The sequence below is a fragment of the Pseudomonas sp. S1_G07 genome (genome assembly GCF_054668565.1).
This window is the reverse complement of record NZ_CP162778.1, coordinates 3,028,582-3,084,752: the sequence shown is the minus strand read 5'-3', so window position 1 is coordinate 3,084,752 and position 56,171 is coordinate 3,028,582. Positions and strand designations below refer to the sequence as shown.

Here is a 56,171-nt window from a genome sequence, read left to right as displayed (position 1 = left end):
CCCCAAACTGAGCCTTTTCTTCCTGGCCTTCCTGCCGCAGTTCGTCACACCAGGCACCAGCGCGCCGGCCCTGCAAATGCTGGTACTGAGCAGTGTGTTCATGGCAATGACGTTTGCCGTGTTTGTGCTGTATGGCTTGCTGGCCAATGTGTTTCGCCGCGCGGTGATCGAGTCGCCACGGGTGCAGAACTGGCTGCGCCGCAGTTTTGCGGCAGCGTTCGCGGGCCTGGGGTTGAACCTGGCGTTTGCGCAGCGTTGAAACCTTGTCGAATCGTCACAATGCAAAGAGGACAAAAGCTGCTGAAACTTCCCACGTAACTGGCGGCTAAGCTCTACAGCCTTCTCCTGAAAACCTCTGCAAAGTCCTTCGCCTGATCACACAGCGCGAGGGATTGCAGATGGTTTTCTTAGTGTGTGCCCCGGTTGAAGGGGCTGTCTCATGATTGCAGCGACCAGCCAAGGCATTGGCTTTCTGGTGCTCGCTGCCATGGATTCGAAGACGCGTGACGTCGAATCCGTCCTCCGCGATTTCCGCGGATGCCTCAACCACTACGATGCCTGGGCCGAGAGTTTTTTCAGCTTTTGCGCGTTGGATATCGAGCAAGTGTTCAAGGTTGGGGACGAGGTGGCACTCGTCGCCCCCATCAACCGTTCCCTTTTCCCCAGCAGCACCGTCACCGCCTGCCGACCAGATGGCACCTTGACCTTGGTGCATATGTTCCAGAGTGCGCGGTTCGTGCCCATTGGCAATACGCCCGTGGTACTCCAGCGCGTCGATCCAGACGGTGGGCCACTGGGCGATCCCATTCATCACACCATCGGCCCCAGCGGCATTCTTGAAGTCAAGGAATGTGATCGCAACCAGCCGTACCGAGTCAATTTCTACCCCAACGTTTCCAAGACACATTTCAAGGCGCTCTATGCCTCCTACCAGTCAGTCATTGCGCCGTTGGAAAACTGGCTGCGCAGTGAATGGAGCAGCACGTTTGGCCCCCTGTGGGAGGGCTACTCCGAGGCGAACTTCCTCAAGCGCTATCTCTCACTGCACCACGCCTATGCCCGTGGGTTTGGTGAGGCATTGTATGCCCTCTGGGACAACCTCAAGCAGCTGTACCAGTGGCTTTCAGCCCCGCTGACCCATGCCGAACAACTGCTGCACTATCTCTCCCAGACCGAGTTTGAACAGTTACTGGCGTTAAGCGCCGAAACCCTCGCCAAGGGTTTGTTGGTGCTCAGCGATGAGCCTTTGCTGTTTATCCACCTGGCGGCGTTGGTCAGTTGGATGCGCCTGCTGCCGCCCCCGTATATGAACGAAATGCTGGGAGAGATCAGCGTCGAAGTGCTGATCAATGTGCTCCTGGGGCTCGCAACCGGTGGTATGGGCGTGGTGGTGCGCATCAGCACAAAAGTACTCGGCGGTATCAAGTCTCTTCGTGTGCGCAAGTGGCTGGAACAGATCGCCACACAGTTCGGTACGGCGCGTTTGGATGGGCATGCCGAGGCCCTCAAACCGGTGCTGCTCAAGAGTGACGCTGTTGCAATCAGCACGGTGCCGGATGCGCGATTAAAGGCTGGGGAGCATGTGGTTTCCAACCCGGTGCCGGCGGTTCGTAACAAGTCGCAGCGGACAGTGTTGGTTCGGCAGGAGGCTGTTGACGATGCGCCTGTTTCGGGGAAGAACCCGAACGGGGATGCGGCGGCCTCCTCGGAAAAAACCGTTACTAATGGCTGCCCGGTGTCGATGGTCACCGGCGAGGAACTGCTGACCCTCACCGACGGCACGCTGGACGGGATCTTGCCGTTTGAGTGGACGCGGTTGTATCGCACCAGTGCGGTGGAACTGGATGTTGGATTGGGGTTTGGTTGGAGCCATTCGCTGGCGCAGCGGCTGATGGTTTCAGGCGATTCGGTGGTGTGGACCGACCATGAAAACCGCTCGACCGAGTTTCCGCTGCCTAGCGCTGCTCGGCCGGCGATTACCAATAGCCTGGCCGAGGCGGCGATTTACTTGGGGACTTCGCCGGACGAGTTGGTGCTGGCCCAGGCGTCGCGGTTTTATCACTTTCGCGATGGTGTGCTGTTCTCGATCAGCGATGCGTATGACAACCGCCTGCGGATTTCCCGGGATTTTTTGGGGCGCATTGAACGCTTGGATAACGGCGCGGGGCGTTCGCTGTGCTTGCGTTATGAGGCGGGTCGCATCGTCGCGGTGGATTACCAGGTTCAGCGGGCCGAAGGCCGTGAAGAGTATGCCTGGATTACCGAGCAGAACGTCGTTTCCTACGCCTATGACGACGCAGGCCGACTGGTTGGTGCGACCAATGCTGTAGGTGAGCGCGAGGTTTATCGCTACGACGATCAGCACGTCATTCTGGAGCGTGGGCTGGCCGGTGGGGCGAGTTTCTTTTGGGAGTGGGAAAGATCGGGCAAGGCGGCGCGGTGTGTCCGGCACTGGGCCAGTTTTTCGCAGATGGATACGCGGTATGTGTGGGGTGGCGACGGCAGCGTCACGGTGCACAACGCCGATGGTAGCCAGGAGGTTTATGTCCACGATGATCGGGCGCGGCTGGTGCAGCGCGTCGATCCGGACGGTGCTCAGCATTTCAAATCCTACGATGAAAAAGGTCGGCTGACGGTCGAGCAGGATCCGCTGGGCGCAGTAACGGCCTATCAATACGACGATGCCGGACGTTTGGTGGCGGTGTTTCCGGGGGATGATGAGCCAACGTCCTACGAACATGACAATGGCTTCATACGGGTGGTGCGTCGGGGTGAGGCGGTTTGGAAGTATGCGCGTAACGATCAGGGCGACGTAACGCGTAAGACCGATCCCGATGGTCAGGTTACCGACTACAGCTACAACAAGTACGGGCAGTTGATTGGAGTTTGGTATCCGGATCACAGCTGTCACCGCCTGGCGTGGAATGAGCGCGGTCAGCTCATTGAGGAGCAACTGCCGAATGGCGCTATTACGCGCTATCGCTATGACGACCTGGGAAGGCAGATTGCCCGCGAGGATGAACACGGTGCGCTGACCCAGTATCAATGGGACAGTGTCAGCCGGTTAGTTCGTGTCGTAATGCCCGGCGGTGCAACCCGCGAATACACCTACAACCCCTACGGCAAAATCACCGCCGAACGCGACGAACTCGGCCACGTCACCCGCTACGAATACGCCGACGGCCTGCACCTGATCAGCCGCCGCATCAACGCTGACGGCACCCAGGTCAACTACCGCTACGACAACGCTCGACTGCTGCTGACCGAAATCGAAAACGAAGTCGGCGAAACCTACCGCCTGGACTACCACGCCAACGGCCTGATCCAGCAGGAAGTCGGCTTCGACGGCCAGCGCACCGCCTACGTCTATGACCTCAACGGCAACCTGCAGGAAAAGACCGAACACGGCGACGATGGCCGTCAGCTAATCACCCGCTACGAACGCGACCATGCCGGCCGCCTCGTACGAAAAACCCTGCCAGACGGCAGCAAGGTTGATTACACCTACGACCGCCAGGGCAATCTCCTCAGCGTCAACGACGGCCACTGGGCGTTGGCCTACGAGTACGACAGCCAAAACCGTCTCACCGCCGAACATCAGGGCTGGGGCACCTTGCGTTATGGCTATGACGCCTGCGGTCAACTCAAACACCTGCGCCTGCCGGACAACAACCGCCTCAGCTTCAACCACGACAAAGGCGGCGAGCTCGCCACTGTTGAGTTGAATGGGGAAACACTCACATCGCACCTATTCAAATCAGGCCAGGAACACCAACGCCAACAAGGCCAACTCCTCAGCCATTACCACTACGACGATCAGCAGCGCCTGCACGCCCACACCATCACCCAGCAGGAAAACCACCTCTACCAACGTCACTACGACTACGACAAAACCGGCAACCTCACCCGCCTCCACGACACCCGCAAAGGCGAACACCGCTACCACTACGACCCCTTAGGCCGCCTTACCCGCGCCGACCACTCCCAAGACCTGCAGGAACGCTTCGGCCACACCCCCGCCGGCACCCTGCTCATGCAAGACCGCCCCGGCCCCGACATCGTCGCCGGCAACCGCCTGATGATCCAGGGCGACCGACATTACGACTACGACGCCTTCGGCAACCTGATCCGCGAACGGCGTGGCAAAGGCCATCAACTCGTCACCGAATACCGCTACGACTGCCAACACCGCCTGATCGGTATTACCCAACCCAACGGCCAAACCGCCAGCTACCGCTACGATCCATTTGGACGGCGCATCAGCAAAACCGTAGATGGCATAACGACGGAGTTTTTCTGGCAAGGCGACAAACTCATCGCCGAACACCATGCGGATCGCCACCGCAGTTACCTCTACGAACCCGACAGCTTCCGCCCGTTGGCACTGTTGGAAGGCTTCGGCCCACAAGAAACAAAACCCTATCACTACCAACTCGACCACCTCGGCACGCCGCAGGAACTGACCACCCCCGACGGCGAAATCGTCTGGTCCGCGCACTACCGCGCCTACGGCCAGATCAGCCGCCTCGACGTCGGAAAAGTCGACAACCCGCTGCGCTTCCAAGGCCAATACTTCGACCCGGAAAGTGGGCTGCACTACAACCGCCATCGCTACTACAATCCGGATGTTGGTCGTTACCTCACGCCTGATCCGGTGAAGCTGGCGGGTGGGATCAACGCCTACCAGTACGTGCCCAATCCGACGGGGTGGGTGGATCCGTTAGGCTTGAGCTGTAAGCCCAGTAACTGCCCTGAAGGTCCGTATAGCGTAATAGTTCCTGGCGGAGGCTTATACACACATGAATCTGCTGGTGGGCACCTAATCAAAAAGCATGTTGGCAGAACCGACGAGCAACTCGCTGAACGTTTGAAGCAAGAACCTCACGTTCCTACCGCCTCTACTTTCCCTGATCGTGCGACAGCCGAGTCGGTAATTTCAAAAGTCCTTAACGAAAACAAAGCTAAAATAAATAAATTTCTTAAAGGAAAGGATAATCAAATTGTAATTACTCAAACAACTCAGGAGCCTGTAGGTGTAAGCCTGAAAAGGGGGTCTCAGACGACGGTCCCAGGAAAAGAAATTTACCTTATTATTCGAAAAGACAAAGAAATGCCACACGGCTATAGAATTCATACTGGATACCCAAACCCATGAAAAAACAACTTCCTGAATTACAGCAATTTCTAGCTGGCTATTTTCATCAAGACTGGGTTGACGAACACAAAAATGCAGACGAAGTAATTAAGAGCTTCATATCTGAAACATCGACGGAAACCATAGCCAAAGTTAAGCAGGAACTTAAAACTTTGATATCACTAGAAAAACCCGAAAAAGATCTTCAAGCTTTTTTATTTTATGACATAGGCTGCAACTACTATTACCCTCACGAATGGAGCGATGGAATATCGTGGCTAAAACATATCTGTTTAGTTTTTAGCCAAATTGAAAACAAAACCAACAACTAAGCTAATAACCCTCAAAAATCACAGCATAAATATTACAACGGCCAAGTTAGTACGACGAGCAACCGACATGCTTGTCGAAGGGTCAGGCTACCCCAGTCCGGACGATGCGGTGTTTCAGGTAGCTCGACGGTGTCAGTTTTGGGGCTGCTGCGCAGCCCGACGCGAGCAAGCTCGCCACAAGGGTTTCGCGCGGCTTTCAGATCCCCGCCAACGCCAAATCCATCGCAAAATACGTAAAAATCAAATCCGCCCCCGCTCGCTTGATCGACCCCAACGTCTCGCGCACCACCCGATCCTCATCAATCGCACCCGCCTGGGCACCAAACTTGATCATCGCGTACTCACCGCTGACTTGATACGCCGCCACCGGCAAGCGTGAGGCTTCGCGGATGTCGCGGATGATGTCGAGGTAGGCACCGGCCGGCTTGACCATCAGGGCGTCCGCGCCTTCCTGTTCGTCGAGCAGTGATTCGCGCACGGCTTCGCGGCGGTTCATCGGGTTCATCTGGTAGCTTTTGCGGTCGCCCTTGAGCGCGCTGCCGCCGGCTTCGCGGAACGGGCCGTAGAGGGCCGAGGCGAATTTGGTGGAATAAGCCATGATCGGGATATGGGTGAAGCCCGCATCATCGAGGGCACGGCGGATGGCCTGGACCTGGCCGTCCATCGCGGCCGAGGGGGCGATCACATCGGCGCCGGCGCGGGCGGCGGCCACGGCTTGTTTGCCCAGGTTGACCAAGGTCGCATCGTTGTCGACATGGGCGCCGTGCATCACGCCGCAGTGGCCATGGTCGGTGTATTCGCAGAAGCAGGTGTCGGACATCACGACCATTTCCGGCACCGCGTCCTTGATGATCGAGGACATGCGCGAGACCAGGCCGCGTTCTTTCCAGGTGTCGCTGCCGCTGGCGTCCAGGTGATGGGACACACCAAAAGTCATCACCGACTGGATGCCGGCGCGGGCATAACGCTCGATCTCGGCGGCCAGCTTCTTCTCAGGGATGCGCCGCACACCCGGCATGCTGGTGATCGGCACAAAATCGTCGATTTCTTCCTCGACGAAAATCGGCAGTACCAGGTCGTTGAGGGTGAATTCGGCTTCCTGGAACAAACCACGTAGCTGCGGGGAGCGGCGCAGGCGGCGTGGGCGAGCTTGGGGGAACTGGCTGGTCATGGGTTTCCTGACTTAAGACAAATCACTTTGGGGCGAAAGCTTATGCCCCAGACCCCTGCCGCACAAACGCCCAGGGGCCAACAGTGTATTGCTCGGCTGGTAATAATTCATTGATCTAGAGCTGTAGACGTCCTTCGATGCACACTGCGACGGCACCGCCGATCCAGATCTCCTCACCCTGGCGCTCGACACGGATACGCCCCGCGCGCCCCATGACGGTGCCTTGGCTGACCACATAGCGCTCCGGCGCCAGGCCTTCACCCAGCAGCCATTGGGCAACGCCGGCATTCAGGCTGCCGGTGGCCGGGTCTTCCGGCGCCCCGTCGCCGGCGATAAATGCGCGCACTTCAAATTGCGCGTCCACGTCGTCGTGCGCGGGGTCGCAAGGCGCAATCACGCCCACCGCCAGGCCACGCAGTTGCGCATAATCGGGTTGCAGATCAAGCACCGCCTGGCGATCAGCCAACATCACCGCCAGCCAACCTGCGCCGTTATCCACCCATTGGCTACGCACGACCGCCTCCGGTGCAAGGTTCAACCCCAGGCATACACACTCCAGTACGTCGTCTTCCACCGGTCCCGAACGCAGCAATGGCGGTGCGATGAATGCCAGTTCAGTGCCTTGACGACGAATACGCACCAGGCCGATTTCGCACTCCTGGATGATCTCCTCACCCTTTGGCACACCGCCCGCCGTCAACCATGCGTGGCAGCTGCCCAGCGTCGGGTGCCCGGCGAAGGGCAGCTCCTGCAAGGTGGTAAAAATTCTCACCCGGTAGTCCGCCCGTGGATCACGCGGTGTCAGTAAAAAGGTGGTCTCACTGAGGTTGGTCCATTTGGCAAAGTCGGCCATCTGCTGGTCACTCAGGCTGTCTGCGCCGAGCACCGTCGCCAACGGGTTACCTTTGAGCGCGACGCTGCTGAACACATCCAGTTGTTTGAAATCGAAAGTCGGCATTCGCTCAGCTCGGAATATTCAGGCCACGGATAACGGCCGGGCGGGCGACAAAGCCATCGAGCGCGCGCAGTACGTTAGGGAAATCGGCGATGCCCACCACGTCGCCCGACTCGTAGAAACCGATCAGGTTGCGAATCCACGGGAAGGTGGCGATATCGGCGATGCTGTAGTCGTCGCCCATGATCCAGGTGCGGCCCAGCAGGCGTTTTTCCAGCACCTCCAGCAGTCGCCGGGATTCGGCGGCGTAGCGGTCACGGGGGCGTTTGTCTTCGTAGGCCTTGCCGGCGAACTTGTTGAAGAACCCCAACTGGCCAAACATAGGGCCGATACCGCCCATCTGGAACATCAGCCATTGAATGGTTTCATAACGTGTCGCCGGATCTTCGGAGAGCAACTGGCTGGTTTTTTCCGCCAGGTAGATCAGGATCGCGCCGGACTCGAACAGCGCCAACGGCTGGCCGCTGGGGCCATTGGGGTCGATGATCGCGGGGATCTTGTTGTTGGGGTTCAGGGACAGAAACTCGGGAGAGAGTTGGTCCTGGGTCTCGAAACTGACCTTGTGTGCCTCATACGGCAGCCCCAGCTCCTCGAGCATGATCGAGACCTTTACCCCATTGGGCGTGGGCAACGAGTACAGTTGCAGACGCTCGGGGTGTCGGGCTGGCCATTTGCTGTTGATCGGAAAGGCAGCGAGTGAGTTCATCGGCATGATCCCTGAGGCAGAAAGCCCCATGATAGTCATCTCAACGCTGTCCTGCATGGGTCATTAATACGCAACATCGGCGGGCTATTATCCCGCGTGGGAGAACCAATACGCCCGATCGCACTCTTAAGGTGCGCGCATGGTGAAAGGAGGCACCTGGCTGTATCGACAAGGAACACACCGCACTACGTCCAAGGCGTCGCTGTGGCCCGGCTTGTCCGCCTTAACGCAATGCACGAAGACTCGAACCTACAATGAAGATCAAGCCTCTGCGCCTTGTGCCCACACTGAAACGCTACGCCTACACCCTGTTGCCACTCTTGCTGGTCAGCGCCGCCATGGTCGCCGCCCTCGACGCCCGTGAAAGCCGCGCCCAACCCGTGGACGGCGTGCAAACCCTGGTGTTCCTGCGCCATGGTGAAAAACCCGCCGGGGGCCTGGGCCAGCTCAATTGCCAGGGCCTGAACCGAGCGATGAACCTGGCGACGGTATTGCCGGAAAAATTCGGCAAGGCCGACTTCGTCTTCGCGGCGAACCCGACGCGCAATGTCGAGGAAGGCGAGCTGGACAATTCCTACAGCTACATTCGCCCACTGATGACCATCAGCCCCAGCGCCATCAAATTGGGCCTGCCGGTGAATATCAAGTTCTCGGCGAACGACACCAGCGACCTGGCCGACGAACTGGTGGAAGACAAATACCATAACGCCACGATCTACACCGCCTGGTCCCACGGCTACCTGCCGGAGTTGATCAACAAGGTGGCGAGCGAAGCCTCCGGCGAAAAACACACCATCACCGATGACTGGTCCGGCAGCGACTACGACACCTTGTATGTACTGACGCTGACCTGGCACAACGGCAAGGCCTCGCTGCTGAGTCGCAACTATAAGCAAGGCTTGAACCACGGCGACGAAAACTGTCCGCAACCAACGCAGGTGAGTGCCGACAGCTGACAGCGTATGATGCGTCGCTATTGACTCATCTGCGGATCACCAACCATGTCCTACCTCTCCTCCACCCAGCCCAACCGGGGCTGGTCATTCTGGTGGAAACCAGCACTGTTCCTGCTGGTCGCCTGCGTCGGCCTCTATTACGTGAAGTGGTCGCCCTACTACTTCAAGGCGTTTGTAGCGGCTGACAATCACAGCATCGGCGCGTCGATTCTCAATGATCAACAGAGCTCGCCACTGGCGGGGGCGCTGGCCTATGCCCAGGTGTATTTCCTGGCGATCTGGAAAGCTGCGGTGCTGGCGGTGATTCTGGGCTCGCTGCTGCAAGTGCTGATTCCGCGCGATTGGTTGCTGCGCCTGTTTGGCCGCGCCGGGCTGGGGTCGACCCTGCGCGGCGGGCTGTTCGCCTTGCCGGGGATGATGTGCAGCTGCTGCGCCGCCCCGGTGGCGGCGGGCATGCGCCGCCAGCAAGTGTCGGTGGGCGCGGCGCTGGCCTTCTGGATCGCCAACCCGGTGCTCAACCCGGCCACCCTGGTGTTCATGGGCTTTGTGCTGGGCTGGGGCTTTACCGCCTTGCGCCTGGTGGCGGGGGTTGTGCTGGTGGTGGGAGTGTCGCTGGTGGCGCAACGCATTGCTCGCCCCGAGCAGGTGCCGGAAGCAGCGCTGGAGGCTGTGGCCGACGTCAGTGCCGTCGAGTCGCAACCGTTCCTGAGCCGCTGGTTGCGCACCCTGTGGCAGTTGTTCTGGAGCACGATCCCGATCTATATCCTGGCGGTGCTGGTCCTGGGCGCGGCGCGGGTGTGGCTGTTCCCCCATGTGGACGGGGCCATGACCAACAGCCTGGTGTGGCTGGTGCCGCTGGCGATCGTCGGCACGCTGTTTGTGATTCCTACAGCGGCAGAGATCCCTATCGTACAGACCATGATGACTCTGGGCATGGGCACCGGCCCGGCCGTGGCCCTGCTGATGACTCTGCCAAGCGTGAGCCTGCCGTCGCTGCTGATGCTGCGTAAGGACTTCGATGCGCGGGTGCTGGTGACAGTCGCCGGGCTGACGATGCTGGTGGGTGTGGTGTGTGGGTTGATCGGTGCGGTGATTCTCTAGCGGTTGGGTGAGGCGGAGGGCCTCTTTCGCAGGCAAGCCAACTGCCACCTCGACTGTATTCACAGTTCAAAATGTGGGAGCTGGCTTGCCTGCGATGGCGCCAGAAAGGTCAGCCGTGTCTATGACGCAGATACTCCATCACGGCGCCCTGCTCCCCGGCAAACTCGATGCGCGCGCCTTTGCTTTCACGCTGGAAGGCGTACATCGGGTCGTAATACTCGCGCAATAACCCTTCGATCCACCCACGATGCAGGTCCACGGCGCCACTGCGTGCCTGTTCCGCCAGGGCTTCCTGCATGATCGTGTGCAAGCGCTGGAAACGTTCGCCGCCCAGGCGCTTATGGATATTGGCCAGGCTCTGGGTCAGACGCTCGCTGAACAATGCGTAGCCGTTTTCGCCAAACACCGCAATGAACTCAGCACACAGGTCGACGACATAATCGCGCAGGATGCGCTCGACGCGCCCTTCGAGGCTGTCTTCCAGCCACACCATCGCAAAGCCCTGCATGCCCTTGTGCAACGGCAACGGCAGGGCGCAACTGCCAATCATGCGGCTTTCGTCCTCGACCACGAACTGCTCGATGCCGCCCGCGCGCTTTTTCAGCAGGTCTACCGCCAGGCGGTTCTCAAAGTCGATGTTGGACGGCTGCGTCGTGGCGCGCTTGCCAAAGCTGGAACCGCGATGATTGGCGTGGCCTTCCAGGTCCAAGGCGTTGCGCAGTTGCCCCAGCACTTCAGTCTTGCCGGTGCCGGTCATACCGCCCAGCAACACGAAGTCGCACTCGGCCGTGGCCTGTTCAATGGTCTCCACCAGGAACGTACGCATGGCCTTGTAGCCACCCCCTACCCGGGGGTATTCGATACCGGCTTCGGTTTTCAGCCATTGCTGCACGATCTGCGAACGCAGCCCGCCGCGAAAGCAATACAGGTAACCGTCGGGGTTGGCCTGGGCGAAGCGTGCCCATTGCTCGATACGTTCGGCCTTTATTGCACCGGACACCAGCTCATGGCCCAGCACGATGGCCGCCTGCTGGCCCTGCTGCTTGTAGCAGGTGCCGACCCGCTGACGTTCGTCATCGGTCATCAGCGGCAGGTTGATCACCCCGGGAAACGCGCCCTTGGTGAACTCGACCGGCGCGCGGGTATCCATCATCGGCCGGTCGTTGAGGAAGATGTCGCGGTAATCGGTGATGTCAGTCGCCATCAAGCCACCTCTACCGCGTGGGTCTGTCGCTCAACCAGCTCGCCAATCGGCGCAAGGCTCAAGCCGAGCTCGGCGGCCACGGCGTGGAATTCGGCATCGCCTTCGGCGGTTACGGCGATCAACAGGCCGCCGCTGGTCTGCGGGTCGCACAGCACGCGCTTGTGCAGCTCCTGCAACCGCCCGAGCTTGCTGGCGTAGCTGTCGTAGTTGCGCAAGGTGCCACCGGGCACACAGCCCTGTTCCAGGTAGTACTCAACCCCAGGCAGACGTGGGACTTTTTCATACTCGATGCGCGCGGTCAGGCCGCTGCCGTCGGCCATTTCTACCAGGTGGCCCAACAGGCCGAAACCGGTGACATCGGTCATGGCCGTCACGCCGGCCAGCTTGCCGAAGCGGCTGCCGGGTTTGTTGAGGGTACACATCCAGTCACGCGCCAGGCCGATATCCGCCTCGCGCAACTTGCCCTTCTTTTCGGCGGTGGTGAGGATGCCGATCCCCAGGGGTTTGGTCAGGTACAGCTTGCAGCCGGCGGTGGCGGTGTCGTTGCGCTTCATATGGCGCTTTTGCACGATGCCGGTCACGGCCAGGCCGAAAATCGGCTCCGGGGCATCAATGGAGTGGCCGCCCGCCAGGGGGATGCCGGCGGCGTCGCACACCGAACGCCCGCCGCGAATCACCTCGCGCGCAATTTCCGGCGCCAGCACGTTCACCGGCCAACCAAGAATGGCGATGGCCATCAGCGGATCGCCGCCCATGGCGTAGATGTCGCTGATGGCATTGGTGGCGGCGATGCGGCCGAAGTCGAAGGGGTCATCGACAATCGGCATGAAAAAATCGGTGGTGGAGACCACGCCGCGCTCGTCGTCGATGGCGTATACCGCCGCATCATCGCGTGAGGCGTTGCCTACCCACAGGTTCGGGTCGAGGTTCTGTGCGCCGCTGCCGGCGAGGATCACTTCCAGCACCTGGGGCGAAATCTTGCAGCCGCAACCCGCGCCGTGGCTGTACTGGGTAAGGCGAATCGGCTCGTTCATGGTGGACCTCAAGCTATCAAGTGGGCGGATTCTACCAGACAGCAAAAGGCCGGCTGGGCTCTTGTGAGCACAGCCGGCCTATTTGTTTCAGCGGTTACTGTCGAGCAGCGAGCAAACGCTTGTGGCGGTTGCGCCGCGCGATGTTCAAGCACTCGATGGCTGCCGAGAAGGCCATGGCCGCGTATACGTAGCCTTTAGGCACATGGGCGCCGAAGCCTTCGGCGATCAGCGTCATACCGATCATGATCAGGAAGCCCAGGGCCAGCATCACCACGGTCGGGTTGTCGTTGATGAACTTGGCCAGGGGCTCGGCCGCTACCAGCATCACGATCACCGAGGTCACCACGGCAATGATCATGATCGGCAAGTGTTCGGTCATGCCCACGGCGGTGATGATGCTGTCGATGGAGAACACCAGGTCGAGCAACAGGATCTGCCCGATTGCGGCTGCAAAGCCGATGGCCACGACATTACCAGCGCTGGCCTTCTCTTCCGGCTCCGGATCCATGCTGTGGTGGATCTCGGTGGTGGCCTTCCACACCAGGAACAGGCCACCGGCGATCAGGATCATGTCCTTCCACGAAAACGCCTGGCCGAACACTTCGAACACCGGCGCCGTCAGTTGCACGATAAAGGCGATGGTGCTCAACAGGCCCAGGCGCAATACCAAGGCCATGCTGATACCGATGCGCCGCGCCTTGGCCCGGTGTTTCTCGGGTAATTTGTTGGTGAGGATCGAGATAAAGATCAGGTTATCGATGCCCAGCACGATTTCCATGACGATCAAGGTGGCCAATGCCACCCAAGCCGTGGGGCTGGCGGCCAGTTGTAAAAGGTAATCCATGGTTCAGTCCTGACGTTGTGCTGGGAAATTAGCTTTCTTGGGTGTTCGATTCAGACTCTTTTTCTTGCTGATCATTCTTTTTTTGCGGGCTGATCAAGCCTTGTGTCGCTTCACTCAATGCCTGCTCGGCGGCCTTGTGGGTGTCATCGATGGCTTGCTTGGCGGATTCGGTGGCTTTGCCCAGCACCTGTTGCGCGCTTTTTTCCACCTGATCGCAACCGCTGATCATCACTAATGAAAGCGCAAGCAACGACGCCGCGCCGAGAGAATTGAGTTTCATGATGTATGCCTCGTTAGCACCAATGGGTCCAAATAGTGGCCCCGCGATAGCGAGGCATTCTATGCAGGTGAACACTTCAGTAAAATTCGTATTTTTCTCGTATATACTTCGATTTTTACGAAGTGACGACGCCGATGCTCAATTACCGACAGCTGCATTACTTTTGGGTCGTAGCCAAGACTGGCAGCATTGTGCGTGCCTGCGAGCAACTGAACCTCACCCCCCAGACCATCAGCGGGCAGATCAGCCTGCTGGAGCAAACCTTCGGTATCGCGCTTTTTCAACGGGTCGGTCGTCAGCTTGAGCTGACCGAGGCCGGGCGCCAGGCCCTGCCCTATGCCGAGCAGATGTTCCAGACCGGGAATGAATTGGAGGCAATGCTGCGCGCGCAACCCAATGAACAGCAGATTGTGTTTCGGGTCGGTGTCGCGGATGTGGTGCCCAAGTCCATCGTTTACCGGCTGATCGCACCGACCATGGAGTTGAGCGAGCCGATCCGCATCACCTGCCGCGAAGACAAACTCGAACGTTTATTGGCCGACCTGGCGATCCAGCGCCTGGATCTGGTGATCTCCGACAGCCCCATGCCCTCGCACCTGGATATCAAGGGCTACAGCCAGAAACTGGGGGAATGTGGCATCAGTTTTTTTGCCACCCAGGCGCTGGCTGACCAGCACGGTGGCGACTTCCCACAGTGCCTGCACGGCGCGCCGTTGCTGATTCCGGGCGCCGAAACCGTGGTGCGCAGCCGTCTGCAACGCTGGTTCGCCGAACAGCAGATCCAGCCGAAAATCATCGGCGAATTCGATGACAGCGCCCTGATGCAGGCGTTTGGCCAATCCGGCAGCGGAATTTTTATCGCCCCCAGCGTGATCGCCGAGGAGGTGGTGCGCCAGTATGGCGTGGCGCTGATTGGCCAGACCGATGCGGTCACCGAGTCGTTCTACGCGATCTCGGTGGAACGCAAGGTCAAGCACCCCGGCATCGTGGCGATTACCGAGGGCGCAAGGCGCGAGCTGTTTACTGCCCTGCCCTGACCGCTCAGGCGCTGGACGCGACCGGCTGTTTGGCGGTCATCAACCACAGCGCCAGCAGGATCGACACCAGGATAAACCCGGATGCCGCAAAGCCCAGGCTGCCCAGGCCAAGAGTGTCGATCACGTGCCCGCCGACCAACGCCCCCAGGCCGATACCCAGGTTGGCCCCGGCAATGTTCAGCGACGCGGCAAATGCCGGCGCGTGGGGCGCGGCCTTCATCAGGCGTACATGGCTGACCAGAAACATCGCCGCCTGGGTCACGCCCCACACCGCCATTGCCGCGGCCAGGCCGACGGTGGAGTGGATCGCCGGCACCAGCGCCACCATGCCGGCGATCATGAACCCGCAGAACACCATGGACGCGATCAGCGGGTGGCGATCCACCGCGCGGCCGCCCAGGGAATTGCCGATCAACCCCACCGCGCCGAACCCCATCAGGCACCAGCCCACCAGGGTGCCGTCGAAGCCGGCCAGGCGTTCAAGGATGTCCGCCAGGTAGGTGTAGGCGGTGAACATGCCGCTGAACACCAGGATCGACAGCAGGATATGACCCTGCATCAACGGGTTGCGCAGGATCTTGAACTGCGAGCGCAACGTCACCTGGTCATTCTTGGGTGCTGTCACCGGCAGGTAGATAAACAGCAGCAACGCCTTGGCCAACGCCACCACGGCAAGGATGGCGAACGCGCTGCGCCAGCCGAACATGTCGGAAATCAGCGTGCCCACCGGGATGCCGAACACCGTGGCGCAGACGATGCCGAAACCGATTTTCTCGATGGCGCGCCCGGCATAGTCCGGGCCGACAATGTCCACCGCCGTCTCACTGGCCAGGGCCCAGAACACCGGCAAGCCCAAGGCCGGGATCAAGCGCGCAAACGCCATGACCCAGATATTCGGCGCGAGCGCGGCGATGGTATTGGCCACACCGAACATGATCAGGATAGAAATAAACAGGCGCTTGCGTGGGAACCGCGCGCAGTAAGCTGTGAGAAACGGCCCAAAGGCCGCCACGGTAAACGCGAACAGTGTCACCAGCAGCCCGGCCTGGGACACGCTTACATTCAAGTCCCGGGCAATCGACGGCAACAGACCGACGATGATGAATTCCGTGGTCAGCACGGTAAAGCCGGCGGCCGACAGCAGCAGGATGGGAAACAGCATGAAAACTCCAGAAACGACGACATCAACGGCAGCCCTGAGGGCCCGCTGACAAAGAGGAAAAATGAGAAGGAGGGAATCTTAACAGAACATGTCCGGATTTGGCCAAACCCGGCTGGCGCGGGTGACGGAATGCCGCAGCGAACGGGACGCTTCCTACAGCATGTTAGACTTCTCGCCCACTTCCTACAGTACTTTCCGCCTGCAATGCTGTGCCCTACTAAAAAAATCAGAGACAACCCTTTATGACTGCTGCCCCTTCTCTGCTGCACCGTTTAATGCGCGTCAGCCTGGTCACCCAAATTGTCATTGGCCTGATCGCCGGGATCGTATTGGCCCTGCTGCTACCCGAAGCTGCCCGCGCCACGGGTTTTATCGGCAAGGTATTCGTCACCGCGCTCAAGGCCGTGGCGCCGATCCTGGTGTTTGTGTTGGTGATGGCATCGATTGCCAACCATAAACACGGGCAGGAAACCCATATCCGGCCGATCCTGTTTCTGTATTTGCTCGGCACCTTTGCCGCGGCGGTCGTGGCGGTGGTTGCCAGCACGCTGTTCCCCTCGACGCTGGTACTCGCCAGCCATGACGTAAGCGTCACCGCCCCGGGAGGCATCGCGCAGGTGCTGCAAAGCCTGCTGCTCAGTGTGGTGGATAACCCGGTCAGCGCGCTGATGAACGCCAACTTCATCGGCATCCTGGCCTGGGCCATCGGCATGGGCATCGCCATTCGCCACGCCGGAGAAACCACCCGCACCGTGCTGGACGACCTGTCCAACGGCGTCACCCTGATCGTACGCGTGGTGATCCGCTTTGCGCCGCTGGGCATCTTCGGCCTCGTGGCGTCGACCCTGGCCACCTCCGGTTTCGGCGCCCTGCTCGGCTACGCCCACCTGCTGGTGGTGCTGATTGGTTGCATGCTGTTCGTGGCGCTGGTGATCAACCCGGCCATCGTGTTCTGGAAACTACGCCGCAACCCTTACCCGCTGGTGCTGATGTGCCTGCGTGAAAGCGGCATCACCGCATTCTTCACCCGCAGTTCGGCGGCGAACATCCCGGTGAACCTGGCGTTGAGCAAGCGCCTGGGCCTGCATGAAGACACCTACTCGGTATCGATTCCGTTGGGCGCCACCATCAACATGGCCGGGGCCGCGATCACCATCACGGTACTGACCCTGGCAGCCGTGCATACCCTCGGTATCAGCGTCGACCTGCCCACCGCCGTGCTGCTCAGCGTGGTCGCGGCCGTTTGCGCCTGTGGCGCCTCGGGAGTCGCCGGTGGCTCGCTGCTGCTGATCCCCCTGGCCTGCAGCCTGTTCGGCATTCCGAGTGAAATCGCCATGCAGGTCGTGGCGGTCGGCTTCATCATCGGCGTGCTGCAGGATTCGGCAGAAACCGCGCTCAACTCCTCCACCGACGTGCTGTTCACCGCCGCCGCGTGCCTGGGAGAGGAACAACAGCCGGCTTAAACGCCGGCTGCAAAAAAGCCCGGGGCGGTTCTTGCATGAACCACTCCGGGCTTTTTTTGTGACTGAATGCTTAGAAAGCGCCCATGTAATCACGCTTGCCCACTTCCACACCGTTATGACGCAACAGCGCGTACGCCGTGGTGACGTGAAAGAAGAACTGCGGCAGGCCGTAGGTCAGCAGGTAGGAGTGGCCGCTGAAGCGCTTCTCTTTCGGCGTGCCTGGACGGGTGATGATCTCGATGCCTTCCTTGCCGTCGACCTGTGCCGGTGTAATGGTGTCGACGAACGCCAGGACCTTGGCGATCAGCGCTTGCAGGTCGGCGAAGGTCACTTCGGTATCTTCGTATTTCGGCACTTCGATCTCGGCCAGGCGCGCGGACACACCCTTGGCGAAGTCGACGGCGATCTGCACCTGGCGCACCAGCGGAAACATATCCGGGAACAGGCGCGCTTGCAGCAGGGCGTTGGGGTCGATGTTCCTGGCAGTGGCGTGGGCTTCGGCCTTGTTCAGCACATCGCTGAGGGCGTTGAGCATTTGCTTGAAGACTGGGATGGAGGCGGCGTACAGGGAAATAGTCATGACAGTCTCATCGGTAATGGCAGGGTTGGAACCAGCGGCGATTATAGCCATGCCTGCGGCTTGTCTTTTATTTTTTCAGGATTAGGCTAGTGGGCTTCACTGCATAGGGAACGCGCGATGACCGCCGAGCACGACACCGACACCCCCGAGCCGCGCCTGAACAGCACGGAAATCCGCATCCTGGGCTGCCTGATCGAAAAACAGGCGACCAACCCGGAAACCTACCCCCTCACCCTCAATGCCCTGGTGCTGGCCTGCAATCAGAAGACCAGCCGCGAGCCGGTGATGAACCTCACCCAGGGCCAGGTTGGCCAGAGCCTGCGCGCCCTCGAAGGCCAAGGTTTTACCCGACTGGTGATGGGCAGTCGGGCCGACCGCTGGGAACATCGTGTGGACAAGGCGCTGGAGCTGGTACCGGCGCAGGTGACGCTGATTGGACTGCTATTTCTGCGCGGCCCGCAGACCGTCAACGAACTGCTGACCCGCAGCGCGCGCATGCATGATTTCGAAGACGCCGAGCAGGTCGTGCATCAGCTTGAGCGCCTGATCTCGCGCGGGCTGGCGCTGCTGGTGCCGCGCCAGGCGGGGCAGCGGGAAGATCGCTATACCCATGCGCTCGGGGATCCGGCGGATATCGAGGCGATTATCGCGGCGCGGGGCAGCCCGATGGAGCGTGGAGCGGTGGTTTCAGTCGAGCGTATTGAAGAGCTGGAAGCGCGGATTGCGGCGTTGGAAGAACGCTTGGCGCAGTTGGAACAGGCCTGACTCGGTAAAAGTGTGGGAGCGGGCTTGCTCGCGAAGACGTCGGCCCAGCAAACAGTGATGTTGACTGACCCACCGTTTTCGCGAGCAAGCCCGCTCGCCACAGAGGCCCCGCTTGCTGCACGTCAGCGCTACCTCGAAGAGGTACTGAGGGCTCCCACATTTGGCCACCCGTGGTCTTCAGCTTCGGGCAAATGCCACGGCTTTTTCGAACTGTTCCTGGGTCGGTCGAACACCGGTGTACAGCACAAATTGCTCCAACGCCTGGATCGCAATCACTTCCAGGCCGGTAATCACCCGCTTGCCCTGGGCCCGTCCGCGCACGATCAATGGCGTTTCCGAGGGGATCGCCACCACATCGAACACCGTCTCGGCTTTATCAATGGCATCGGCCTCAAACGCCAACGCGTCCGCCTCGGCCCCGCCGGTCATGCCGATCGGCGTGACATTGATCAGCATCTGCGGGCGCAACTCGCCTAGGTCGGCTTGCCACTCATATCCCAGGTTCTGCGCCAATCTGCGCCCCGCTGCTTCATTGCGCGCCACAATCACGCCATTGGCATAGCCTCCGTCACGCAGGGCACTGGCCACGGCCTTGGCCATGCCGCCGCTGCCGCGCAGGGCAAAGGTCGAAGCCTGCGGCACCGCGTGCTTTTTCAGCAGTTGCTCGATGGCGATATAGTCGGTGTTATAGGCCTTGAGGTGGCCATCGGTGTTGACGATGGTGTTCAAGGAGTCGATGGCTTGAACCGAATCGTCCAGTTCGTCCACTAAGGCAATGGCGGCTTCCTTGAAGGGCATGGAAACCCCGCAGCCACGCACGCCCAACGCGCGTATACCGCCGATCGCGCCGGGTAAATCCTGGCTGCTGAAGGCTTTATAGTAAAAATTCAGACCCAACTGTTCGTACAGGTGGTTATGGAAACGCAGGCCAAAATTCCCGGGGCGCGCCGCCAATGACATGCACAGTTGGGTGTCCTTGTTGGGGTGCATCTGCATGAGTAACTCCTTTGAGTAAGCAAATCGGTACAGACCTTACACAACCTTTACCTAGCGGCCGTGCTGTTTTTCAGAAATACGTTGTCTTAAAAGTATCCCCGCGACATTACTTGAGTCTATTGATTGCAGACCACAAGCGCAGGGGCTAACCGAGGAATGACCATGATTCGTACAATCCCCAAGATCGCCCTGCTCGTTGGTGCACTCGCGATGGCAGGCCAAGCCTCTGCCCACGGTGGTGGATGGGCTGGGCCGGCCGCCTTGGGTGCCCTGGTCGGCGCCGCCGTAGTGGGCTCCGTGGTTGCCAGCCAACCCCGTGAGGTCTATGTGCAACAGCCGGTCTACGTGCAGCCACAGCCGGTGTATGCCGCACCACCGCCGGTCTACTACGCGCCGCCACCACCGGTCTATGTGCAGCAAGAGGTGTATTACCGCCCGGCCCCGGTCTATTACGGCCCACCGCGTGGGTATTACGGCCCGCCCCATGGCTATTACCGTCGCGGCTGGTAAGCATCGATCGTTACCTTTAAAAAAGGCCTCGCCCGACGCGGGGCCTTTTTTCGCGCGCAAAGTCCGGATTCATCGCTCCAAGGTCGCTCTGAGAACAATGCCCCAGCCACAATCCCACATTATTAAGATCGAAAGTCTACTTGCCCAACGAGGGCCCTCGCTGTCATGTTTGTGTCACACCCCACTCTCACTATTGAACCGGTCCACTGAATAACAACAAGGACGGCTGACCATGCCCACACAACATCCACACCGCGCTGCTGGCCTCTGTACGTCCAGCAAGGTCTACAGCGCTCTGACTGAGCTCAAGCACCTGGAAGGCCACCGTAGCGCGAAGTTCCTCGCGTTGCTGACGGAAAACCTGGTGCGCAAGGGCTTGCTCAGTGAGGAGGAAGTCGTGAGCATGCTCGATCAGGTCGTGGATTGACGCGTTGCGTTAATGTCGACTATCGAGCCAGGTGATTTTTCCTACACCGCCTGGCCCCGTAAGGTGGCCTCCATAGCGATTGGAGGTCCTTATGCCCACTGTTCAAATCATGTCTGTCATCGGCAGTGCCGTCCCCGCCCCGCTGCGGGAGCTGGGGTTGCTCGCCTGCTGGTACCTGGTACGCGACGGCGAGACCATCAGCGGCCCGCTGATGAGCTTGTCCGCCGCCGAACAACAGCTGCAACACGCCTCGAACTTCAGGCTGCATGCCTGAGGTTCACGGCAATGGCAGTTTGGTCCGTGGCTTGCTTTCGACAAACAGCGCCCAGCTCGATATAAACAGCGCCGCCACCAGTGGCCCGATCACGAACCCGTTGAGGCCGAATACCGACAGGCCGCCCAGGGTCGAAATCAGGATCAGGTAGTCCGGCATCTTGGTGTCCTTGCCCACCAGGATCGGGCGCAGCACGTTGTCCACCAGCCCGATCACAAATACCCCGAACAGGCCCAGCACCACGCCCTGCCAGATCGCACCACTGAGCAGGAAATACGCGGCCACCGGCGCCCACACAATCCCCGCGCCCACTGCCGGCAGCAGCGACAGAAACGCCATCAGCACCGCCCAGAGCAACGCACTGGGAATGTCCAGGAACCAGAAGATCAAACCGCCCAGTGCCCCCTGGGTCACGGCCACCAACACATTGCCCTTGACCGTGGCGCGCACCACCCGATTGAACTTGAGCTGCAACCGACGCTTTTGCGGCTCGGCCAGCGGCACTGCCGTGCGCACTTTGCGCACCAACTCCGGGCCATCGCGCAGCAGGAAGAACAGCAGATACAGCATGATGAAAAAGCTCACCAGAAAATCAAAGGTGCCCTGGCCGAAGCTGAACGCCTGGGTGGCAAAGAACTGGCTGCCCTGCATCGCACTCTTGACGATTTTCTCGCGCAGCCCTTCCAGGTTGCCCATGCCAAAACGGTCCAGCAGATGCTGGAAGTAAGGTGGCAGGAACTGTTTGAACTGTTCGATATACCCGGCCACGTCCAGCTTGCCGCTTTCGACGTTCTTGTAGAGCGTCGCGCCTTCTTGCACCAACAAGGCACTGGTGATGATCACCGGCAAAATCGCGATGACCAGGCACACCATCAGGGTGGTCAGGGACGTGAGGTTGCGGTTCCAGCCGAACCGCTGCTGCAGGCGACGTTGCATCGGCGCAAAGATGATGCCCAGGATCACCGCCCAGAACACCGCGCCGTAGAACGGCAGCAATATCCAGATAAAGGCAATGGTCACCAGCGCCAGCAACAACAGCAGGGTTTTGAATTGCAGGTTGGTTTGATTCATGTCCGGTCCATGTCAGAAAAACAGGACGCGCGTTTGCGTCCAGATGCTTAGTCCGCCGCAAATTCCGGGAGTGCCATCTTTGTTGCGGTAAGCGTAGACCCAGATCAATAAAGCCTTGCCCCGCTTCGACTAACCTCGCGACTTTTTGCGACCCACGCCCATGCCCGTTGCCATTGCTCCACGACTGCTCGCCCCGGAACTGCTCGCCCCCGCCGGCACCCTGAAAAACATGCGCTACGCCTTCGCCTATGGCGCCGACGCGGTGTACGCCGGCCAGCCGCGCTACAGCCTGCGCGTGCGCAACAACGAGTTCGACCACGCTAACCTGGCGCTGGGTATCCAGGAAGCCCATGCGCTGGGCAAGCGTTTCTATGTGGTGGTGAACATCGCGCCGCACAACGCCAAGCTCAAGACCTTCCTCAAGGACCTGGCACCGGTGATTGCCATGGGCCCGGACGCACTGATCATGTCCGATCCGGGGCTGATCATGCTGGTGCGCCGGCACTTCCCACAGATGCCGATTCACCTGTCGGTACAGGCCAACACGGTGAACTGGGCCAGCGTGGAATTCTGGCAGCAGCAAGGGATCTGCCGGGTGATCCTGTCGCGGGAACTGTCCCTGGAAGAAATCGACGAGATCCGCCAGCACGTGCCGGCCATGGAGCTGGAAGTGTTCGTGCACGGCGCCTTGTGCATGGCCTACTCCGGGCGCTGCCTGCTGTCGGGCTATATGAATAAGCGCGATGCCAACCAGGGCAGTTGCACCAACGCGTGCCGCTGGAAATACCAGGCCACGCCGGCGATGGAAAACGCCACGGGGGATATCGTCCAGGTGTTTCAGCCGGAACCGACCCTGGGGATTCGCGCGCCGACCGACCACGTGTTCCTGTTACAGGAAGCCAACCGCCCCGATGAGCAGATGCCCGCCTTCGAAGACGAGCACGGCACCTACATCATGAACGCCAAGGACCTGCGCGCGGTGCAGCATGTGGAGCGCCTGACACGCATGGGCGTGCATTCGTTGAAGATCGAAGGCCGCACCAAGTCGCACTTTTATTGCGCGCGCGCCACCCAGGTGTATCGCCGGGCGATTGATGACGCGGTGGCCGGGCGTGAGTTCGACCGTACGCTGATGACCGACCTGGAGTCCCTGGCCCAGCGCGGCTACACCGAAGGTTTCCTGCGCCGCCATGTGCACGATGAGTACCAGAACTACCAGAACGGTAGTTCCGTGTCGGAGCGCCAGCAGTTCGTGGGCGAACTGACCGGCGAACGCCGCGGCGAACTGGCCGAGGTCAAGGTGAAGAACCGCTTTACCCTGGGCAACCACCTGGAACTGATGACCCCCGCCGGCAACTTCCACTTTGACCTGGCTACCCTGCACAACGCCAAGGGCGAGGCCATCGATGTGGCGCCGGGAGATGGGCACATTGTGTATATGCCCTTGCCGGCTGAGGTGGAGCTGCGCTTCGGCTTGCTCATGCGTGACCTCTGACGTTGATATGTCTTTCAATATGGCCTTAGCGGGCTCCACGCCGCCAACAAGCAGATGGACTGAAAGCACCATCCTCAAAACGTTGATTCAGATGACATGACGCCGAACAACCAGGCCAAGCCCTGACCCCCAGGAACCCTCAGATCCTGAACTGGCCGACCAATTGCCCCAGCCGCTGGCCCAGGTCTGCCAGGCTGCGGGAGGTCTGCGCGCCCAACTGGGTCTCATCGGCAACACTGTCCACCGCCGCAGCAATCTGATGCACGCTGCGGTTGATCTCTTCGGCCACGGCAGTCTGCTCTTCGGCGGCGCTGGCGATCTGCGCGTTCATCGAATTGATGGTGCCGATCAACTGGGCCATGGTGTCCAGGGACGCCCCGGCCTCATTGGCCCGGGCCGACGTGCCGTCGCCGGCATCGCTGGAGCGGCGCATCGCGTCCACGGCCGCTTCAGTGCCTTTTTGCAGACGGTCGATCATGCCTTGAATTTCCTGGGTGCTGGTCTGGGTGCGGCTGGCCAGGGCGCGCACTTCGTCGGCCACCACCGCAAAACCACGCCCGGCCTCCCCTGCCCGCGCGGCTTCGATCGCCGCATTGAGGGCCAGCAGGTTGGTCTGTTCGGCAATCGAACGGATCACACTCAACACGCTGACAATCGATGACACATCCTGCTGCAGGCTGTCGAGGGACACGCCACTGCTGCGGATGTCATTCACCAGTGCATGGATCTGCGCGATGCTGCCGTCCACCACGCGCTTGGCGGCCTGGCCTTCGGCGTCGGTCTGTTGCGCGGCCACGGAGGCGCCCTGGGCACTGCGCGCCACTTCCTGCGCGGCGGAGGACATCTGGTTGATCGCGGTGGCCACTTGATCGGTCTCGTGGCGCTGGCGCTCCATGGCCAGTTCCGAGCGCTGGGCCTGGTCGGACACCTGGCTCACCAGCCCGGTCAGTTGCGCGGTCATTTCAGTGATCTGGCGCACCAGGCCGTGGATCTTGTCGACAAAACGGTTGAACGCACCTGCCAGGTCGCCCAGTTCATCCTGGCTGGTGATGGCCAGGCGGCGGGTCAAGTCGCCTTCGCCGGCGGCGATGTCGTCAAGGTTGGCTTTCATCAGATGCAGCGGTCGCAGAATGGTATTGGCCAACAGTATGCCGGCGGCGGCAATCACCAGCAGCACCACCACGGCCACGCCGAAGATGCTCAGCAGCACGCCTTCCATGCGTTTTTCCACCTTGGCCTCGACCACCGCCACCTGGGCTTCGATGCCGTCCAGGTTCACCGAGGTACCGATGACCATGTCCCATTTGGGCAGGTACTCGGTGTAGCCCATCTTGGGCACCAGTTCGGTCTGGCCGGGCTGGGTGGAGCTGTATTGCAGGTAGTGGGTGCCGTCCTTGCCGACCTTGACCAGGTCGCGGTTGACGTACACACCGTTAGGGTCGCGGTTATCCTTGAAACTCTTGCCTACGCCGTCGGGGCTGTTGCCCTTGAACAGGCGGATGGTCTCGGAGTCGTAGCCAAAGAAATAGCCGTCCTTGCCGTAGCTGGTGTTGGACAGCAGCTTGACCACCTCGGCCCGCGCCGCCGTATCGCCTGGCGTGGCCGCATCATAAAGCGGCTTGATGGTGCTCATGGCGACTTCCACATAACTTTGCAGAGTGGCCTTGGCAGCGTCGAGCAGGCGCTGACGGGTTTCCTCCACCTCGTTGCGCGCCTGCTCCTGGAGAATCCACACGGTCGTCAGGCTGATAACCACGGCAAACAGCAACACCGGCACGACGGCGAGGGACAGAACTTTGGCCTTCAGACTCAGACGCATGGCTTTTATCTCTTATTAGGCGACTTGAAAGGTTATCGGCCAGTTGCGCGGATTCTGTAAGTCCCAGGCGACGTTAGCCAGGTGGGCTTACTACAAGGGTGCGATAAGGGTCAGAGGGTCATCGCGGCCAGCCAGCCAAATGCCAGTAATGGGATATTGTAGTGCAGGAATGTCGGCACCACGGTGTCCCAGATGTGGTGGTGCTGGCCGTCGATATTCAGGCCGGAGGTCGGGCCGAGGGTGGAATCCGACGCGGGCGAGCCGGCATCGCCCAATGCGCCCGCCGTGCCGACGATGCACACGATGGCCAACGGGCTGAAGCCCAGTTGCACACACAACGGCACAAAAATCGCGGCGAGGATCGGCACCGTGGAAAACGACGAGCCGATCCCCATGGTCACCAACAGGCCCACCAGCAGCATCAGCAACGCACCGACGCCACGGCTATGGCCAATAAACGCCGCCGACGCTTCCACCAGCGAACGCACGTCGCCGGTGGCCTTGAGCACTTCGGCGAAACCCGAGGCGGCGATCATGATGAAGCCGATCATGGCCATCATCTTCATGCCTTCGGTGAACAAGTCGTCGGTGTCGCGCCAGCGCACGATGCCCGACACCGAAAAAATCAGGAACCCGGCCAGGGCGCCGATGATCATCGAATCCAGCCACAGTTGAATGATGAATGCCGAGGCAATCGCCAGGCCGGCCACCAGCAAGGTCAGCGGGTTGTATTGCACGGCCACTTGCTCGACCCGCTCGATTTTCTCCAGGTCATACACACGTTTTTTGCGGTAGCTGACAAACACCGCCACCAGCAGGCCGACCACCATGCCCAGAGCCGGCAGCCCCATGGCGTGGGTGACGTTGACCTGGCTGATGTCCACACCGCTGTTGGCCACATTGGCCAGCAGGATCTGGTTGAGGAAAATATTGCCAAAGCCCACCGGCAGGAACATGTAGGGGGTGATCAAACCGAAGGTCATCACGCAGGCAATCAGGCGGCGGTCCAGTTGCAGCTTGGTCAGCACGTAGAGCAGCGGCGGCACCAGCAACGGAATAAACGCAATGTGGATCGGCAGAATGTTCTGCGAGGCAATCGCCACCACCCACAGCAGGCCGATCAACAACCATTTGACGTGGCTGCCACCGCTGGCGTCCTGACGGTCCACCAGCAGCAAGGCTTTGTCCGCCAGGGCGTGGGCCAGGCCGGACTTGGCAATCGCCACCGCGAATGCGCCGAGCAATGCGTAGGACAACGCGACGGTCGCGCCACCACCCAAGCCGCCATTGAAGGCTTTAAGCGTGGCCTCGATACCCAGGCCGCCCGTCAGGCCACCCACCAGGGCGCCGACGATGATGGCGATGACCACATGCACGCGGGACAGGCTGAGCACCAGCATGGTGCCGACTGCAGCGATGACGGCGTTAATCATGGTTACCTCAAGCAGAAACATACAAAACAGACATGCCCGCGCCCAAGTGGCCATTGAATGGCAACCCGCGCGCAGGCTTTAGGAGGTCTTATTAGAGGGCGCGCACTTTGCAGCAGGCGGGCGCACATGTCAAAAAGCGCGGTGAAGGAAGAGATCAACAGCAATGTGTCGACCATCCGCGCCTGGTTGATGGATCACTTTCGGATGTAGTGCCCATACCTGCGTCGTCCAAATGAAGACGCTGCCACAATTTGCTTGCGGTGTGTCAGGAGTGGCGCTTGGGCAGCTCGATCAGCACCTTGAGCCCACCCCACTCACTCTCCTGCAACTGCAACACCCCGCCCCACACCTCGACGATATCGCGCACGATTCCCAACCCCAAGCCATGGCCATCTATCTGCTCGTCCAGGCGCGCGCCACGGCTGAACACCTGGTCGCGTTGGGTTTCGGGGATGCCGGGGCCGTCGTCTTCGACTGCCAGCAGGTAACCATGCTCAGTTTCGCTGACGCTCAGGCGGATATCGGCATCCGCCCATTTACAGGCGTTGTCCAGCAGGTTGCCGAGCAGTTCCAGCAGGTCTTCGCGGTCCCACGGCAATTGCAGGCCGGGGGTGGCATGGTAGCGCAGGTCCAGGTGATCGCCGTGGATCATGGTCAAGGTGGCCAGCAGGCCGGGCAGTTCTTTGTCACAGTCGAACAAGGCGCCGGGCAACGTTTCGCCGGCCAGGCGTGCACGGTTGAGTTCGCGGTTGAGGCGTTGTTGCACCTGCTCCAACTGGTCGTGCAGCAGCTTGCGCAGTTCGGGGTGGTCTTTGAGCGCCTCACTCGAGGCCGCGCTCAGCAGCACCGCCAGCGGGGTTTTCAACGCATGGCCGAGGTTGCCGAGCGCATTGCGGGAGCGTTTGAGGCTGTCTTCGGTGTGGGCCAGCAGGTGGTTGATCTGGGCGACCAGCGGTTCCAGCTCCAGCGGCACCTGGGTGTCGAGTTGCGTGCGTTGGCCCTGTTGCAACTGGGCGATCTGGTTGCGCGCGTTTTCCAGCGGGCGCAGGGCGCGACGCACAGTGACCCGTTGCAGGATCAACACCAACAGCAACGCCGCCAACCCCAGCACCAGGCCGATCTGACGCATCAGGCGGAAGCTTTCCCGCACCGGGGTGTAGTCCTGGGCCACGCTGATGGAAATCGACTGGCCAAAGCGCTTGTAGTCCGACCGCAGCACCAGCAGTTGTTGACCTTCGGGCCCCAGTTGCAGGTTGCCCTTGAGCCCGGCCTCCGTCAGTTGCGGCAGCTCCTGGTCCCACAGCGAGCGGGAACGCCAATGCGTGTCGGCAAAATCGATACGAAAGTAATGCCCGGAAAACGGTCGCTGATACGCAGGCGACAGGCGCTGCTCATCCAGCTGTACGCCGTTGGGCCCGCGCACCAGCGCCACCAGCAGGTTCTCGCTGTCGTTATGCAAGCCCGCTTCCAGGTAGCGCTGCAAACCGGCCTCGAACAACCACAGACTGGTTTGCGCCAGCACCACGCCGACGATCACCATCACACTGATCAGCCCGAGGCTGAGGCGTCGTTGAATCGACTTCATGCAGGGCTGGCGCCAAACCGATAGCCCTGGCCACGCCGGGTTTCGATCACGCCGCGGCCCAACTTGCGGCGCAGGTGGTTGACGTGGACTTCCAGCACATTGGAGTCGCGCTCGGTCTCGCCGTCATACAAATGCTCGGCCAGGTGGCTTTTCGACAGGATTTGTTCGGGGTGCAGCATGAAGTAGCGCAACAGGCGAAACTCGGCGGCCGTCAGCTGGATCTCGTCGCCGTCACGCAGCACGCACTGGCGCCCTTCATCCAGGTGCAGGCCGGCGGCTTGCAAAGTGGGTTGGTTGACCTGGCCGTGGGAACGACGCAACAGCGCCTGGATGCGCAGGTGCAGTTCTTCCGGGTGGAAGGGTTTGCTCAGGTAATCGTCGGCACCGGCCTTGAGCCCTTCGATACGCTCGGCCCAGGAATCGCGGGCGGTCAGGATCAGCACCGGGGTCGCCAGCGCTGCGGCACGCCATTGCGCCAGCACTTGCAACCCAGGCAAACCGGGCAGGCCCAGGTCGAGAATGATCAGGTCATAGGGCTCGCTGCGGCCCTGGTACGCAGCATCGCGCCCATCGGCCAGCCAGTCGACCGCATACCCCTGGCGCTGCAGGCCGGCCAGCAGTTCATCGGCCAGGGGTACGTTATCTTCCACCAAAAGCAGGCGCATCAGTCTTCCTCGTCTTTGATCAGCACACCACTGGTCGCGTCCAGCTTGATCTCGCGCACCACACCTTCAATGGTCACCAGTTCCACTTCGTAGGCATATTGACCGTGTTTTTTCTCAAGCTCGGCCTCCAGCAAGCGGGAGCCGGGGTAGCGGGCCATGGCCTGCTGCAACAGTTGCTCCAGTGGCAGGATCACTCCCTGCTGGCGCAGGGCCAGCGCTTCATCCTGGTTGAGGTCGCGGGCTGCCACGCTTGAGCAACAAGCCAGGAGCACCAAGGCCACCAGGGCCACCCGACTGCCGGCGCATAAATTTACCGTCATTACGTATCCTGATGATTCTTGAGAACTTGCCCGGTGAGCGCGTCCAATTCAACCTCCCATTCAATACCGTTGCGGTCTTGCAGCTCGACTTCGTAGCGGTACCTGCCGTACGCCTCATCCAGGTCGGTGTCCAGCAGCGTCGAACCGGGATGCAGGCCCAGGGCCGTGGCTTCCAGTTGATCGAAAGCGACAATAGTAACAGTGGCGGGCACGCTCAGCGGTTTGTCGGGGTCCATCGCCACGGCCTGGGTCGCCGAGGAAGCGATGATAGCGGCGGCGACCAGAGCTGTGAGGCGCTTCATGATAAGACTCCGTTACACGATGTTTTTCCTACGCCGGCCACGGTACCCGCTGCAACTTAACTGAAACTGAATTGCCACCATGGCAATTTATGGGGTGGCCTTTTTCCCACACCGTGCGAGATTTTCTATACTGCCCCGCTCGCTTCAACAGAGACCGGTATGACAGCCATCCACATCAAGTTTCCCGCCCTGACCCTCAAGGCCGGCAAACGTGCCTTTACCCGCATCCGTGAGCAGGGCCTGGCGTCGGCCGACGTCGGTATTCTTCCCGGTGCAGCCGGTGGCCCCAAGGCCCTGGGCATCCAGGGTCTGGACCTGGCGCTGTTCGGCGACTGGCTGCCCCGCGCGCCACGGGAACGCGCGCTGATCGGTGCCTCTATCGGCTCCTGGCGCTTTGCCAGCGCCTGCCTGCCCGACCCGGTGCAAGGCCTGCTGGACCTCGGCCGCCTGTACAACGAACAACGCTTTGCCAAAGGCGTGACCATGGCCGACGTCAGCCAGAGCTGCCAACGCATGCTCGACGATCTGCTGGCCGGCCGCGATGCGCGGGTGCTGGACAACCCCGACTATCGCCTGAACATCATGGTGGTCAAAAGCCATGGCCTGCTTGCCGATGACCACCGTGGGCGCCTGGGCCTGGGCCTGTCATCGGTGATTGCCGATAACCTGCGAGGCCGCGCGCGGCTGTCGCGGCATTTCGAACGGTTGATCGTTCACGACCCGCGCCAGCCGCCCCCGGTGCACCCGTTGAAGGACTTCCCGTCGCGCTTCCTTGACCTGGAACTGGGCAACCTGCGCCAGGCGTTGCTCGCCTCGGGCTCGATCCCCATGGTGATGCAAGGCGTGCGCGACCTGCCTGGCGCTGGCGCTGGCACCTACCGCGACGGCGGCCTGCTGGACTACCACCTCGACCTGCCCTACCACGGCGACGACATCGTGCTGTACCCGCATTTCACCGACCGGGTCATCCCCGGCTGGTTCGACAAGGGCCTGCCGTGGCGGCGCAGCAATCAGCAGGGCTTGCAGGATGTGTTGCTGCTGGCACCGTCCAAGGACTACCTGGCCCGCCTGCCCCACGGCAAACTGCCGGACCGCAGCGACTTCAAGCGCTTCATGGGCGATGACCCAAGCCGCAATAAATATTGGCAAACCGCCATGAGCGAAAGCCGGCGGCTGGGCGATACGTTTCTGGACTGGGCGGATAACGGCAAATTGGGCGAGCACTTGCAAGCCCTCTGACCCAGCGGTGTGCGCGGCGACGGATCAAGCTGTTAAACTCGCCGCCTGCCAGATACCTGACCGAGCTGAAAATACCGTGGAAATCTTCAAAGAGTTTACCTTCGAGTCCGCCCACCGCTTGCCGCACGTGCCGCAAGGCCATAAATGCGGGCGCCTGCATGGGCATTCGTTCAAGGTGGCGATCCACCTGAGCGGCGACCTGGATCCCCATACCGGCTGGATCCGCGACTTCTCGGAGATCAAGGCGATTTTCAAGCCGCTCTACGACCGCCTCGACCACAATTACCTCAATGACATTCCGGGCCTGGAAAACCCCACCAGCGAAGTGCTGGCCAAGTGGATCTGGAATGAGCTCAAGCCGTTGCTGCCGGAACTCAGCGCGATTCGTATCCATGAGACCTGCACCAGCGGTTGCATCTATCGCGGCGAGTAAGCGCGACGTGCAGAAACCACCCTTGCGGTGGTTTTTTTTGGCTGGCGTAGCACCCTTGCGCGTGCACGCCCTGTTCGGAACCCAGGGAGACGTCCATGGAAAACATCTGGTTGGCCCAGGCCAAACGCCTGCAAGCGCTGGCCTCCACCGGGCTGCACTTTTGCACCGATGATTTCGAGCGCGAGCGCCTGGAGGAAATTGCCCAGATTGCCCACAGCATGCTGGCGCAACTGGGCAATGTGCCGTTAGCGCGCATCTGCGGGCTGGTCACGGACTTCGCCCAGCGCTATTCGACGCCGATGATTGACGTACGCGGTGCCGTGATCGAAGGCGAGCGGATTCTGCTGGTAAGGGAATCGACCGACGGCTGCTGGGCACTTCCGGGCGGTTATGCGGACATCGGTTTGTCGGCAGCTGAGAACATCATCAAGGAGATTCGCGAGGAAGCCGGGCTGACGGTGACGGCGCGCGCGCTGTACAGCGTGACGCACAAAGCCAAGGGTTTGTATCGACCGGATGTACGCGACTTCTACAAGTTGTACTTCTTGTGTGAGCGTGTGGATCAACAGGCGCCGATGCCCGGGTTCGAAACCACCGATGTGGGTTTTTTCCGCCTGGACGCGCTGCCGCCACTGTCCCGCGGGCGCACCATCGAGAGTGATCTGGAGGCTGCGTTTGCATTTCATCGCGGCGAAACCACGCAGACGCTGTTCGACTGATCCAATTTGTATCACCGCTGCACCGCTTTCGTGCCCGACCGGGCACCGCGAACACTGACGCTCGCGTCGCTCCCCGCTTTGGCTATAAATACTGTGCACGGTGCACAGCGCTCACCGTGTGCGCGTCACTGCCGCTGAATTGGCACGCGCGGTGCAACAGGCCTGCGTCACTCATTCAGGGAGCAAGGCACATGACGCAACACGAACCGGGCAACGACTACCCCTTAAGCGAAGTGCCCCTGCATGCACGCAAGGGCCTGGCTTCTACCGCCATGGTGCTGCTGGGCTTTACGTTTTTTACCGCGACCATGTTCGCCGGCGGCAAGCTGGGGGTGGCGTTCAGTTTCACCGACATGCTCGGCGTGGTGGCCTTGGGCAACCTGCTGTTGGGTATTTACGCCGCAGGCCTGGGCTATATTGCCTTCAAAAGCGGCCTGAACTCGGTATTGATGGGGCGCTTCTGCTTTGGCGAGGCCGGTAGCAAGCTCAGCGACCTGATCCTCGGTTTTACCCAGATCGGCTGGTACGCCTGGGGCACCGCCACCGCTGCCGTGGTACTGGGTAAATATTTCGAACTGAGCCAGGGCAGTGTGTTGGCATTGATGGTGCTGTTTGGCCTGATGTTCTGCGCGACGGCCTACGTGGGGTATCGCGGGTTGGAGATTCTGTCCTACGTCGCGGTGCCGGCCATGGGGCTCTTGTTGTTTCTGTCGATGTGGGTCGCCACGGTGAAAGTCGGCGGTTGGGAGGGCTTGCTGGCGGTGGTACCGACCGGGGAACTGGACTTGTCCACGGCGATCACCCTGGTGTTCGGCACCTTTGTCAGCGGCGCGACCCAGGCCACCAACTGGACGCGGTTTTCGCGCTCGGCCAGGGTGGCGGTGCTGGCCAGCCTGATCGGCTTCTTCGTCGGCAACGGCCTGATGGTACTGATCGGCGCCTATGGCGCCATCGTCTACCAGCAACCGGACGTGGTGGAGGTGTTGCTGCTGCAAGGCTTTGCCATGGCGGCCATGGCCATGTTGCTGCTCAATATCTGGAGCACCCAGGACAACACCATCTACAACTTCGCCGTGGCCGGCTGCAACCTGTTGCGCACCCGGCGCCGCAAGACCGTGACCCTGGCCGGCGCGGTGATCGGCACCCTGCTGGCGTTGTTGGGCATGTACGACATGCTGGTGCCCTACCTGATCCTGCTGGGTACGGTGATTCCACCGATTGGCGGGGTGATCATGGCGGATTTCTTCTACCGCTATCGCGGCCGCTACCCACTACTGGCGCAGGCGCGCCTCCCGGCGTTCAACTGGTCGGGGCTGGTGGCCTACGCCGTGGGCACCGTGCTGGCGTTCAACTCCCCGTGGGTCGCCCCGCTGGTGGGGATCGCTGCCGCGTCACTGACCTACATCGCGTTGACCGCCGTTTTACGCGTACGTGCACCGCTGGCTGACGCCCAGGCATGAGCCTGACCATCGCCGAGTACCTGCTTATGCTGCGCAGCGGCGTGCGTGATCGCACCCCGCAAGCCTGGCCTCACGAGAATGGTAACCTGATGGTCGCCGCTGAATAATTCATATGACCGCCTGGACATCGGCATCCCCCTGATGATCCGGCGGCTGTCTGCCTGATTGCTTTTAGCCAAGAGGAACTTGCCCATGCACATCATCAACGCCCGCCTGCGCAACCGTGAAGGCCTGCATGATCTGCACCTGGAAAACGGCCGGATCGCCAGCATCATCCCACACACGGCAGCACCCGCCTTGGCCGCCGGCGACCTGGACGCCGCCGGCAACCTGGTGATCCCGCCCTTTGTCGAACCGCACATCCACCTCGATGCCACCCTCACCGCCGGCGAACCGCGCTGGAACATGAGCGGCACCCTGTTCGAAGGCATCGAGTGCTGGGGCGAACGCAAAGCCACTATCACCCAAGAAGACACCAAGACCCGCGCGAAGAAAACCATCCAGGCTCTCGCCGCCCACGGCATCCAGCATGTGCGTACCCACGTCGACGTCACCGACCCGGACCTCACGGCGCTCAAAGCCATGTTGCAGGTGCGCGAAGAAAGCACGCACCTGATCGACCTGCAAATCGTTGCATTCCCCCAGGAAGGCATCGAGTCCTATCGCAACGGCCGCGAACTGATGGAAGAAGCCATCCGCCTGGGCGCCGACGTGATTGGCGGCATTCCTCACTTTGAATACACCCGCGACCAGGGCGTGAGTTCGGTGAAGTTCCTGATGGACCTGGCCGAACGCACTGGCTGCCTGGTGGACGTGCATTGCGACGAAACCGATGACCCCCACTCGCGCTTCCTTGAAGTGCTCGCCGAAGAAGCCCGCAGCCGCGACATGGGTGCTCGCGTCACTGCCAGCCACACCACCGCCATGGGCTCCTACGACAATGCCTACTGCGCCAAGCTGTTCCGCCTGCTGGGGCACTCCGGCATCAGCTTCGTCTCGTGCCCGACCGAAAGCATCCACCTGCAGGGCCGCTTCGACAGTTTCCCGAAACGCCGGGGTGTCACCCGGGTCAACGAACTGCTCGAAGCCGGCATGAACGTGTGCTTCGGCCAGGACTCAATCGTTGACCCCTGGTACCCGCTGGGCAATGGCAACATCCTGCGCGTCCTGGAAGCAGGCCTGCACATCTGCCACATGCTCGGTTACCGCAACCTGCAAAGCGCCCTCGACCTGGTGACCGACAACAGCGCCAAGGCCATGGCCCTGGGCGACCGCTACGGCCTGGAACCCGGACGCCCGGCCAACCTGTTGATCCTTTCGGCGGACAGCGACTACGAGGTGATCCGCAGCCAGGGCCTGCCGCTGTACTCCATCCGCGACGGCAAAGTGTTGATGAAGCGTCAGCCAGCGCACGTGGAGTTTGTATGAATGCTCGGGTCAGGTGATTGAGTCGATATCCAGCATCTGCGCCCTCCCCGGCTCGCCATCCATGACGGGAGGGATGCTGGCGACTTGGGACAGCGCTCGGTTTTCCCGATGGCTGAACCAACGCTTGAGGCTGGATGGAAGGTGGGCAGCATGGGCATGGCTGCCATAGACATCGCGGGCTTTAAGGCGACGCCAGCGCAGGGATTGCAGGCGTTCGCGACTGGTGTGCAGCCGGTCGATTTCGGCATTGAGCGCCTGATTGAACTCGCCCGGTTTATGACTGCGTCCATTGGATGGCCGCCGACGCTCCAGTTCTCGCCGTTTGTCGCGTAGTTGCTGGCGCATGGCCTCCAGCGCCCGATCCAACAGTTCGTACTCTCTTTGGGTCACCAGAGGGCCCTGGGTGTCCAGGGCCTGCTGCCAGCGATGCAGCGTCGCCCAAGCCGCCGGGATATAACTGGCGGTCATGAAATGCTGGCTGGCCTCGAACAGTTGCTTAATCAAATTAGAGCGATCAGGCATATCTCCATGCAATTGCAAGGCGCGATTGATCGCTACCTCTTCGATGGACTCACAACCGGGCTTCCACAGCACCGAGGAGCGCGTGCCATCCGGGAGCATGATCGGCATGAAGTGCTGTTGTTCACCATGGTGCCGGTAGGGGTTGCCGCCAAAACGCACCAGGCCGGCGGCGAACAGCAGGCCACCGGTTGCGGGAGCACTGAACAGCGTGACGGCGCCAGGAATCCAGAGCTTGGCGGTGGTGTTCATCCAGGGCGCTGGGACGCTGGGAACGGGGTCGTTGTGGTTGACGATGCGGTGGTGGACCAATGTGGATGCACCGGCAGTGAATTCGGAATCGCCGGCACGGGGGGCGCCGTAGGTGTAGAGGAGGATGTTGTAGTCACGATCAGGCATACGACGTAGCCCTTCTGCCAATAGCAATGCAATTGCACCGCCCAGACTATGGCCGCAAATAACGATGCGTTGTCCACTATGAAATTGGCTGAGGTAACGCAGCACGAAATCGCGCATCGCTCGGTAAGCCTGATAAAAACCTTCGTGTGCCTTACCGACACCGTCGGTAAAAACCACCTGATGGGCATTTGCATCACGCAATGCGTCGGCCGTACTGAAGGTGCCTCGCACGGAGATCAAGATCACTTCGTCGTGGTGAGTGATGAAAGCTTGAGTGTCAGTTCCCGTTTTTTCGTCATCAAAGAAGTGCACACTCGCTGGATGTTCCTGTTTGTCCTGTAACTCCGGGCGATTCTGTGGATACAACTCAGGATCAAAAGGTAGGATTTCGAATCGCCGGGAGTAAGGGACATCTTCATAAAGGGGATAAAAACGCTGCGTTTGTGCGGGGTCGATTCGCCATGCTTCGTGATAGCCCGATAGTTTTTCAGCAAACAAATTTCCAACGCTGGGATCCCATGGGAAGCGAACTTTATCAGCGGGCTTTTCTCGCGGCTCCTGACCGAAATCGCAATAACTTAACGCAGCAAACAGCGCCAAATGGTACAAATTCAAGGCGCAGAAACTGTCTTCGGTCGAGACCATCGGGCGCAGGGCCCGCAGCGGACGCACCTCCAGAACCGTATAGCTATTTGGGAACAGCACAATCCCTGACAAGGCGGGCTGGGGTGGACCGAACCCCAAATCGGCCATCATTTTCAGCGCATGACGCTCAGGCCGATAAGCGCTGGCAGCCACGGGCGGAAGATGAGCGGTATGGCGCACCAGGTCGCTGACTTCAACCTGATAAAACCGATCCGCTTTCTGCCGTGCGGGGTTGTCCTCGGTACGCCGGCCATCGGTATTTGAAAAACGTGTTTGTTCAGCCCGGACCTGGAGATCGCTGATAGGTAATGGATAGTTTTCCCGTTGCTGCAAAGTTGAATAGTAGCCCTCCCCTATCTCATATGAAGCATCAACCATCAGAACGACGGGGCCTCGGCATTGGCCCTCCAACCCAGCAAAACCCTCTGCATTCAAATACCCTGTGTAGCGCTGCCCGAGGCTGTCAAACACTTCATACTTGAGGCCGCCATAGGCTTTTCCGTCGCCTGTTTCATCGACTAGACAAAAACTCAACCTGCCGCCACGTAATGCGCAAGCAGGCATTTTTCCATTAAAAAAAGAATGCTTCCATTGCTCCATCGTCATGCCTGGATATCCTTATTCAGTACAAGTTGGATATATGTCGCAGATACGCCCATCGGGCATTTTTATCGGTTTGAAGTCGGTGGTATTTCCCCGGCAAAAGGCATACAGGTCCTCGAAACTTTCACCCCGGCATCGTTTCCACCCCTGAGGAAAACGAACCCAGTTGTCCCCCATATAAGGTCGCTCTTCATTAATCACGTTCATTTTTACCCGAACCGTTTTCCCTCCAAGCTCATCTCGCGCCAAAACCCCGCCCGCTCGGCCTTTATGTGACTGCCGACTTACTTCCAAAGAGTTACATTTAAGGACCTTTATGATTGCATGCTGTCGCCCCACCGTCCGAAACAGCCACTGACATTGCCCGAGCAACTCCTGAACACCCGACTCAGGCATCCCCGCCATCTCGTCCTCCAGCCGATCACGAATTGAGATCCCGCCGATATCCCCTCCAACATCCGAGCTGCGCGTCCCCCACTTCGCGTAGAAATCAAATTCCACACTGCGCAATACCAACGGACACCCCTCGACGGTTTCACTCAACGGCAGTTTGTAACTCACGCGACTGGCCGCAGGTTCGTATTCAGTAAAAAACACCTTCCTCTCCGGCCTCTTGCCTCGACGCCGTGGCAAGGTGCACATCTCACCTGTCGCGGGGTAGTAATTGGCGGCGGTTTTAAGCTTGAATTCCGCCGGCAGGTCCACCTCCAGCGTAAAGCTATCAACCTGCTTTCCCACACACCCTGTAAGCCCCGTGATACCCAGCGCAAGCAGCACACCCAACATTCGCCTGCTCATTGTTTTTCTCCCCCATGCCGCCATTGCCGCATCACACGCTCGAAGTGGTCTTCGGGCGCTTCCCCCACTATCGGCGGCCACCGAATCACGCTGCCGCGAGTGGTCTCTTCCAACCGTCGTACAACCAGAAACTCAAGCTGTTCCGGGCGTTTCCACTGCCATGCACGCGCCTGCTCAAGTACCTGGCTCAACCATATTCTCGGGTCCTGGAATTCAACCAGCACCACCAGGTCTTCGCTGTGCTCGGCCAGCAGATAACGCAGGACATTGGCGTGCAGGATGGCGTCGGCCTGAGGGTTGGGCGTGTCCAGCCACGGGGCGGGGTCGGGCATCGGATACTCGCCGGGGGCAGGGTTATTAGCGCAATGCCAGCCGTGGTCGTGCCAGTAGCACACGCTGATCAGCGGGCCGAGCAATAACGGCCGATGCTCGGGTGACAGATAGGCTAAGGCGCGCGCCAACGTGCGATTGTCATGAACGCGGTACAGCGCCTGCTCACCCTCGGCTCCGACCAGCAGCCGGTCGCGCCAGTGCCGCGTCACGCTCGTCAGCTCTGCGCCTGGCAAGCTGCCCAACCACCCCCAATTCGTCTGCGGCGTGTTTAAAAGCTGCAACAACGCTGGCTCGCTCAGTTCGTCCAGCAGCAGGATAACGGGGCCCGCCGTTGCTATTTCCGCCAGCGGGGTGTGCGCATAGAGGCTGCAATAGGCTGACAGGTCGCGGGCGGCGATCATTGGCTGGCGGGCCTCGTTATTGCCCTCCAGCATCAGGCACAGCCGGCGCCCCGCTTGCTGCTGCTGGGCCATCCAATGGCTTGGAAGGTTGTCCATCAGGCCGCCCTCCCGTCGATATCGCACTGGCCTTCGCGGCAACGCTCGCACAGCGGGCAGAAGTCGGCGCCCAGTTGCCTGGCCAACTCAACGATCGCGCCTTGTACCGTGGAGAGTTTCGGGCCCTCGGCCACTGAACGAACACTCGCCGATGGCGAGCCACCGAGGGTGATGGGCCGGCTGCTGAAAATGCCGCCCGCCTGGATCACCAGGTGCTCGCCGCCGGCCTTGAAGCTCAATTGCGCGCCCGCGTCGATCACCAGGCTGGCGCCGGCCTTGAGATGAACCTGCTGCCCGGCTTCAAGCACAAGGGTCTGCCCGACATACGTCTGGCTGTCGCCTTGCACACGCAGGTGATCGCCGGCTTTGAGCACAACCTTGCGATCGCCGGTGATATGCCGGTGCTCCTCGCTTTCCATCTGCACCGTGCTTAAGCCGTGGATAAGCTCCCGTCGCTCCCCTGCCACTTCCAGGCGGCTGTCATGACCTACCCATTGTTCCAGGTCCCGTTGCGCCCGCAGGTAGATAAGTTCCTCGCCACGGCGGTCCTCCAGGTACAACTCGTTGGCACCCTCGCCGCCCGGGGTGCTGCGGCTGCGCAACACGCTGCGGGTTTTGTGCTGTGGCAAGGGATAGGTGGGCATGTGCAGTGCATTTGGCAGGCAGCCGTTGATCAACGGCTGGTCCGGATCGCCCTCCAGGAAGGTCACCAGCACTTCCATGCCTACCCTCGGGATCATCGTTGCGCCAAATCCGTCGCCGGCCCAACCGGACGCCACCCGAACCCAACAGCTGCTTTTGTCATCGGTGTGATCCAGGCGGTCCCAATGAAAACGTACCTTCACCCGACCATAGGCATCGCAATGCACGTCTTCGCCAGCCGGCCCGGTCACCGTTGCGGTCTGGCTGCCGCTGATGGTCGGCTTGGGATGCTTGAGGGCAGGTCGATGCGTCGCTTGCCAGGGGGTCGCGGTGAAGCGGTTGCGATACCCCTGGAACTTATCCACCTCGCATACCGCCTCTTCCAGCACCTGCGGTTGATGCCCCTCGTGACGTACCGAGGTGATCAGCCACAAGTCGTTGCAGGACGGTTCGGGATGCTCGCACAACTCAAGAAAATGGCCACTGCGCACTGCGGGTTGATCGCTCTTGCCCAGCGCCCGTTGACGATCGCGTTGATGGCCCTCCAGAGCCCGACGCGCCAGGCGCAAACCACGTGCGTGGCGGTTGAAACCAGCTGGGTAGCGGTAATCCTCAAGGAGCGGCGCCGAGGCCGGCCCTGCCGTTTCCTGCAGGCACAGGGAAGGATGCTCGAAATCATGGTCACGCCGTACCGTTTGCCGGCTGCGGGTGGACAGCCGCACATCGAAACGCTGGATGACCGACGTTTCGGCTTCCGGCCCGCCCGCCGGCGAATACCGCTGCGCGGGCAAACGCCGAAAGACGGTCTGGTCATCGCCAAATACCAGTACATGCGCATCTTCGCTGTGGCGGAAGTGATAATGAATGCCCTCCTCTTCACACAGCCGCTGGATGAAGTGCAGGTCGGTTTCCGCGTACTGCACGCAGAACGCACGTGGCGGGTAGACCACCGGGCCCAACTCGAACACATAGGCGTCGGCCAGGATGCCATGGTGCTCGAGGACCGCCGCAATGATCTGGGGAACGCTGCGTTGTTGGAAAATCCGTTGGTCACGGCGATGGGCCAGGCAAGCCAGGCGCGGCGCCAAGGTCAGGTGATAGCGCGTGAGTCGCCGCCCAGGAGCATCGCGACCGATAGCATAAACGTGGCCGTGCAGGCCCTCGCTCGCTTCACCGAAATCCAGATAGACGGGTTGGTGGAGCAGTGCCTCCAGGTCAAGCCCAGGGTTCTCACTGACGACCTGCATTTGTATGAAATACGGTTGATCAAGGACCTCCTGGCCTTTGAATGCCAGTACCTGAAAGTCAGTCGTTATATGGGGAAGGATCAATTTGAAACGTGACGAAACAAACGCGTTAACCATCCGTTGTTACCCGCCATAGTTGTTATTGTCGGCGTTATTGCCGACCTGAAGTACTTACTCCCGTTAAACATTGAATGCGTTATCGAGAAAAAGCGCCTGAACGCCTTAAAGCTTAGCGATTCCAGGAAAAATTCAGCCTGTTTTAAATAAAAAAGAAGTTTCGTACGAATGAGATGGAAGTATCTTTTACAAAATACTAAATCGATTCCGCCCATCACGGATTAAAGATAAGAAACCACCTACACGGACTTACGTAAAAAAATTAATTAAAAGCGAAACAGCTGACACTCCCCCCAGTATCATCCGTTCAAAAGACTTCATGCCTGCGGCCGTGCAGTCCCGAACAGGCTGACGCTCAGCAGTGCATCGGCGTGTGCATGCAGGCGTACGGGCGCGGTGCCACCCGGCATCACCACCGCGACTTCGCCAGCCTCGACCCAGCCTGCCCGCCAAGCCGCACATGCCACGGCACTCGCGCTGGTGCCCGAGGACGCGGTAGGCCCCTCTCCCCGTTCGAACACCCGGGCAAGCACCCGGTTGCCAGGTTGCCGGGCTGCCCATTGCAAATTGACCCCGGCCGAGCAGGGCCGACCGTTGCCAGCCGGAGGCGCGAAGGCTATCGCCTGCAGCGCTTCGAACAGGGCCGGTTGCTGCATTCGCGGATTGTCCGGCAAGGCCCTGACCTGTTCGACCAGGGTCACGCAATGGGGGTTGCCCACACGCACGAACTGACTATGGGCCCAGTGCGGATTGATCGCCGCCAACTCGCGCACACGGCTCAGTTCCGTGCCGTCCAGCAGCACCTTGTCAACGCCCCGCGCGCCCACGGACGAGGGCCCGAACTCGGGCAACCCCAGCGCCAGCCAGAACCCCGCACAGTGCTCGTGAACAGCCGGCTCGACCTGTGTGGCCAGCGGCGATACCGCATCGGGCTTGTCATGATGCACCCGCAGCTCGCACGCCTGGGTCATCAAGCCCTGATCAGTGAGTGCCTGGGCAAAAATCGTCAAGCCGTTGCCACTGCGCTCGGCCAGGGAGCCGTCGGTGTTGACGATCAACACGTCGAACGGCGGCTCGGCCTGGAACGGGCCGACCAGCAGGCCATCACAGCGGTGGGCCTTGGCATCGATCGGCTTTGGCGTGGAGCCCCAGTCGCATTCGGACGCTATCGCCGACTGCGTCCAGACGTTGCGCGTACGCGCGGCCGAGGCAGCATCGTCAGGCACGTCGATGCCCTGGCGCCTTAATGAGGCAGGGCTGACCACACCATAGATATTGCCGCGAGCATCGTAGAACAGGGCCATTGGGACATCCACGTTTATCAAGGGGGTGAGGGGCGAGATGTAAACACGCTGTTCGATTGTGCGAGAACCTGGCGTGTCACGCCATCCGGCACGTCCTACACTGCCTGGACCGTGGAATGGAACTTGTGCCCGACGGCGGCGCGAGGTTGGATGCGTTATTCCATACCGCACCGGCCTTGGGTGAATTGGCGGTCGGCGTTGTGTATGGATACCTGCATGGCCGCCCCGGTCTTGACCCGCGCCTGCAAGAGGCGGCGATCTTTGCCGCCATCGTCGCGGCGGGCATGGCAGGGCGCGGATCGCGTCGTTGTCGAGAGTTACAGGGGTAAGGAAACTACCCCTCAAGGCATGTTGCTGGTACGGGTAACCGGTGCCGAGGTCGTTGGCGTCAGCCCGTATATGTCAACGACCTGACGGGTTTACAAAAGGCGGCCTGGAAGGTGGTAATCCACCGCAAGAAGCCCGGGGTTCACCAGTTCCCACGGGGATTACGCACCTTCCAGAACGCCTGCTACGCACTCGACATATTCTGTGTGGTTGCCGACGAGCAAGGCGTTCCCTGTTTGTAAAAATAAAATTCACCGCCGGCCATCCCAAGGGAACCCGGCTCGCTCCCCGCGACCTGATGTGCAAGGATGTCGCGCCGGACATCGTTCGTTGAACGCAAAACCAAGGATTTTTCATGACTGCCATCCCTACCTCAGCGCCCGTGGTTCCCGGGCGACTGGAGCAAATGTCGACCCGTATCGCCTTTTTTATCGCTGGCTTCGGCATCGCTGCCTGGGCGCCGCTGGTGCCTTACGCCAAGGCACGCGCGCAGCTGAGTGAAGGCACACTGGGCTTGCTGCTGTTGTGCCTGGGGGTGGGGTCGATCATTGCCATGCCGGCAGCGGGTGCGCTGGCGTCACGCTATGGTTGCCGCCGCGTGCTGACGGCCGGCACGCTCATGATCTGCCTGGCCTTGCCAATGCTGGCCACGGTCAGCTCGGTGCCACTGCTCATCGCCGGGTTGTTCCTGTTTGGCGCGGGCCTGGGCACGGTGGACTCCACGGTGAACCTGCAGGCGGTGATCGTCGAGCGGGCCAGTGGCAACACCATGATGTCGGGCTTCCATGGCTTGTTCAGCCTTGGCGGTATCGTCGGTGCGGCGGGGGTTGCCGGGTTGCTGGGGTTGGGCCTGTCGCCGCTGCAGGCGACCCTGGTCGTGGTCGTCATCATGGTGGTGGCGCTACTCAAGGCCGGGCCGCATTTGCTGCCCTACGGCAGTGAAAGTTCGGGCCCGGCGTTTGCGATCCCTCACGGCGTGGTGCTGTTTATCGGCTGCCTGTGTTTTATCGTGTTTCTGGCTGAAGGTGCCGTGCTGGACTGGAGCGCCGTGTTCCTCAGTGCCGAGCGCGGCATGGACGAGGCCTACGCTGGCCTGGGTTATGCGGCCTTCGCCCTGACCATGACCGCCGGACGCCTGACCGGCGATGCCATCGTGCGGCGCCTGGGCGCCACCCGCGTGATTGTGATCGGTGGTGCGCTGGCCACAGCCGGAATGTTGGTGGCGACGCTACTGCCCGCGTGGCAAACCACACTGCTGGGCTACGCACTGGTGGGGGCCGGTTGTTCGAATATCGTGCCGGTGCTGTACACCGCGGTTGGCAAGCAAAAGGTCATGCCGGAGCACATCGCTGTGCCGGCCATCACCACCCTGGGCTACGCCGGAATTCTGGCGGGCCCTGCCGTGATTGGCTTTATCGCCCACGGCAGCAGCCTGTCCACTGCGTTTTTGCTGATCGCACTGTTGCTGGCGGGCGTAGCCATCAGTGGCAAAGTTCTCAGGGCTTGAAACTTGACCGCACAAAGCCAGGTCGCTACCTGGCTTTGTGCGCGTGGTCTTGCTTGAGCCAACGCTCAAGACTTTTATTGCTCAGCCAACCCTCTTCATAGGCGCGCCCGAACAGGCCGTTGACCGTGCCTCGCTCCAGCGAGTGCAACAAGCCTGGGCGCTCGATAACGTTTTTGGCCGTGTACACACAGTGCTCGCTGTACTGCTTCTTCGGTAGCCCGGTAGCGGCATCCAGAACAGGCAAGCCCTGCGGGTCGACGGCGTCCGGGTCGGCCGTCACCGCTCTAAGCGTGGCGATCGGCATGTATTGATACTTTTCAAAGAACACCGTCCGGTCCTTGGATGCGTCCCTCAACTGTTCGAACTCGCCTTGGAGCGCCTTGACCACCTGGGCGTTGCTCTGTGAATGAAAAGGGTCTTGGCTGCAGGCGCTCGGGGCACTGCTACCCGTCATCTGCGTAGCCGCGCGCCTCAGGCTGTCGCGGGTAATATAGCCTTCGCTGTTCATGATCGCATCGCTGAGTCGCGGGCGATTGAGCACCTCCCGCGCTGCGAGGATTGCGCGATTGAGCACGTCATTCTCACCCAGCTCGAGCGCCGCCACCTGCCGCAGCGATGAGTGCGTCAGTTGTCCGTCCTTCAAATAGGGGTGCAATATTCCAAACGCGGTTTCCAATGCCTTCGCCAGTTGGCTATCCGTTGATTTCGAACCGGGCACCTCGTAATTCGCGCGTGTGGCGGGCAAGTTTTGTAACGTCGAGTAGCGCAGCGCAGACAAGGCTCCGCGTAACAGGAAGGGCCGTCGCGGCAGTGCGCTGCGCGAGTCGGGTTGATCATCAGGGGGAGCATGAACCAGAGGAGGCGGCAACGTCGGCCGCTCCTCCGCCGCCCCCACGGCCGTTGGCCGTCCACGAGGAATTGCACCATCAATTTTCATGCATCATCTCCAACCTTTTCCGGATCCGCGCTTGCCTGGCTCAGCAAATCGATGCCCTGAAAGCCAGCCATCGATGTGTGGCCAGGCGAATGCGTTAGTTCCGAATGGAAGACGAATAGCAATGACAGCATGTAAATGAGGGAACGGCGATGCCTGCTCAGTCGGACTCGCGGGAGCCTGCCGTGGGGTTGTCGTCAGCCTGCTGCACATTGCACAAGGCTTTGAGCCCGAGGATCACCGACGTCAGAGCGCCGTAAATTCGCACCACTGGTTGGGTGTCTTTTTTACGGTCCTGTCCGGGCGCCAGCATCCCTCGGGCAAAATCATCGGCAACCGGTGCCTGGAACCTGCGCCGACCGGCAAAATCTTTCATGCGCTGGACTTCATGCGCATGGCGCAATGACCAATGGTCTTGTTCGCCAGACGCACCGGGTGTCTCGCCAGAAGGTTGGGTGTTGGCCGCCTGCCGGGGGCATCCGGACTGGCCAGCGTTAAATAAAGTTGTAGTCATAGGGCCCCCAGGGAAAACGCCACGAAGGCTCGTGGCGCCCTGCCTGTTCAATGAATCACTCTACGATACGGCTGTATCGGCGAGACATCCGACGTAGCGTGTCTATGTGGATCCAACCGTCCTTACCCCAATAATCGCCACCGTCCATGTTGCCCATTACGGCGGCGCGCTTGAGGACCTCCTGCGCGATCCAGGCGAGATGGCCGTGGGTCGGGTGGCTGGTCGGCACGTTGGCCAGTCGGCGCAGATTGTCGATGCTGATGTAACTCGGATTACGAGGATCGCTCAACTGGCCGAAATTCTGCAGCATCTGCACCGCCAATTGCGAGTCATCCGAATACTTCAGCGGGCTCTGGCTGCTGAGGATCATCGCGATCTTTTGCCGGTCGATCAGGCCATCCAGAACACCGGTGGTGCTGTGCCGATCCACAGCATTCACCACTTCCGGACGCTTCATCAGTTCCCGCGCCAGACGAACGTTGCGATCCTGCGCAGGGTTGCCGGTCAATGGTCGGTTGGCCATATCCGACAGGCTTTGGATAGTGATGTACCCAGGTCGCGCCGGGTCCTTGAAGGCATTGAAGCTATTCAACAGCATGCCCAACAACTGATCATTGCTCTTGTTCGCGTACCAAGGGTCGGGCCTGCCATAGCAAGGGTCAGGCCTGCACGGCGTCGGCCGCTCTGGAGGCCGGCTGCTGCACGGTGGTGGCGTCGGCGGGCAAGGCTTGGGCGGCGGTGGCGGACAGGGCGGCGGTGGGCACGGCTTAGGCGGCGGTGGCGGCGGTGGGCACGGCTTGGGTGGTGTTGGCGGCTTACCGTAGCAAGGCGGCGGCAGGCACGGATCCGGTTTTGGCGGGCGCGGCCCATTGCACCAGCCCTTCAGCTTTTGCTTGAGTTGGTCGAACGCACCGGTCGTTTCGGCATCCGTAGCTGACGTCTGGCGAGCATCGCCCTGCGGCCGGGTGTCCTCGGTACCGGCATGACGGGCAGGCGCTTGATTGGCAAACAGCTTGCCGGGTTTGTTGTCACCCGCGTTGAAACCGATGCTCGTGTTTTTTTGACCCTCCGTTTGTGCGGTGGTCGCTCCTTTAGTCTTGGGGTCGACCTTGGAGGGTGGTTTCTGAAGGGGCGAATGGGGTACGGGTACATCGAGGGCGGATACCGACATTTAAATCTCCAATCCGGCGTTATCACAGGGTTGCCTGCCTTCAATGAAGGAATGCAGACCTCCCTTGTGTGGCGAACCTGTCCGATTCAGTTCCTGCAAGCGGCACCCATTTGCCGACTTGGCAGTAGGAGATTGGAGCGAACCCGGGTCATGGGGCCAGCGCGTACCAGGCGGTCACGCAGATGTCGCAGCGTGCGCTGCGGCTAGAGGGCTTGCCGCTGACGGCTCAATTTCTCACGGCTGCCGCATACGCTCATCTGGCACCATTTGCGCTGTTTGTTCTTGGAGATATCCAGGAACACCCAATCGCAATCAGTGGCCGTGCAGCATTTGAGCGTGTGAAGGTCGCCGGATACCAGCAATTGCGTGGCGTCGATCGCCAGGCGCCCTATCAGCATCGCGATCAATTCCTCGGCACTGGTGCAGGTTTTCCATTGCCAGGCCGGCAGGCCGTCGACCGAGCGCAGCACTCGCCAACTCACGCCCTGTTGGAAGGCCAGGTTGATCGGCTGCAAGGCCTCGTCGGCCACGGCCTGGTGCGACGACAACGGAAAAAACACGGCATACAGGCACTCCCTGAACGCAATAATCGCGTCCAGGCCGGGCTGGTATGAAATCGGCGACTCCAACACCATGGGCCTGTACGCATCGAACTCCCGGGCGGAGATCAACGCGGCATGCAGCGCCCATTCAAGGAAGAACGGAAAGCTGGTGAGCCGTTCTTCCATCACCTTGAGTGCCGAGCCCGGGCGGCGACCGTTGGTGGTGTTGATAAAGTCCAACACCCGGGCCCCGCCAATCAGACGAATCGATTTTGCAGTGCCCGTAAAATGTGTCATGCCTGCTCCAGCGCAAATGCAATAGTGCTCCGATGGCGCAGATTACCCTGTTTTCTGAAAAGGCAAACACCGTATCCTCTTGCGCAAAGACCAATGGCTAAGCCGGGTTGTCGTTTCGCGCCAGCCAAGCCAGGAGGGTCTCGACGGACTGTTCAACCGAAAGCGCCTGGGTATCGAGGTGCACCTCCGGAAAAACCGGCACGTCGTAGTTCGAATCTATCCCCGTGAAGTGTTTGATCAGCCCGAGGCGGGCTTTTTTATACAAGCCTTTCGGGTCGCGTTGTTCGGCCGTTTCCAACGCGGCATCCACATGCACCTCGACAAAATACTCATTGCCGATAATGGAGCGCGCGTAATGCCGACTGGCCGCCGAGGGTGAAATCAGCGCGACGATCACGATCAGCCCGGCGTCCAGCATCAAGCGCGCCACCTCCGCGACACGGCGGATATTCTCGTCGCGGTCGCGGTCGGTAAAACCCAGGTCGCGGCACAGCCCGCCGCGTACCGAGTCGCCGTCAATGATGCAGGTAAACCGCCCCTGGGCCTGCAGGGCCGTGTCGAGGGCGTCGGCAATGGTCGACTTGCCGGAGGCAGAAAGACCGGTCATCCAGATTACCACTGGCTGTTGCTGAATGCGCGAATACCCCACGGGCAGAGGGCTGAACGCAAACGCATGCAGATGCGGGTTTGAACGTTGCGCAAAATAACTCATGCCGGCTGCCCCTGCGCCACTGAAACAGGTTGTTTACCCAGGGTGAACACCATCACGCATTGCAGAAACAGCAGCAGCGCCACCACCCAATAGACGCTGGAAAACGACCCGGTCAGGTCCTTGGAGAGCCCTCCCAGGAAATTGCCGCACACCCCACCCAGGCCAATCAGTACGTTGGCAATGCCAAAGGCCTGGGTCAGGCGGCTGACCGGTACAAGTTGCCCGATATAGCTGGGGACCAGCCCGAAGATCGGATAAAACGCCAGCGCAAACAAAAACGCCGCCAGATAGAACAGCGGCACACTGTTGACGCTGAACACCAGGGTGGCGGCCAGGCCCGCACTCAAAAAGCACATCGCCAGCGATGCCCGCACGCCAACCTTGTCGGCAATCCAACCGACCAGAAAGCCCGAGGCCATCCCCACCGCGCCGATGGTGGTCCAGATAAACCCGGCGTCCTGCACCGAAACGCCCAACTCATCCCGAAGGTAAGGCGCCAGGTACGTCTGAAACGGCAGCAACGCCATGCCATTGAGAAAAGCGATGGCCCAGATCATGTACAGCGACCTGCTCAACCAGGACCTGTGGTGGTCGACCGCCACCGATCGCTCATCGACAGCCCCGCCCTGCTCGCCCGCCGCCAGGTTGCGTAGCAGAAACCAGGCCGCCCCGCACAGGGCAACCGAGATCACGCCGGCCGTGAGCCAGATCGAACGCCAGCCGCCATGCACGGTCAGGAACGACACCAGCAAGCCGTTGATAAACACGCCGTAGCTGGTGCCACTGGAAATCAGCCCCATGACCCGGGAACGATTACCGGGGCTGAAGCCCTTGGTGACGATCTCTGCGAGGGGGATATACACCGAGGCGGAGCAGCCCCCAAGCAAAATCAACAACGCCCCGGACACCCCGATGCTGTCGCTGACACTCAGGCCCAGCAGCGCCAGGGAGGTGATGACCGTGGACACCAGGCTGATCTTCCAGCCCTCGACATAACGGCTGATCACACTGGTGACCGACGAAAACAGCAGGAAACCGATCTGGGCGCCGCCGGTGATCAAGCCTACGGTGGTGTAGTCGAAACCGATGTCGCGGCGCATGTCCACCACCAGGTTGGCGAACAGGTAAACGCCAAAGCCGTAGGTGCTGGCCACGAAACCGGTCAGGACCACCGCCAGGACGACACTGTCCAGGGGACGGGCAGCGCGCTGCTCCAGTACGCTCATCAGGGCCTCCCAGCGCTGGCGAGCGCGGTGTGTATGACAAAATCACACTCCATCATGTCGTAGTCGGCCTGGAAGTCTCCGTAACTCTCATGGGTGGAAAATCCGGACTTGAGCACCTCACTCTTCAACTCCCCTGGCAACAGCGGATAGACCTGCAACCGGTACTGTTGCGCGTTATCAAATGAGTAGATGAACTCACACAGGTTTTCATCGACCTGCCCCAAGCCCACGGATGCGTGCGTGCCGCAGTAGTAGTAATTGCCGCTGGCTTTGAAGCGGCCTGCACGAATGGCAAAGAAATTACGTTGGTCAACAATCAGCAAACCACCCGGCTTGAGCAACGCCCTGAACCTCTCCAGCACCATCAACCGCTCGTGGGCTGCAAATACATGGCACAGCGAACTGCCCAGGCACACCACCGCGTCAAATTGGCCAAGCTCCTGCGGGTCGAGCGCATGCCAGTCCCGGTAATACGATTGGATATTCAACTGGCGTTTTCGAAAGTTTTCCCGCGCCTTGGTCAACATTGTGCTGCTGCCGTCCGTGGCAACCACATCGAACCCGGCCTGCTTGAGTTGTACCGCATGAAAACCACTGCCGGTGGACACATCGATCACCGACTGGACGCCGTGCTTTTTCAACAACTTTTCAAAGAAACCGTTTTCCCCCGCTTTTCGTTTGTCCCAATCGATCAAATCATCCCAGCGTTCGACAAACTCCGCCGAATATTGCGCGGAGTAACTGGCGACGTCGTTGTGGTTGTGCCTTGCCATCTGATTCATCACACACCTACCAGGTTGAATGCTTGAAAGACGAGTACTTGCGCGCCAACTCGTGGGCGAACTCGGCGGACTGCTCGACGGACATGGTTTTCTTGGAATACCCCAGCATGGCCTGCATGACGGCCATGCATTGCGGGTTATAGGTAACCGACCCATCGCAATGGATTTCGTCGATGCCATCGTGGCTTTGGCAGATGGTATTGATGCGCACCGCCTCGTCCTTTGGGCAGGCGTCAGAGAATTGCACCTCGATTTTCCCTTCCTGCAGCCGCACCGGATAACCGCCCGGAAGGCCCAAGGGGCCGGGCGCATGCACCAGTACCGGCACCGGTGAAAACAGCCCTTCGATCACGCTGACCGCCGAACACGCCGTGAGGAACTGCCCGTCTACGCCACCCAGGCGCCGAAACTCCGACTTGACCGTGGAAAAAATCGCCTCGGCCGGCAGGCGGGTGGTGGTCGCACGCCCATGAACCTCATACAACAGGCGGTAGCTGGCACGCGGCGGCAGGCCACCGCGTGGCACGTAGTGGCTGAAATAATGCTGGGCATACAACTGCACCCGCACATCGGTGGGGGAACATTCCAGCAACCGTGCGATGGAAAAGCGCACCGCCGGAATCAGGTTGGCCACATTGCCCACGCCGATATCCGGCGCCAGGCCGACCCTGGCCAGGATCGGATTGACCGCATCGGGAAACGCCGCATTGACGGTCCTGGTCACGATGCCGGAGGCTTTTACCGCCTGCATCAGGTTATGCATCAACGTCAGGTGCATGGGCAGCCAGGGCCCGAACTGCGCCTGGTCGAGTTTTTCGAACGAGAGCTTGGGCAAACCGGTGATCACCCGCCACGACTGCAACGACGCGCAGTTGACCAGCATGTCCGGCGCCTCTGCGCGCAGCAGCCGCGTTACCTTGTCGATATCGGTCAGGTCAGCGATCACCGGCTTGATCGCAATGTATTGCCCCAGTTGCGCGCACGACAGCGCCACCAGGTTACACAGGCGAACGGTCGCCTCCTCATTGCGCCCCAGCACCACAAACTCGAACGCATTTTTAGGCCCAAGGATCTTCAGGATCTGCAGGCACAGGTTGCCCGCCCCCACCAGCAACAGTTTTTTCTTGAGTGCTGGCGAGTTCATCGTGGGTAGGCTCCGTTGTCGACCGGTATCACCCGTCCGCTGATATGTCGCATGGCATCGCCCACCAGCAGCAAGATCACGTCGGCGACGTCGACGGGGCGGATCGGATCCTTGAGGATCTCCTGGCGCGCGTATTCGGCGCGACGGTATTCGGGGATGGTGTCGTAGATGGCCGTGTCGTGGATCAGCGCCGGCGACACCGCGTTCACCCGCACAAACGGCGCGAAGTTCCAGGCGTTGGCTTTGGTCAGGCCGATCACCGCCGCTTTGGTCGCGCCGTACAGGGCATCGCAACTGCCCACCTCGCCGGCCACCGAGGCGATATTGACGATGCTGCGCGGCGCTTCGTACTTCATTTCCCGTTCGGCGAAGTCCTTGGAGAGGTAGACCAGCGCCTTGAGGTTGACGTTGAGGACCTCGTCCACTTGCTGATCGGAATAGGCGTAGACACTTTTGCCGTGGTAAATCCCAGCGTTGTTGACCAGCCCGTAAATCGTGGCGTGCCGCTCATACAGCGCGGGCATGAACGTCTTGATAACCGTGTTATCGGCAAAGTCGACGACGTGGGTCTCCAGCACCTGGGGGCCGTAAAGCGTGCGCAGCCGGCCCAGCCCTTCGGCATCCTTGTCGGCGGCAATCACAAAATACCCAGCCTTAATGGCTTGCTCCAATGTCGCTCGACCAATCCCATTAGCGGCACCGGTCACAATTAACTTTTTCATGCAACTGTCCTTATTGACAAAACTCATTCATGCGCGCGTAAAAAGTCCGATGGTATTCATACATCGCCTTTAACTTTGGCCATTGTTCGAATACTTGCAGGTCGACGACCGGGTTAGCCGGTAAAACAATGCGCTCACTGTTTTCTGCCGCCACATGCCAACTTCGCCAGGTTTTCCATTGTTGTGGACATTCACGCTTCCAAGTCATGGCTTGAGGCAGGAATTCAATCTGCAAATAGTCACACAACTTGCGAATCACGCGCTCCGGCTCAGCGGCAAGAGCGTCCGCGTTAATCACATAGGGAACCTGCCCCGTCAGTTTGGTCACGACACAAAAAATCTCGTACAAGGCTTTATGCCCGATGGCTTCCAGAGGCATATCGGGATGTACCCGGTGATGAGAAACAATGCTGCTGGCGGGCTCTCGAATAATAAAAATATTGTGTTGCTGGGCGAGAAAGTCGAGATCGACTTTCAACTTATCCAGGCAGTGGTAGCACATGTCTTTATGAAAGACATTGGCGCGCGCCCTGGCGTCGATCAGCTGTTGTTTAATCCCCTCATAAGTGGTGGGAAAACTGTGATCCCATTCATCCGAGGGAATTGCCGAATCCTCGGAAAATGCCATATGCGCAAAAGGCTCGTGAAATACCTCGAAATCCCCACGCTCGATGAACACCCGCTCCAGCACGGTGGAGCGCGAGCGCGGGTGCGCCCATAACCCGACCATCCTGTTCATGCCAGCACCCCGTATTCGGCGGCGAGAATGTCGTTGAGCGAGCGCGCCAACGGCCGCGCCACCGGGCAAAGGCGCACGCAGTAATCGGTCAACCGCCGATGCGCGCTGTTGGCTTCATTGCAGGCATTGATAAATGCTTCATGGTTGCCAAAGTCGTAGGGCTCGATGCCGCCCAAGAAGTAGCCTTCACAGAAGTACGCAATGCGCATGAGCTTGGCGAACGTCGCCAGCGGCGGCTGCAGCGGTTCGCGGGCAGGCAACACCGGTTTGCCATGGCTTTCACGCTCAATCAGGAACTCCACCACGTCCGGTGTCAGCGTATAGCTGGTCGCCGATAGCCCGGTCTTTTCCAGGTGCCAGCAGTGTTTGTTGCCGCGTTCGTCGACATCGACTTTTATGCTCGAAAGCAGGATGTTGACCGGCACGGTCGAAGCCGCGACCAGCGTCTGTATCTGCTGGTAGATCAGCAACTCGGCCCAGCGCAGTTCTTCGGCGCTCAGCGTCAGGTTGCGCTCTGTCGCCTGCAACGCGAACTCGGGCTGGCAGGAGAAGCGCCCGATCATGAAGGTGATCACGTATTTGCAGCGGCGGGTGTCGACGCCATGGCTGCGCGCAGTCGCCCTGCCACGCTCTATGGCCTGGATACCGGCCTGGAACTGGGAGACGGTAAAGCAGAACGTGATGTTGACCGAAGCGCCCTGGGCCACCAGGAGTTCGACCGTCGCAAGCCCTTCCAGGCTGCCCGGCACCTTCACCATCACATTCGGCGCCAGGCGCTGCAGCTCCAGCCCCCTGTCGGTCATGCGTTCGGTGCAACGCACGTCCACCGGTTCGACCTGCGCACACATCCAGCCCTCGTTCTGGGCGGATTGCCCCCAGAGCAACTGGAGCGTCGAGGCCCCTTCGACTATCACTTCGTTGTAGAGCTTCTTGCGTAACTGAGCCGGCGACAGGCTCGCCAGGCTGAATCGCGAAGACCAATAGTCACGCTTATCGAGAATCGCCGCCGCGACCAACCGAGGGTTGGTGGTCACGCTGCTGAAGCCATGGGTCGGCGAGAAGTCATCCGGCATCAGTTGTTCAATATGGGCCACCGCCGCCGGGTACTTATCCAGCAGATGGTTCTTGAAAGGCGCATAGACCGAGGGCGACGAATCCCACCACACTTCTGAACATGGGTCATTCTGCTTCAGCCGTTCTATATAACCCTGTACGTTCACAACGCCTCCTCCCTGGGGAAGTTCACTGGTTAATGAGGCTCAACATTTCACGCATATCGGAAAACGGTAACGCCCCGGCATCGGCCAGCATCACGTGACGATCCGGCGGGCCAAAACCCAGTACCCTGATGTTGGCGGCAACCGCCGCCTGCACACCGGTCACACTGTCTTCAATGACCAATGCGTCGCGGGTATTAATGTTGTAAGTCCGGCAAGCGGTTAAAAACACCAGCGGGTCGGGTTTCCAACGGCCCAATTCATAACAACTGAATATTCGCCCCTCGAAATAAGAAAACAGTCCGGCGAGACGCAAACACTGTTCTATCTTGTTGCGCGGCGCACTGGACGCCACGCAATAGGGAATATTCAACGCTTGCAGAACTTCAACAATGCCATCGGTGGCTTTCAGGTTTAATACCAATGCATCCAGCGCCTGCTGCCGAAACGCCACTTCAAACTGACTGCTTACTTGAATACTCAATAAACGTTCTGCTTCGCGCACACAGTCAGCAATCCTGCGCCCACGAAAATGTTCAATAAACCGAACAGGGTCTAATTGTGCACCGCCCTGTGCGTGGGCATTAAGCATGGAGATCAATACAGACAGCGTAATTTCTTCACTTTGGACAAGCACACCGTCGCAATCGAAGATAATCAACTTAGGCAAACCACTCTCGTAGCCGGCCATTAATGCCTGCTCTGGTAGTTCTCCTATAACGGCCGACAAATACATAGGCATCTCTATATAGGTGCCCCGCGATGACTGCCGAACTACCAGCGGAGCGGGTTGGGGTGTGCCTATAAGACACGCGACAAAAAATCCTGTCAAACGCTTTTGAACGGTTTTTTAGTATCTTGTAGTTATTTTTTATTCTTCTGTTATTCCATTTTCCACCATGGTTGTAGTCGCTAATTTCACACGGCTGAACTTCCGCTGCGCCCGGTCAGTCAGCTGCTCTGAACTCAAAAATTCAAGGTCGGTGGACAATGCGTATTTCGTTGGAGCAACAAGTCGCACTGGTGACGGGCGCCAGTTCCGGAATCGGCGCCGGCGCGGCCAAGGCCTTGGCGGCGGCCGGTGCTGCGGTGGTATTGAATTACAACAGCCAGAGCGCACCGGCCGAAGCCTTGGCGGCGCAGATCAACGCCGAGGGTGGCCGGGCACTTGCTATCGGCGCCGACGTAGCGAAAGAGGCCGATGTGGAACGGCTGTTTGCGCAAACCCTTGAGGCGTTCGGGCATCTGGACATCCTGGTGGCCAACTCCGGCATGCAAAAAGACGCTAACCTGGTCGACATGACCCTCCAGGACTGGAACAGCGTGATCGGCGTCAACCTCACCGGCCAGTTCCTGTGTGCCCGGGCGGCCGTGCGCATTTTCCAGGGCCAGGGCGTGCGCGACGGCGTGTCACGGGCCGCTGGAAAAATCATCCACATGAGCTCGGTGCACCAGTTGATCCCTTGGGCCGGGCATGCGAACTACGCAGCGTCCAAAGGCGGCGTGGAGATGCTGATGCGCACCCTCGCCCAGGAAGTCAGCGAGCACCGCATCCGCATCAATGGCATTGCGCCGGGGGCGATTCGCACAGCGATCAACCGCGCCGCCACCGAAGGCGCTGCGCAAAACGAATTGCTGAAATTGATTCCTTATGGCCGCGTGGGCGATGTGGAAGACGTGGCCAACGCCGTGGTCTGGCTGGCGAGCGACGCCTCCGATTACGTGGTGGGCAGCACCCTGTTCATTGATGGCGGCATGAGCCTTTATCCGGAGTTTCGTGGCAATGGTTGATTTGAAAAACGAGCAACAAAGTGCCATCGATGCCCACGGTATCATCGGCGACATGCGCAGCGCGGCGCTGGTCAACGATAAAGGCAGCATCGACTTTTTCTGCTGGCCGGAATTCGACAGCCCGTCGATCTTTTGCTCGCTGCTCGACACCCCCGACGCCGGTGTCTTCCAGCTCACGCCGGACCTGCCCAACGCCCGCCGCGAACAGATCTACCTGCCCGACACCAACGTGCTGCAAACCCGCTGGCTCAGCGATGAGGCCGTGGTGGAAATCACTGATCTGCTGGCCATCAGCGACGATATCGACGACCTGCCCCTGCTGATTCGCCGGGTCCGCGTGGTCAGTGGCACGGCCACCCTTCACCTGCGTTGCGCCGTGCGCCAGGACTACGCGCGCGCGCCCACCCACGCCGCCCTGGAAAATGGCACGGTGAGTTTCAGCGCCGACGGCCAGCCTGGCCTGCGCCTGGCCGGCAGCCAGCCGTTGCAGATCGAACACCATGCCGCCGTGGCCACGTTCACCCTGGCCCAGGAAGAAGGCG

At 60.3% G+C, this 56,171-nt stretch carries 54 protein-coding genes and 1 pseudogene (2 of these 55 only partly in view); 21 read left to right on the top strand and 34 right to left on the bottom strand.

Annotated features, from left to right (window positions below):
- The 3 genes from AB4O05_RS14295 to AB4O05_RS14285 form a co-directional block, all read left to right on the top strand.
- On the top strand, positions 1-259 hold the final stretch of the coding sequence (locus AB4O05_RS14295; RefSeq protein ID WP_460136951.1) for a LysE family translocator. It extends 356 nt beyond the left edge of the window; only the last 259 of its 615 coding nucleotides appear in the window; the start codon falls outside the window, past its left edge; it ends in the stop codon at positions 257-259.
- Between the two features lie 180 nt (positions 260-439).
- Complete coding sequence (locus tag AB4O05_RS14290; protein WP_460136952.1) at positions 440-5,155, top strand: RNase A-like domain-containing protein; 4,716 nt, start codon at positions 440-442, stop codon at positions 5,153-5,155.
- Positions 5,152-5,466, top strand: coding sequence for a contact-dependent growth inhibition system immunity protein (locus AB4O05_RS14285; RefSeq protein ID WP_460136953.1), 315 nt, complete (start codon positions 5,152-5,154; stop codon positions 5,464-5,466). Before AB4O05_RS14290 ends, AB4O05_RS14285 begins: the two co-directional genes overlap by 4 nt.
- A 196-nt stretch (positions 5,467-5,662) precedes the next feature.
- On the opposite strand, the gene hemB is transcribed toward AB4O05_RS14285, so the two are convergent.
- From hemB to AB4O05_RS14270, 3 genes are all read right to left on the bottom strand, one after another.
- On the bottom strand, positions 5,663-6,637 hold the full coding sequence (hemB, locus tag AB4O05_RS14280) for a porphobilinogen synthase (RefSeq protein ID WP_460136954.1): 975 nt from the start codon (positions 6,635-6,637) through the stop codon (positions 5,663-5,665).
- A gap of 115 nt (positions 6,638-6,752) precedes the next feature.
- Complete coding sequence (locus AB4O05_RS14275; RefSeq protein WP_460136955.1) at positions 6,753-7,595, bottom strand: PhzF family phenazine biosynthesis protein; 843 nt, start codon at positions 7,593-7,595, stop codon at positions 6,753-6,755.
- A gap of 4 nt (positions 7,596-7,599) precedes the next feature.
- Positions 7,600-8,298, bottom strand: coding sequence for a glutathione S-transferase N-terminal domain-containing protein (locus tag AB4O05_RS14270; RefSeq protein ID WP_460136956.1), 699 nt, complete (start codon positions 8,296-8,298; stop codon positions 7,600-7,602).
- A gap of 254 nt (positions 8,299-8,552) precedes the next feature.
- Here AB4O05_RS14270 and AB4O05_RS14265 point away from each other — a divergent pair, with 254 nt between their 5' ends.
- The gene (locus AB4O05_RS14265; RefSeq protein ID WP_460136957.1) at positions 8,553-9,254 is read left to right on the top strand and encodes a histidine phosphatase family protein; all 702 of its coding nucleotides are present in this window, start codon (positions 8,553-8,555) and stop codon (positions 9,252-9,254) included.
- Between the two features lie 45 nt (positions 9,255-9,299).
- Positions 9,300-10,355, top strand: coding sequence for a permease (locus AB4O05_RS14260; RefSeq protein WP_460136958.1), 1,056 nt, complete (start codon positions 9,300-9,302; stop codon positions 10,353-10,355).
- 109 nt (positions 10,356-10,464) lie between these two features.
- Here the strand turns inward: AB4O05_RS14260 and mnmH are convergent, their stop codons facing one another.
- From mnmH to AB4O05_RS14240, 4 genes are all read right to left on the bottom strand, one after another.
- On the bottom strand, positions 10,465-11,559 hold the full coding sequence (gene mnmH, locus AB4O05_RS14255) for a tRNA 2-selenouridine(34) synthase MnmH (protein WP_460136959.1): 1,095 nt from the start codon (positions 11,557-11,559) through the stop codon (positions 10,465-10,467).
- Positions 11,559-12,593, bottom strand: a complete 1,035-nt coding sequence (gene selD / locus AB4O05_RS14250; RefSeq protein WP_460136960.1) for a selenide, water dikinase SelD — start codon at positions 12,591-12,593, stop codon at positions 11,559-11,561. Before selD ends, mnmH begins: the two co-directional genes overlap by 1 nt.
- A gap of 94 nt (positions 12,594-12,687) precedes the next feature.
- Positions 12,688-13,437 (bottom strand): TerC family protein, encoded by a 750-nt coding sequence (locus tag AB4O05_RS14245; RefSeq protein WP_460136961.1) that lies wholly within the window; start codon positions 13,435-13,437, stop codon positions 12,688-12,690.
- A gap of 28 nt (positions 13,438-13,465) precedes the next feature.
- Complete coding sequence (locus AB4O05_RS14240) at positions 13,466-13,717, bottom strand: hypothetical protein (RefSeq protein ID WP_460136962.1); 252 nt, start codon at positions 13,715-13,717, stop codon at positions 13,466-13,468.
- Between the two features lie 134 nt (positions 13,718-13,851).
- On the opposite strand from AB4O05_RS14240, the gene nhaR reads away from it, so the two are divergent.
- On the top strand, positions 13,852-14,754 hold the full coding sequence (gene nhaR / locus AB4O05_RS14235; protein WP_460136963.1) for a transcriptional activator NhaR: 903 nt from the start codon (positions 13,852-13,854) through the stop codon (positions 14,752-14,754).
- A 4-nt stretch (positions 14,755-14,758) separates the two neighbouring features.
- Here nhaR and AB4O05_RS14230 read toward each other — a convergent pair whose 3' ends face one another.
- Positions 14,759-15,916 (bottom strand): MFS transporter, encoded by a 1,158-nt coding sequence (locus tag AB4O05_RS14230; RefSeq protein WP_460136964.1) that lies wholly within the window; start codon positions 15,914-15,916, stop codon positions 14,759-14,761.
- A 242-nt stretch (positions 15,917-16,158) separates the two neighbouring features.
- On the opposite strand from AB4O05_RS14230, the gene sstT reads away from it, so the two are divergent.
- Complete coding sequence (gene sstT / locus AB4O05_RS14225; protein ID WP_460136965.1) at positions 16,159-17,379, top strand: serine/threonine transporter SstT; 1,221 nt, start codon at positions 16,159-16,161, stop codon at positions 17,377-17,379.
- Positions 17,380-17,449: 70 nt separating this feature from the next.
- On the opposite strand, the gene AB4O05_RS14220 is transcribed toward sstT, so the two are convergent.
- Positions 17,450-17,959 (bottom strand): DUF1993 domain-containing protein, encoded by a 510-nt coding sequence (locus AB4O05_RS14220; protein ID WP_460136966.1) that lies wholly within the window; start codon positions 17,957-17,959, stop codon positions 17,450-17,452.
- A 117-nt stretch (positions 17,960-18,076) separates the two neighbouring features.
- On the opposite strand from AB4O05_RS14220, the gene AB4O05_RS14215 reads away from it, so the two are divergent.
- On the top strand, positions 18,077-18,724 hold the full coding sequence (locus AB4O05_RS14215; RefSeq protein WP_460136967.1) for a YceH family protein: 648 nt from the start codon (positions 18,077-18,079) through the stop codon (positions 18,722-18,724).
- Positions 18,725-18,901: 177 nt separating this feature from the next.
- Here the strand turns inward: AB4O05_RS14215 and AB4O05_RS14210 are convergent, their stop codons facing one another.
- Positions 18,902-19,720 (bottom strand): shikimate 5-dehydrogenase, encoded by an 819-nt coding sequence (locus AB4O05_RS14210; protein WP_460136968.1) that lies wholly within the window; start codon positions 19,718-19,720, stop codon positions 18,902-18,904.
- 156 nt (positions 19,721-19,876) lie between these two features.
- Here AB4O05_RS14210 and AB4O05_RS14205 point away from each other — a divergent pair, with 156 nt between their 5' ends.
- The 3 genes from AB4O05_RS14205 to AB4O05_RS14195 all read left to right on the top strand — a co-directional run bounded on the left by AB4O05_RS14205 (position 19,877) and on the right by AB4O05_RS14195 (position 20,931).
- Positions 19,877-20,230, top strand: a complete 354-nt coding sequence (locus tag AB4O05_RS14205) for a hypothetical protein (protein WP_460136969.1) — start codon at positions 19,877-19,879, stop codon at positions 20,228-20,230.
- A 232-nt stretch (positions 20,231-20,462) separates the two neighbouring features.
- Positions 20,463-20,657 carry a hypothetical protein gene (locus tag AB4O05_RS14200; RefSeq protein WP_460136970.1) on the top strand — a complete coding sequence of 65 codons (195 nt, stop codon included), beginning with the start codon at positions 20,463-20,465 and terminating at the stop codon, positions 20,655-20,657.
- A gap of 91 nt (positions 20,658-20,748) precedes the next feature.
- Entirely contained in the window at positions 20,749-20,931 is a 183-nt protein-coding gene (locus tag AB4O05_RS14195) for a hypothetical protein (protein ID WP_460136971.1), read from the top strand.
- 3 nt (positions 20,932-20,934) lie between these two features.
- Here the strand turns inward: AB4O05_RS14195 and AB4O05_RS14190 are convergent, their stop codons facing one another.
- Positions 20,935-22,002, bottom strand: coding sequence for an AI-2E family transporter (locus AB4O05_RS14190; protein WP_460136972.1), 1,068 nt, complete (start codon positions 22,000-22,002; stop codon positions 20,935-20,937).
- A gap of 160 nt (positions 22,003-22,162) precedes the next feature.
- Between AB4O05_RS14190 and trhP the strand changes: the two genes are divergently transcribed.
- Positions 22,163-23,497 carry a prephenate-dependent tRNA uridine(34) hydroxylase TrhP gene (gene trhP / locus AB4O05_RS14185; protein WP_460136973.1) on the top strand — a complete coding sequence of 445 codons (1,335 nt, stop codon included), beginning with the start codon at positions 22,163-22,165 and terminating at the stop codon, positions 23,495-23,497.
- 139 nt (positions 23,498-23,636) lie between these two features.
- Here the strand turns inward: trhP and AB4O05_RS14180 are convergent, their stop codons facing one another.
- From AB4O05_RS14180 to AB4O05_RS14155, 6 genes are all read right to left on the bottom strand, one after another.
- Complete coding sequence (locus tag AB4O05_RS14180; RefSeq protein WP_460136974.1) at positions 23,637-25,316, bottom strand: methyl-accepting chemotaxis protein; 1,680 nt, start codon at positions 25,314-25,316, stop codon at positions 23,637-23,639.
- A 110-nt stretch (positions 25,317-25,426) separates the two neighbouring features.
- A complete protein-coding gene (locus AB4O05_RS14175) occupies positions 25,427-26,746 on the bottom strand; it encodes a Na+/H+ antiporter family protein (protein WP_460137588.1) in 1,320 nt (439 codons plus the stop codon).
- A gap of 268 nt (positions 26,747-27,014) precedes the next feature.
- Complete coding sequence (locus tag AB4O05_RS14170; protein ID WP_460136975.1) at positions 27,015-28,334, bottom strand: sensor histidine kinase; 1,320 nt, start codon at positions 28,332-28,334, stop codon at positions 27,015-27,017.
- Positions 28,331-28,999: a response regulator transcription factor gene (locus AB4O05_RS14165; protein ID WP_460136976.1), complete on the bottom strand. Its 669-nt coding sequence runs from the start codon at positions 28,997-28,999 to the stop codon at positions 28,331-28,333. The genes AB4O05_RS14170 and AB4O05_RS14165 overlap by 4 nt, the downstream gene beginning before the upstream one ends.
- Positions 28,999-29,319 (bottom strand): PepSY domain-containing protein, encoded by a 321-nt coding sequence (locus AB4O05_RS14160; protein WP_460136977.1) that lies wholly within the window; start codon positions 29,317-29,319, stop codon positions 28,999-29,001. The genes AB4O05_RS14165 and AB4O05_RS14160 overlap by 1 nt, the downstream gene beginning before the upstream one ends.
- The gene (locus AB4O05_RS14155; protein WP_460136978.1) at positions 29,319-29,621 is read right to left on the bottom strand and encodes a PepSY domain-containing protein; all 303 of its coding nucleotides are present in this window, start codon (positions 29,619-29,621) and stop codon (positions 29,319-29,321) included. The genes AB4O05_RS14160 and AB4O05_RS14155 overlap by 1 nt, the downstream gene beginning before the upstream one ends.
- A gap of 159 nt (positions 29,622-29,780) precedes the next feature.
- On the opposite strand from AB4O05_RS14155, the gene AB4O05_RS14150 reads away from it, so the two are divergent.
- The 5 genes from AB4O05_RS14150 to codA all read left to right on the top strand — a co-directional run bounded on the left by AB4O05_RS14150 (position 29,781) and on the right by codA (position 34,900).
- Positions 29,781-30,860, top strand: coding sequence for a patatin-like phospholipase family protein (locus AB4O05_RS14150; protein ID WP_460136979.1), 1,080 nt, complete (start codon positions 29,781-29,783; stop codon positions 30,858-30,860).
- A 76-nt stretch (positions 30,861-30,936) separates the two neighbouring features.
- Positions 30,937-31,293 carry a 6-carboxytetrahydropterin synthase QueD gene (gene queD / locus AB4O05_RS14145; protein ID WP_460136980.1) on the top strand — a complete coding sequence of 119 codons (357 nt, stop codon included), beginning with the start codon at positions 30,937-30,939 and terminating at the stop codon, positions 31,291-31,293.
- A gap of 95 nt (positions 31,294-31,388) precedes the next feature.
- Positions 31,389-32,012, top strand: coding sequence for an NUDIX hydrolase (locus AB4O05_RS14140; RefSeq protein WP_460136981.1), 624 nt, complete (start codon positions 31,389-31,391; stop codon positions 32,010-32,012).
- A gap of 191 nt (positions 32,013-32,203) precedes the next feature.
- Positions 32,204-33,472: a cytosine permease gene (gene codB, locus AB4O05_RS14135; RefSeq protein ID WP_460136982.1), complete on the top strand. Its 1,269-nt coding sequence runs from the start codon at positions 32,204-32,206 to the stop codon at positions 33,470-33,472.
- Positions 33,473-33,664: 192 nt separating this feature from the next.
- The gene (gene codA / locus AB4O05_RS14130) at positions 33,665-34,900 is read left to right on the top strand and encodes a cytosine deaminase (RefSeq protein ID WP_460136983.1); all 1,236 of its coding nucleotides are present in this window, start codon (positions 33,665-33,667) and stop codon (positions 34,898-34,900) included.
- Positions 34,901-34,909: 9 nt separating this feature from the next.
- Here the strand turns inward: codA and AB4O05_RS14125 are convergent, their stop codons facing one another.
- The 5 genes from AB4O05_RS14125 to AB4O05_RS14105 form a co-directional block, all read right to left on the bottom strand.
- Positions 34,910-37,069, bottom strand: a complete 2,160-nt coding sequence (locus AB4O05_RS14125; protein ID WP_460136984.1) for a lipase family protein — start codon at positions 37,067-37,069, stop codon at positions 34,910-34,912.
- Between the two features lie 12 nt (positions 37,070-37,081).
- A complete protein-coding gene (locus AB4O05_RS14120; RefSeq protein ID WP_460136985.1) occupies positions 37,082-37,864 on the bottom strand; it encodes an actin depolymerization factor/cofilin- and gelsolin-like domain-containing protein in 783 nt (260 codons plus the stop codon).
- Entirely contained in the window at positions 37,861-38,694 is an 834-nt protein-coding gene (locus AB4O05_RS14115; protein ID WP_460136986.1) for a DUF4123 domain-containing protein, read from the bottom strand. The genes AB4O05_RS14120 and AB4O05_RS14115 overlap by 4 nt, the downstream gene beginning before the upstream one ends.
- Complete coding sequence (gene tssI, locus AB4O05_RS14110) at positions 38,694-40,700, bottom strand: type VI secretion system tip protein TssI/VgrG (RefSeq protein ID WP_460136987.1); 2,007 nt, start codon at positions 40,698-40,700, stop codon at positions 38,694-38,696. The genes AB4O05_RS14115 and tssI overlap by 1 nt, the downstream gene beginning before the upstream one ends.
- Positions 40,701-41,017: 317 nt before the next feature.
- On the bottom strand, positions 41,018-42,004 hold the full coding sequence (locus AB4O05_RS14105) for a diaminopimelate epimerase (RefSeq protein WP_460136988.1): 987 nt from the start codon (positions 42,002-42,004) through the stop codon (positions 41,018-41,020).
- Between the two features lie 116 nt (positions 42,005-42,120).
- On the opposite strand from AB4O05_RS14105, the pseudogene AB4O05_RS14100 reads away from it, so the two are divergent.
- Together AB4O05_RS14100 and AB4O05_RS14095 are read left to right on the top strand one after the other, a co-directional pair.
- Positions 42,121-42,297, top strand: a pseudogene (locus AB4O05_RS14100) (carboxymuconolactone decarboxylase family protein); the annotation flags it as partial.
- A 389-nt stretch (positions 42,298-42,686) separates the two neighbouring features.
- A complete protein-coding gene (locus tag AB4O05_RS14095; protein ID WP_460136989.1) occupies positions 42,687-43,838 on the top strand; it encodes an MFS transporter in 1,152 nt (383 codons plus the stop codon).
- 25 nt (positions 43,839-43,863) lie between these two features.
- Here AB4O05_RS14095 and AB4O05_RS14090 read toward each other — a convergent pair whose 3' ends face one another.
- The 12 genes from AB4O05_RS14090 to AB4O05_RS14035 all read right to left on the bottom strand — a co-directional run bounded on the left by AB4O05_RS14090 (position 43,864) and on the right by AB4O05_RS14035 (position 54,574).
- Positions 43,864-44,775: a type III secretion protein gene (locus tag AB4O05_RS14090; protein ID WP_460136990.1), complete on the bottom strand. Its 912-nt coding sequence runs from the start codon at positions 44,773-44,775 to the stop codon at positions 43,864-43,866.
- Positions 44,776-44,932: 157 nt separating this feature from the next.
- A complete protein-coding gene (locus AB4O05_RS14085) occupies positions 44,933-45,286 on the bottom strand; it encodes a hypothetical protein (protein ID WP_460136991.1) in 354 nt (117 codons plus the stop codon).
- A 55-nt stretch (positions 45,287-45,341) separates the two neighbouring features.
- The gene (locus tag AB4O05_RS14080) at positions 45,342-46,457 is read right to left on the bottom strand and encodes a hypothetical protein (protein WP_460136992.1); all 1,116 of its coding nucleotides are present in this window, start codon (positions 46,455-46,457) and stop codon (positions 45,342-45,344) included.
- 203 nt (positions 46,458-46,660) lie between these two features.
- A complete protein-coding gene (locus tag AB4O05_RS14075; protein ID WP_460136993.1) occupies positions 46,661-47,296 on the bottom strand; it encodes a CGNR zinc finger domain-containing protein in 636 nt (211 codons plus the stop codon).
- Positions 47,297-47,393: 97 nt separating this feature from the next.
- A complete protein-coding gene (gene cysC / locus AB4O05_RS14070; RefSeq protein ID WP_460136994.1) occupies positions 47,394-48,008 on the bottom strand; it encodes an adenylyl-sulfate kinase in 615 nt (204 codons plus the stop codon).
- Positions 48,005-49,234 (bottom strand): MFS transporter, encoded by a 1,230-nt coding sequence (locus AB4O05_RS14065; protein ID WP_460136995.1) that lies wholly within the window; start codon positions 49,232-49,234, stop codon positions 48,005-48,007. Before AB4O05_RS14065 ends, cysC begins: the two co-directional genes overlap by 4 nt.
- Positions 49,234-50,016 carry a class I SAM-dependent methyltransferase gene (locus AB4O05_RS14060; RefSeq protein WP_460136996.1) on the bottom strand — a complete coding sequence of 261 codons (783 nt, stop codon included), beginning with the start codon at positions 50,014-50,016 and terminating at the stop codon, positions 49,234-49,236. The genes AB4O05_RS14065 and AB4O05_RS14060 overlap by 1 nt, the downstream gene beginning before the upstream one ends.
- 7 nt (positions 50,017-50,023) lie before the next feature.
- Positions 50,024-51,160: a Rossmann-fold NAD(P)-binding domain-containing protein gene (locus AB4O05_RS14055; RefSeq protein WP_460136997.1), complete on the bottom strand. Its 1,137-nt coding sequence runs from the start codon at positions 51,158-51,160 to the stop codon at positions 50,024-50,026.
- The gene (locus tag AB4O05_RS14050) at positions 51,157-51,882 is read right to left on the bottom strand and encodes an SDR family NAD(P)-dependent oxidoreductase (protein WP_460136998.1); all 726 of its coding nucleotides are present in this window, start codon (positions 51,880-51,882) and stop codon (positions 51,157-51,159) included. The genes AB4O05_RS14055 and AB4O05_RS14050 overlap by 4 nt, the downstream gene beginning before the upstream one ends.
- Positions 51,883-51,892: 10 nt before the next feature.
- On the bottom strand, positions 51,893-52,621 hold the full coding sequence (locus AB4O05_RS14045) for a sulfotransferase-like domain-containing protein (protein ID WP_460136999.1): 729 nt from the start codon (positions 52,619-52,621) through the stop codon (positions 51,893-51,895).
- Entirely contained in the window at positions 52,618-53,841 is a 1,224-nt protein-coding gene (locus tag AB4O05_RS14040; RefSeq protein ID WP_460137000.1) for a transaldolase family protein, read from the bottom strand. The genes AB4O05_RS14045 and AB4O05_RS14040 overlap by 4 nt, the downstream gene beginning before the upstream one ends.
- Positions 53,842-53,863: 22 nt before the next feature.
- On the bottom strand, positions 53,864-54,574 hold the full coding sequence (locus AB4O05_RS14035; RefSeq protein ID WP_460137001.1) for an HAD family hydrolase: 711 nt from the start codon (positions 54,572-54,574) through the stop codon (positions 53,864-53,866).
- Between the two features lie 254 nt (positions 54,575-54,828).
- Here AB4O05_RS14035 and AB4O05_RS14030 point away from each other — a divergent pair, with 254 nt between their 5' ends.
- Complete coding sequence (locus AB4O05_RS14030) at positions 54,829-55,629, top strand: SDR family oxidoreductase (protein WP_460137002.1); 801 nt, start codon at positions 54,829-54,831, stop codon at positions 55,627-55,629.
- Positions 55,622-56,171: the start of a glycoside hydrolase family 15 protein gene (locus tag AB4O05_RS14025; RefSeq protein WP_460137003.1), read on the top strand. Its footprint extends 1,277 nt past the window's final position; the window shows 550 of its 1,827 coding nt (coding positions 1-550); it begins with the start codon at positions 55,622-55,624; its stop codon lies off the right edge, out of view. Before AB4O05_RS14030 ends, AB4O05_RS14025 begins: the two co-directional genes overlap by 8 nt.

Excerpts from the sequence above, each read along its gene's own strand:
- AB4O05_RS14210 (WP_460136968.1), bottom strand. The coding sequence starts at position 19,720 with ATGCAGATGCACCCCAACAAGGACACCCAACTGTGCATGTCATTGGCG.
- AB4O05_RS14265 (WP_460136957.1), top strand. The coding sequence starts at position 8,553 with ATGAAGATCAAGCCTCTGCGCCTTGTGCCCACACTGAAACGCTACGCC.
- AB4O05_RS14050 (WP_460136998.1), bottom strand. The coding sequence starts at position 51,882 with ATGAAAAAGTTAATTGTGACCGGTGCCGCTAATGGGATTGGTCGAGCG.
- AB4O05_RS14120 (WP_460136985.1), bottom strand. The coding sequence starts at position 37,864 with ATGAGCAGGCGAATGTTGGGTGTGCTGCTTGCGCTGGGTATCACGGGG.
- cysC (WP_460136994.1), bottom strand. The coding sequence starts at position 48,008 with ATGAGTTATTTTGCGCAACGTTCAAACCCGCATCTGCATGCGTTTGCG.
- AB4O05_RS14080 (WP_460136992.1), bottom strand. The coding sequence starts at position 46,457 with ATGTCGGTATCCGCCCTCGATGTACCCGTACCCCATTCGCCCCTTCAG.
- AB4O05_RS14245 (WP_460136961.1), bottom strand. The coding sequence starts at position 13,437 with ATGGATTACCTTTTACAACTGGCCGCCAGCCCCACGGCTTGGGTGGCA.
- codA (WP_460136983.1), top strand. The coding sequence starts at position 33,665 with ATGCACATCATCAACGCCCGCCTGCGCAACCGTGAAGGCCTGCATGAT.
- AB4O05_RS14125 (WP_460136984.1), bottom strand. The coding sequence starts at position 37,069 with ATGACGATGGAGCAATGGAAGCATTCTTTTTTTAATGGAAAAATGCCT.
- hemB (WP_460136954.1), bottom strand. The coding sequence starts at position 6,637 with ATGACCAGCCAGTTCCCCCAAGCTCGCCCACGCCGCCTGCGCCGCTCC.
- AB4O05_RS14195 (WP_460136971.1), top strand. The coding sequence starts at position 20,749 with ATGCCCACTGTTCAAATCATGTCTGTCATCGGCAGTGCCGTCCCCGCC.
- codB (WP_460136982.1), top strand. The coding sequence starts at position 32,204 with ATGACGCAACACGAACCGGGCAACGACTACCCCTTAAGCGAAGTGCCC.
- AB4O05_RS14095 (WP_460136989.1), top strand. The coding sequence starts at position 42,687 with ATGACTGCCATCCCTACCTCAGCGCCCGTGGTTCCCGGGCGACTGGAG.
- AB4O05_RS14045 (WP_460136999.1), bottom strand. The coding sequence starts at position 52,621 with ATGAACAGGATGGTCGGGTTATGGGCGCACCCGCGCTCGCGCTCCACC.
- AB4O05_RS14200 (WP_460136970.1), top strand. The coding sequence starts at position 20,463 with ATGCCCACACAACATCCACACCGCGCTGCTGGCCTCTGTACGTCCAGC.
- AB4O05_RS14150 (WP_460136979.1), top strand. The coding sequence starts at position 29,781 with ATGACAGCCATCCACATCAAGTTTCCCGCCCTGACCCTCAAGGCCGGC.
- AB4O05_RS14085 (WP_460136991.1), bottom strand. The coding sequence starts at position 45,286 with ATGACTACAACTTTATTTAACGCTGGCCAGTCCGGATGCCCCCGGCAG.
- AB4O05_RS14105 (WP_460136988.1), bottom strand. The coding sequence starts at position 42,004 with ATGGCCCTGTTCTACGATGCTCGCGGCAATATCTATGGTGTGGTCAGC.
- AB4O05_RS14170 (WP_460136975.1), bottom strand. The coding sequence starts at position 28,334 with ATGAAGTCGATTCAACGACGCCTCAGCCTCGGGCTGATCAGTGTGATG.
- AB4O05_RS14055 (WP_460136997.1), bottom strand. The coding sequence starts at position 51,160 with ATGAACTCGCCAGCACTCAAGAAAAAACTGTTGCTGGTGGGGGCGGGC.
- AB4O05_RS14030 (WP_460137002.1), top strand. The coding sequence starts at position 54,829 with ATGCGTATTTCGTTGGAGCAACAAGTCGCACTGGTGACGGGCGCCAGT.
- AB4O05_RS14230 (WP_460136964.1), bottom strand. The coding sequence starts at position 15,916 with ATGCTGTTTCCCATCCTGCTGCTGTCGGCCGCCGGCTTTACCGTGCTG.
- AB4O05_RS14220 (WP_460136966.1), bottom strand. The coding sequence starts at position 17,959 with ATGACTATTTCCCTGTACGCCGCCTCCATCCCAGTCTTCAAGCAAATG.
- tssI (WP_460136987.1), bottom strand. The coding sequence starts at position 40,700 with ATGGTTAACGCGTTTGTTTCGTCACGTTTCAAATTGATCCTTCCCCAT.
- sstT (WP_460136965.1), top strand. The coding sequence starts at position 16,159 with ATGACTGCTGCCCCTTCTCTGCTGCACCGTTTAATGCGCGTCAGCCTG.
- AB4O05_RS14180 (WP_460136974.1), bottom strand. The coding sequence starts at position 25,316 with ATGCGTCTGAGTCTGAAGGCCAAAGTTCTGTCCCTCGCCGTCGTGCCG.
- AB4O05_RS14165 (WP_460136976.1), bottom strand. The coding sequence starts at position 28,999 with ATGCGCCTGCTTTTGGTGGAAGATAACGTACCCCTGGCCGATGAACTG.
- mnmH (WP_460136959.1), bottom strand. The coding sequence starts at position 11,559 with ATGGCGACTGACATCACCGATTACCGCGACATCTTCCTCAACGACCGG.
- AB4O05_RS14205 (WP_460136969.1), top strand. The coding sequence starts at position 19,877 with ATGACCATGATTCGTACAATCCCCAAGATCGCCCTGCTCGTTGGTGCA.
- AB4O05_RS14155 (WP_460136978.1), bottom strand. The coding sequence starts at position 29,621 with ATGAAGCGCCTCACAGCTCTGGTCGCCGCCGCTATCATCGCTTCCTCG.
- AB4O05_RS14260 (WP_460136958.1), top strand. The coding sequence starts at position 9,300 with ATGTCCTACCTCTCCTCCACCCAGCCCAACCGGGGCTGGTCATTCTGG.
- AB4O05_RS14240 (WP_460136962.1), bottom strand. The coding sequence starts at position 13,717 with ATGAAACTCAATTCTCTCGGCGCGGCGTCGTTGCTTGCGCTTTCATTA.
- AB4O05_RS14290 (WP_460136952.1), top strand. The coding sequence starts at position 440 with ATGATTGCAGCGACCAGCCAAGGCATTGGCTTTCTGGTGCTCGCTGCC.
- AB4O05_RS14075 (WP_460136993.1), bottom strand. The coding sequence starts at position 47,296 with ATGACACATTTTACGGGCACTGCAAAATCGATTCGTCTGATTGGCGGG.
- AB4O05_RS14275 (WP_460136955.1), bottom strand. The coding sequence starts at position 7,595 with ATGCCGACTTTCGATTTCAAACAACTGGATGTGTTCAGCAGCGTCGCG.
- AB4O05_RS14115 (WP_460136986.1), bottom strand. The coding sequence starts at position 38,694 with ATGGACAACCTTCCAAGCCATTGGATGGCCCAGCAGCAGCAAGCGGGG.
- AB4O05_RS14035 (WP_460137001.1), bottom strand. The coding sequence starts at position 54,574 with ATGTATTTGTCGGCCGTTATAGGAGAACTACCAGAGCAGGCATTAATG.
- trhP (WP_460136973.1), top strand. The coding sequence starts at position 22,163 with ATGCCCGTTGCCATTGCTCCACGACTGCTCGCCCCGGAACTGCTCGCC.
- selD (WP_460136960.1), bottom strand. The coding sequence starts at position 12,593 with ATGAACGAGCCGATTCGCCTTACCCAGTACAGCCACGGCGCGGGTTGC.
- nhaR (WP_460136963.1), top strand. The coding sequence starts at position 13,852 with ATGCTCAATTACCGACAGCTGCATTACTTTTGGGTCGTAGCCAAGACT.
- AB4O05_RS14160 (WP_460136977.1), bottom strand. The coding sequence starts at position 29,319 with ATGACGGTAAATTTATGCGCCGGCAGTCGGGTGGCCCTGGTGGCCTTG.
- AB4O05_RS14190 (WP_460136972.1), bottom strand. The coding sequence starts at position 22,002 with ATGAATCAAACCAACCTGCAATTCAAAACCCTGCTGTTGTTGCTGGCG.
- AB4O05_RS14140 (WP_460136981.1), top strand. The coding sequence starts at position 31,389 with ATGGAAAACATCTGGTTGGCCCAGGCCAAACGCCTGCAAGCGCTGGCC.
- AB4O05_RS14270 (WP_460136956.1), bottom strand. The coding sequence starts at position 8,298 with ATGAACTCACTCGCTGCCTTTCCGATCAACAGCAAATGGCCAGCCCGA.
- AB4O05_RS14060 (WP_460136996.1), bottom strand. The coding sequence starts at position 50,016 with ATGAATCAGATGGCAAGGCACAACCACAACGACGTCGCCAGTTACTCC.
- AB4O05_RS14065 (WP_460136995.1), bottom strand. The coding sequence starts at position 49,234 with ATGAGCGTACTGGAGCAGCGCGCTGCCCGTCCCCTGGACAGTGTCGTC.
- AB4O05_RS14215 (WP_460136967.1), top strand. The coding sequence starts at position 18,077 with ATGACCGCCGAGCACGACACCGACACCCCCGAGCCGCGCCTGAACAGC.
- AB4O05_RS14285 (WP_460136953.1), top strand. The coding sequence starts at position 5,152 with ATGAAAAAACAACTTCCTGAATTACAGCAATTTCTAGCTGGCTATTTT.
- AB4O05_RS14090 (WP_460136990.1), bottom strand. The coding sequence starts at position 44,775 with ATGAAAATTGATGGTGCAATTCCTCGTGGACGGCCAACGGCCGTGGGG.